Origin of the sequence: Nesterenkonia alkaliphila (assembly GCF_009758175.1) — a bacterium.
Taxonomy (GTDB): Bacteria; Actinomycetota; Actinomycetes; order Actinomycetales; family Micrococcaceae; genus Nesterenkonia; species Nesterenkonia alkaliphila.
This window is the reverse complement of record NZ_WRPM01000024.1, coordinates 1-49,983: the sequence shown is the minus strand read 5'-3', so window position 1 is coordinate 49,983 and position 49,983 is coordinate 1. Positions and strand designations below refer to the sequence as shown.

The 49,983-nt window shown below is 67.0% G+C and carries 46 protein-coding genes; 9 read left to right on the top strand and 37 right to left on the bottom strand.

The features are described 5' to 3' along the window. Positions 1-72: 72 nt before the first annotated feature. From GNZ21_RS03645 to GNZ21_RS03635, 4 genes are read left to right on the top strand one after another with little or no spacing between them, the layout of a single operon-like run. Positions 73-408 (top strand): signal peptidase I, encoded by a 336-nt coding sequence (locus GNZ21_RS03645; RefSeq protein WP_229659418.1) that lies wholly within the window; start codon positions 73-75, stop codon positions 406-408. Between the two features lie 21 nt (positions 409-429). Next, a complete protein-coding gene (locus GNZ21_RS15835; protein ID WP_229659419.1) occupies positions 430-576 on the top strand; it encodes a hypothetical protein in 147 nt (48 codons plus the stop codon). Next, complete coding sequence (locus GNZ21_RS03640) at positions 573-1,184, top strand: hypothetical protein (RefSeq protein ID WP_157321412.1); 612 nt, start codon at positions 573-575, stop codon at positions 1,182-1,184. The genes GNZ21_RS15835 and GNZ21_RS03640 overlap by 4 nt, the downstream gene beginning before the upstream one ends. Beyond that, positions 1,132-1,656: a hypothetical protein gene (locus tag GNZ21_RS03635; RefSeq protein ID WP_157321411.1), complete on the top strand. Its 525-nt coding sequence runs from the start codon at positions 1,132-1,134 to the stop codon at positions 1,654-1,656. The genes GNZ21_RS03640 and GNZ21_RS03635 overlap by 53 nt, the downstream gene beginning before the upstream one ends. A 90-nt stretch (positions 1,657-1,746) precedes the next feature. Here the strand turns inward: GNZ21_RS03635 and nrdR are convergent, their stop codons facing one another. From nrdR to dinB, 24 genes are all read right to left on the bottom strand, one after another. Further along, positions 1,747-2,247: a transcriptional regulator NrdR gene (nrdR, locus tag GNZ21_RS03630; RefSeq protein ID WP_157321410.1), complete on the bottom strand. Its 501-nt coding sequence runs from the start codon at positions 2,245-2,247 to the stop codon at positions 1,747-1,749. 9 nt (positions 2,248-2,256) lie between these two features. Continuing rightward, positions 2,257-5,784, bottom strand: a complete 3,528-nt coding sequence (gene dnaE, locus GNZ21_RS03625) for a DNA polymerase III subunit alpha (protein WP_157321409.1) — start codon at positions 5,782-5,784, stop codon at positions 2,257-2,259. A 9-nt stretch (positions 5,785-5,793) separates the two neighbouring features. Continuing rightward, entirely contained in the window at positions 5,794-6,753 is a 960-nt protein-coding gene (locus GNZ21_RS03620; RefSeq protein ID WP_157321408.1) for an RluA family pseudouridine synthase, read from the bottom strand. After that, positions 6,750-7,352 carry a signal peptidase II gene (locus tag GNZ21_RS03615; protein ID WP_157321407.1) on the bottom strand — a complete coding sequence of 201 codons (603 nt, stop codon included), beginning with the start codon at positions 7,350-7,352 and terminating at the stop codon, positions 6,750-6,752. Before GNZ21_RS03615 ends, GNZ21_RS03620 begins: the two co-directional genes overlap by 4 nt. Positions 7,353-7,387: 35 nt before the next feature. Continuing rightward, a complete protein-coding gene (locus GNZ21_RS03610; protein ID WP_157321405.1) occupies positions 7,388-8,374 on the bottom strand; it encodes a DivIVA domain-containing protein in 987 nt (328 codons plus the stop codon). A gap of 147 nt (positions 8,375-8,521) precedes the next feature. After that, positions 8,522-8,812, bottom strand: coding sequence for a YggT family protein (locus GNZ21_RS03605; RefSeq protein WP_188503523.1), 291 nt, complete (start codon positions 8,810-8,812; stop codon positions 8,522-8,524). A 29-nt stretch (positions 8,813-8,841) separates the two neighbouring features. Next, entirely contained in the window at positions 8,842-9,474 is a 633-nt protein-coding gene (locus tag GNZ21_RS03600) for a cell division protein SepF (protein ID WP_157321404.1), read from the bottom strand. A 49-nt stretch (positions 9,475-9,523) separates the two neighbouring features. Then, complete coding sequence (locus tag GNZ21_RS03595) at positions 9,524-10,285, bottom strand: YggS family pyridoxal phosphate-dependent enzyme (protein WP_157321402.1); 762 nt, start codon at positions 10,283-10,285, stop codon at positions 9,524-9,526. Between the two features lie 5 nt (positions 10,286-10,290). Further along, on the bottom strand, positions 10,291-11,004 hold the full coding sequence (locus tag GNZ21_RS03590) for a purine nucleoside phosphorylase YfiH/LACC1 family protein (protein ID WP_188503524.1): 714 nt from the start codon (positions 11,002-11,004) through the stop codon (positions 10,291-10,293). A 184-nt stretch (positions 11,005-11,188) separates the two neighbouring features. Further along, entirely contained in the window at positions 11,189-12,382 is a 1,194-nt protein-coding gene (gene ftsZ, locus GNZ21_RS03585; RefSeq protein WP_188503525.1) for a cell division protein FtsZ, read from the bottom strand. A gap of 383 nt (positions 12,383-12,765) precedes the next feature. Next, complete coding sequence (locus GNZ21_RS03580; RefSeq protein WP_157321400.1) at positions 12,766-13,530, bottom strand: cell division protein FtsQ/DivIB; 765 nt, start codon at positions 13,528-13,530, stop codon at positions 12,766-12,768. After that, a complete protein-coding gene (murC, locus tag GNZ21_RS03575) occupies positions 13,527-14,948 on the bottom strand; it encodes a UDP-N-acetylmuramate--L-alanine ligase (protein WP_157321398.1) in 1,422 nt (473 codons plus the stop codon). The genes GNZ21_RS03580 and murC overlap by 4 nt, the downstream gene beginning before the upstream one ends. Beyond that, complete coding sequence (gene murG, locus GNZ21_RS03570; protein WP_157321396.1) at positions 14,945-16,039, bottom strand: undecaprenyldiphospho-muramoylpentapeptide beta-N-acetylglucosaminyltransferase; 1,095 nt, start codon at positions 16,037-16,039, stop codon at positions 14,945-14,947. Before murG ends, murC begins: the two co-directional genes overlap by 4 nt. Before the next feature lie 14 nt (positions 16,040-16,053). Further along, positions 16,054-17,541 carry an FtsW/RodA/SpoVE family cell cycle protein gene (locus GNZ21_RS03565; RefSeq protein WP_157321394.1) on the bottom strand — a complete coding sequence of 496 codons (1,488 nt, stop codon included), beginning with the start codon at positions 17,539-17,541 and terminating at the stop codon, positions 16,054-16,056. A gap of 11 nt (positions 17,542-17,552) precedes the next feature. Continuing rightward, positions 17,553-19,103, bottom strand: coding sequence for a UDP-N-acetylmuramoyl-L-alanine--D-glutamate ligase (gene murD, locus GNZ21_RS03560; protein WP_188503526.1), 1,551 nt, complete (start codon positions 19,101-19,103; stop codon positions 17,553-17,555). Continuing rightward, on the bottom strand, positions 19,100-20,206 hold the full coding sequence (gene mraY, locus GNZ21_RS03555) for a phospho-N-acetylmuramoyl-pentapeptide-transferase (protein ID WP_188503527.1): 1,107 nt from the start codon (positions 20,204-20,206) through the stop codon (positions 19,100-19,102). The genes murD and mraY overlap by 4 nt, the downstream gene beginning before the upstream one ends. Next, on the bottom strand, positions 20,203-21,687 hold the full coding sequence (locus GNZ21_RS03550; RefSeq protein ID WP_157321393.1) for a UDP-N-acetylmuramoyl-tripeptide--D-alanyl-D-alanine ligase: 1,485 nt from the start codon (positions 21,685-21,687) through the stop codon (positions 20,203-20,205). Before GNZ21_RS03550 ends, mraY begins: the two co-directional genes overlap by 4 nt. After that, the gene (locus GNZ21_RS03545; RefSeq protein WP_229659420.1) at positions 21,684-23,342 is read right to left on the bottom strand and encodes a Mur ligase family protein; all 1,659 of its coding nucleotides are present in this window, start codon (positions 23,340-23,342) and stop codon (positions 21,684-21,686) included. The genes GNZ21_RS03550 and GNZ21_RS03545 overlap by 4 nt, the downstream gene beginning before the upstream one ends. Then, positions 23,339-25,114: a peptidoglycan D,D-transpeptidase FtsI family protein gene (locus GNZ21_RS03540; protein ID WP_157321391.1), complete on the bottom strand. Its 1,776-nt coding sequence runs from the start codon at positions 25,112-25,114 to the stop codon at positions 23,339-23,341. Before GNZ21_RS03540 ends, GNZ21_RS03545 begins: the two co-directional genes overlap by 4 nt. 20 nt (positions 25,115-25,134) lie before the next feature. Further along, positions 25,135-25,785 carry a cell division protein FtsL gene (gene ftsL, locus GNZ21_RS03535; protein WP_157321389.1) on the bottom strand — a complete coding sequence of 217 codons (651 nt, stop codon included), beginning with the start codon at positions 25,783-25,785 and terminating at the stop codon, positions 25,135-25,137. Continuing rightward, positions 25,782-26,786, bottom strand: a complete 1,005-nt coding sequence (gene rsmH / locus GNZ21_RS03530; RefSeq protein WP_157321387.1) for a 16S rRNA (cytosine(1402)-N(4))-methyltransferase RsmH — start codon at positions 26,784-26,786, stop codon at positions 25,782-25,784. Before rsmH ends, ftsL begins: the two co-directional genes overlap by 4 nt. A gap of 156 nt (positions 26,787-26,942) precedes the next feature. Beyond that, complete coding sequence (mraZ, locus tag GNZ21_RS03525) at positions 26,943-27,374, bottom strand: division/cell wall cluster transcriptional repressor MraZ (protein ID WP_157321385.1); 432 nt, start codon at positions 27,372-27,374, stop codon at positions 26,943-26,945. Between the two features lie 283 nt (positions 27,375-27,657). After that, complete coding sequence (locus GNZ21_RS03520; protein ID WP_157321383.1) at positions 27,658-28,071, bottom strand: DUF3040 domain-containing protein; 414 nt, start codon at positions 28,069-28,071, stop codon at positions 27,658-27,660. Between the two features lie 124 nt (positions 28,072-28,195). Continuing rightward, positions 28,196-29,404: a DNA polymerase IV gene (dinB, locus tag GNZ21_RS03515; RefSeq protein WP_157321381.1), complete on the bottom strand. Its 1,209-nt coding sequence runs from the start codon at positions 29,402-29,404 to the stop codon at positions 28,196-28,198. 12 nt (positions 29,405-29,416) lie between these two features. Between dinB and GNZ21_RS03510 the strand changes: the two genes are divergently transcribed. Further along, positions 29,417-30,586, top strand: a complete 1,170-nt coding sequence (locus tag GNZ21_RS03510; RefSeq protein ID WP_157321379.1) for a polyprenyl synthetase family protein — start codon at positions 29,417-29,419, stop codon at positions 30,584-30,586. Then, positions 30,583-32,043 carry a protein kinase domain-containing protein gene (locus GNZ21_RS03505; RefSeq protein WP_157321377.1) on the top strand — a complete coding sequence of 487 codons (1,461 nt, stop codon included), beginning with the start codon at positions 30,583-30,585 and terminating at the stop codon, positions 32,041-32,043. Before GNZ21_RS03510 ends, GNZ21_RS03505 begins: the two co-directional genes overlap by 4 nt. 4 nt (positions 32,044-32,047) lie before the next feature. On the opposite strand, the gene GNZ21_RS03500 is transcribed toward GNZ21_RS03505, so the two are convergent. From GNZ21_RS03500 to GNZ21_RS03490, 3 genes are all read right to left on the bottom strand, one after another. Next, the gene (locus GNZ21_RS03500) at positions 32,048-33,460 is read right to left on the bottom strand and encodes a class II 3-deoxy-7-phosphoheptulonate synthase (RefSeq protein ID WP_157321375.1); all 1,413 of its coding nucleotides are present in this window, start codon (positions 33,458-33,460) and stop codon (positions 32,048-32,050) included. Between the two features lie 94 nt (positions 33,461-33,554). Next, positions 33,555-35,384 (bottom strand): AMP-dependent synthetase/ligase, encoded by a 1,830-nt coding sequence (locus GNZ21_RS03495; RefSeq protein ID WP_188503529.1) that lies wholly within the window; start codon positions 35,382-35,384, stop codon positions 33,555-33,557. A gap of 128 nt (positions 35,385-35,512) precedes the next feature. Then, positions 35,513-35,893, bottom strand: a complete 381-nt coding sequence (locus GNZ21_RS03490) for a CvpA family protein (RefSeq protein ID WP_157321372.1) — start codon at positions 35,891-35,893, stop codon at positions 35,513-35,515. Positions 35,894-35,980: 87 nt separating this feature from the next. On the opposite strand from GNZ21_RS03490, the gene GNZ21_RS03485 reads away from it, so the two are divergent. Further along, a complete protein-coding gene (locus GNZ21_RS03485; RefSeq protein ID WP_308805454.1) occupies positions 35,981-36,697 on the top strand; it encodes a lysophospholipid acyltransferase family protein in 717 nt (238 codons plus the stop codon). Between the two features lie 328 nt (positions 36,698-37,025). Here the strand turns inward: GNZ21_RS03485 and GNZ21_RS03480 are convergent, their stop codons facing one another. From GNZ21_RS03480 to GNZ21_RS15655, 10 genes are all read right to left on the bottom strand, one after another. After that, positions 37,026-37,580, bottom strand: coding sequence for a signal peptidase II (locus GNZ21_RS03480; RefSeq protein WP_126038345.1), 555 nt, complete (start codon positions 37,578-37,580; stop codon positions 37,026-37,028). Next, positions 37,577-38,185: a cadmium resistance transporter gene (locus tag GNZ21_RS03475; RefSeq protein WP_157321371.1), complete on the bottom strand. Its 609-nt coding sequence runs from the start codon at positions 38,183-38,185 to the stop codon at positions 37,577-37,579. The genes GNZ21_RS03480 and GNZ21_RS03475 overlap by 4 nt, the downstream gene beginning before the upstream one ends. After that, positions 38,185-40,122 (bottom strand): heavy metal translocating P-type ATPase, encoded by a 1,938-nt coding sequence (locus GNZ21_RS03470; protein ID WP_157321369.1) that lies wholly within the window; start codon positions 40,120-40,122, stop codon positions 38,185-38,187. Before GNZ21_RS03470 ends, GNZ21_RS03475 begins: the two co-directional genes overlap by 1 nt. Further along, on the bottom strand, positions 40,119-40,478 hold the full coding sequence (gene cmtR, locus GNZ21_RS03465) for a Cd(II)/Pb(II)-sensing metalloregulatory transcriptional regulator CmtR (protein WP_157321368.1): 360 nt from the start codon (positions 40,476-40,478) through the stop codon (positions 40,119-40,121). The genes GNZ21_RS03470 and cmtR overlap by 4 nt, the downstream gene beginning before the upstream one ends. 152 nt (positions 40,479-40,630) lie before the next feature. Next, positions 40,631-41,641: a c-type cytochrome biogenesis protein CcsB gene (gene ccsB / locus GNZ21_RS03460; protein WP_188503530.1), complete on the bottom strand. Its 1,011-nt coding sequence runs from the start codon at positions 41,639-41,641 to the stop codon at positions 40,631-40,633. Between the two features lie 2 nt (positions 41,642-41,643). Beyond that, positions 41,644-42,357 (bottom strand): DsbA family protein, encoded by a 714-nt coding sequence (locus GNZ21_RS03455; RefSeq protein WP_444980155.1) that lies wholly within the window; start codon positions 42,355-42,357, stop codon positions 41,644-41,646. Next, positions 42,354-44,072 (bottom strand): cytochrome c biogenesis protein ResB, encoded by a 1,719-nt coding sequence (gene resB / locus GNZ21_RS03450; RefSeq protein ID WP_157321366.1) that lies wholly within the window; start codon positions 44,070-44,072, stop codon positions 42,354-42,356. Before resB ends, GNZ21_RS03455 begins: the two co-directional genes overlap by 4 nt. Next, complete coding sequence (locus tag GNZ21_RS03445; RefSeq protein ID WP_157321364.1) at positions 44,053-44,817, bottom strand: cytochrome c biogenesis CcdA family protein; 765 nt, start codon at positions 44,815-44,817, stop codon at positions 44,053-44,055. The genes resB and GNZ21_RS03445 overlap by 20 nt, the downstream gene beginning before the upstream one ends. Beyond that, the gene (locus GNZ21_RS03440; RefSeq protein ID WP_229659421.1) at positions 44,814-45,425 is read right to left on the bottom strand and encodes a TlpA disulfide reductase family protein; all 612 of its coding nucleotides are present in this window, start codon (positions 45,423-45,425) and stop codon (positions 44,814-44,816) included. Before GNZ21_RS03440 ends, GNZ21_RS03445 begins: the two co-directional genes overlap by 4 nt. 92 nt (positions 45,426-45,517) lie before the next feature. Further along, positions 45,518-45,721 (bottom strand): hypothetical protein, encoded by a 204-nt coding sequence (locus GNZ21_RS15655; protein WP_198345960.1) that lies wholly within the window; start codon positions 45,719-45,721, stop codon positions 45,518-45,520. Between the two features lie 447 nt (positions 45,722-46,168). Between GNZ21_RS15655 and GNZ21_RS03430 the strand changes: the two genes are divergently transcribed. Both GNZ21_RS03430 and mobF read left to right on the top strand, forming a co-directional pair. Continuing rightward, complete coding sequence (locus tag GNZ21_RS03430; RefSeq protein ID WP_157321361.1) at positions 46,169-47,197, top strand: IS30 family transposase; 1,029 nt, start codon at positions 46,169-46,171, stop codon at positions 47,195-47,197. A 254-nt stretch (positions 47,198-47,451) separates the two neighbouring features. Then, positions 47,452-49,983 (top strand): MobF family relaxase (gene mobF, locus GNZ21_RS03425; RefSeq protein ID WP_157321359.1); only part of this gene is annotated, 2,532 nt, incomplete at its 3' end.

Genomic DNA, 49,983 nt, shown 5'->3' with positions numbered 1-49,983 from the left:
AACCCGCCGAGCACGAGCGAAACTCACCGAAATGGCAAGCTAAATCAGAGACGGACCACTAGGAACCTCCGAATGATCCGCAGATTCATCACCGAAACCCTGCTGTGGCTGGCCGCCGCGGCAGGCTCGGTGTGCATGGTGCTGGTGATCCTGGCCTATACGCTCAATATCTCGCTGATCATGTTCCGGACCGGCTCCATGGAGCCCACGATCCCCACCGGCTCGGTGGCCGTGGTCCAGGAGATCCAAGCCACCGAGGTTCAGGTGGGAGACATCCTCACCGTGGACCGGGAAGGCGAACTCCCGGTGACCCACCGGGTCACCGCCGTCACCGAGGGCAGCCACGCCCAGGAGCGGATCATCCGCATGCAGGGAGATGCCAACACCACAGAGGACCCCCACCCCTAAAGCATCACCGAGGCCCGGCGGGTGCTGTTCTCAGTGCCGGGACTGGCCCAGCCCCTGAACACGATGAACAACCCCTATGTGCTGGGCAGCATCACCATCGCCGCCACGGCCCTGGTCACCTGGGCCTTCTGGCCCAGAAAAGCCGAACAGCGGCGTCCACCGGCATGAGCAGGCACCGGAACCTGGCGGGCACCGCAGTGGTGGCCGGCACCCTCGCCTCTGCCGGTCTTGCAGTGCTGTTGTCTTCGGCTCCTGTCCTCACTGACGCCCAGTGGGTAGACAGCCAATCGGCCACCGTGCACCTGGAGTACCAGGCTCCCTCCCCCGGGCCCACTGACCCCGGAAGCCTCTTGGAGGAGTGGACCCCCGAATACATTGAGCAGCGCCTCGATCAGCTGCTGGAGCATCTGGACGAGGAGACGCTCATCGAGACGGTCAACCAGTACGAGGATGCCCAGCGCATCGCCGAGCTGGAGGAGCTGGCCGGGCTGGTCCCGGAAACCGCTCCGGGCACTGATGTGGAGCCGGTGCTTCCCCCGCACTCACAGAACCACACCCCGGGGATGGTCTTCTGCTACCGGTTCGAGGTGCGCAATGAGAACAGCAGCCAGGAGTTGTGGTGGGAGGCCACCTTCGATACCACCCAGCCGCCGTTCTGGGGATGGGAGCCCTACGGCACCGATGGCCAGCCCAACTATCACTACGGCTACAACTCCGACCACTATGGGCTTGTGGGAGACCGACTGGGACAACGGCGGATTCGAACCCGATGCTGACCGGCCCGGAGGGGACTGGGATATCCGCGGCACCAGCGGCCCCCAGGCCAACGCTGCCCCGATCCCGCCCGGCGGGAGTGTGGAAGCAGAAATGTGCCTGGTCAATGTGCCGGTGCCGCCGGTGAGGTTCGGGACCTTCAGCTATGAGGTCTCAGTCGGGCCCAACGCGGGTGACTACTACCTCCCGCTGACCGTGGAGGCCTGGACTACAGCACAGACCTATATGCCCTGGGGGTTCTATGTCTCGCTCAACCAGTGGGTGTGCCGGCCCGAGAACGTGGAGGTCAGTTGGGACTCAGGCTGGGAGGTACGCCAGCTGACTGACACGTTGTTCTACGTCTCGCGCCACCCGGGGGATGTTGATTCTGTGGTCCGTGAGGGGGCACATGCTCCCGTCCGGGCATATAGCCGTTTCCTCACGCTGCGCCCGCCGGGCAGCGGGGGGCTCCAACTGCCCGGCCGCGACTGTTAGCGCCTGACCCGTTAGACCCGGTCTGAAGAAGAAACCGGCGGTGGTCTCAACCTTCCCCTGAAGAGACACACCGCCGGTACGGGTTTTATCCTACCTGAATCCGAAGCGGGGTTGCACCACCTTTGCGGCGGCCCCCTCCGGTTCCAGCTCCTCGCGGCGCAGCTCCTGGATTGCGGCTTCGAAATCGTCCAGATTGTCGAAGCCCCGGTACACGGAGGCAAAGCGCAGATAGGCCACCACATCTAGGCGGCGCAGCGGGCCTAAAATGGCCAGGCCCACATCATTGGCGTCCACCTCGGCATTGCCGGAGGCACGCACCGTCTCCTCCACCTCCTGGGCCAGCACCGCGAGATCATCTGGGGTCACGGGCCGGCCCTGGCAAGCTTTGCGCACCCCGTTGATCACCTTGGCCCGGTCGAAGGGCTCAGCAGCACCGGAGCGTTTGATCACGCTCAGACTGGTGGTCTCCACAGTGGTGAAGCGTTTGGAGCACTGGGGGCACTGGCGGCGGCGCCGAATGCCCGAACCGTCCTCCAGGGTGCGGGAATCCACTACCCGAGAGGAGTCGTGGCGGCAAAAGGGGCAGAACATATTCCAAGTTTATGACTCCAGACACGCCGGGCCCAGCAGAACTTTCAGGTCACCGTAGAGCGCTGGAGAGGGGGTCACCTGGTACTGGCTGCCCAGCCGCATCAGTTCGACCTTCTCCCCGGTGAGCAGCCTGATATGCACCTCGGACTTGCCCCGGTGGCCCTGCAGGGTGGCGCCGAGTTCGGTGATGGTCTTCTCGGTGGCCTTCTGCACCGGCATCGAGAGCACCACCGGTCCGCTCACCCCGTCCTCGGTGATTTCGGGGACGGTGACATCCATGGCCTTGAGCACCACTGCCCCGTCCTCCCGGCGGTCCACCTGGCCCTTCACGGCAATGATGAGGTCCTCGGCCAGCACCATGGAGACTGCCTGGTAGGTCTTGCCGAAGAACATCACCTCGATGGAGCCGGCGAGGTCCTCGATCTCGGCCCGCGCATAGGGGTTGCCTGATTTGGCGACCTTGCGCTGCAGGGAGGTGATCATGCCGCAGACGGTCACCGTGGCGCCATCGGCCGGGCCGTCCTCGCTGAGGATGCTGGGCACCGAGCGCTCCGCATGAGCGGCCAGGGTCCGTTCCATCCCGGAGAGCGGATGGTCTGAGACGTAGAGCCCCAGCATGTCACGTTCGAAGTTCAGCTTGTCCTTCTTCTGGTACTCGGGCAGCTCCGGGACCTTGATGGCCTCGAACCCGGCATCCTCGCCGTCGCCGTCTGCGAAGGCACCGAAGATATCGGTCTCATACTGTTCCGAGTCCTTCTTCTGCTTCACCGCCTGGTCCACGGCCAGTTCGTGGATGGTGACCAGGGCCCGGCGGGTGTGGCCGAGTTCATCGAAGCCGCCGGCTTTGATCAGCGAATCGATGGTGCGCTTATTGCACACCTGGGCGGGGACCTTCTGGAAGAAGTCCACGAAGGAGACGTAGCGGCCCTTCTCCTGCCGGGCGTTGACGATGCCGGCCACCACATTGGCCCCCACATTGCGCACCGCACCCATGCCGAAGCGGATCGTGTCATCGCCGACCGGGGTGAAGGTCAGTGCGGAATCGTTGATGCTGGGGGCGGTGACCGTAATGCCCATCCGCCGGCATTCCGAGAGGTACATGGCCAGCTTGTCACGGTTCTCACCCACAGAGGTCAGCAGCGCAGCCATGTATTCGGCCGGGTAATTGGCCTTCAGGTAGGCGGTCCAATAAGCGATGAGCCCATAGGCGGCCGAGTGCGCCTTGTTGAAGGCGTAGTCGGAGAAGGGCAGCAGGATGTCCCACAGCTTCTGCGCCGCCTCCCGGGAGAAACCATTGGCGGCCATGCCCTCGAAGAAGCCGACCTGCTGCTTGTCCAGCTCGGACTTCTTCTTCTTGCCCATGGCCCGGCGCAGAATATCGGCCTGGCCCAGGCTGTACCCGGCGACCTTCTGGGCAATAGCCATCACCTGCTCCTGGTAGATGATCAGCCCATAGGTGGTGTCCAGGATATCCGCCAGGGGCTCCTCCAGCTCCGGGTGGATGGGGGTGACCGGCTGCAGCCCGTTCTTGCGCTTGGCGTAGTTGGTATGGCTGTCAGCGCCCATCGGACCGGGCCGGTAGAGGGCGATCGTTGCAGAGATGTCCTCGAAGTTATCCGGCTTCATCGCTTTGAGCAGGGACTGCAGTCCTGAGCCGTCCAGCTGGAACACGCCCAGGGTCTTCCCGCTGGCCAGCAGCTCATAGGAGGGCCGGTCATCGAGGTCCAGGGTCTCCAGATCGATCTGAACCCCCTTGTTCTGCTGCACATTCTCCAGGGCGTCGGAGATGATGGTGAGGTTGCGCAGCCCCAGGAAGTCCATCTTGATCAGGCCCAGGGTTTCACAGGTGGGGTAGTCGAACTGGGTGATGATGGCGCCGTCCTGCTCGCGGCGCATCAGCGGGATGACGTCGATCAGCGGGTCGGAGGACATGATCACCCCGGCGGCGTGGACTCCCCACTGCCGCTTCAGGCCCTCCAGGCCCTCGGCCAGGCCGAAGATCTCCTTCAGCCGGGGGTCAGCATCCACCGTCTCACGGAACTCCCCGGCCTCGGCGTAGCGCTTGGAGTTCTTGTCATAGATGTCCGACAGCGGCATCGGCTTGCCCTGCTGGTCCGGGGGCATGGCCTTGGTGAGGGTCTCCCCGGTCTGGAAAGGTTCGCCCATCACCCGGGCGGAGTCCTTCAGGGCCTGCTTGGACTTGATGGTCCCGTAGGTGGCGATCATCGCCACGCGTTCGTCCCCGTACTTCTTGACCACGTAGTCGATGACCTCGGAGCGGCGACGGTCGTCAAAATCCACGTCGAAGTCCGGCATGGAGACCCGGTCCGGGTTGAGGAAGCGCTCAAAGATCAGCCCGTGCTGCAGCGGGTCCAGGTCGGTGATGCGCATGGCGTAGGCCACCATGGAGCCGGCCCCGGAGCCGCGGCCCGGGCCCACCCGGATGCCGTTCTCCTTGGCCCAGTTGATGAAGTCGGCCACCACCAGGAAGTAGCCGGGGAAGCCCATCTGGGTGATGACCCCGATCTCATACTGGGCCTGTTCCTGGACCTCATCGGGGATGCCGTCCGGGTAGCGGTAGTGCAGGCCCTTCTGCACCTCCTTGATGAACCAGGACTCCTCAGTCTCACCCTCCGGGACCGGGAAGCGCGGCATATAGGAGGCATCGAGGTTGAACTCCACCTCGCAGCGCTCGGCGATGGCCAGGGTGTTGTCGCAGGCCTCCGGGAACTCGCGGAAGAGCTCGCGCATCGCCGCCGGGGACTTCAGGTAGTAGCCCTCGCCCTCGAACTTGAACCGTTTGGGGTCATCTAGGGTGGCAGCGGTCTGCAGGCACAGCAGGGCGCTGTGGGTGTGCGCATCATGCTCATGGGTGTAGTGGAGGTCATTGGTGGCCACCAGAGGCAGGTTCATCTCTTTGGCCAGGCGCAGCAGATCCGCCTTGGTGCGGCGTTCGATCTCATTGCCGTGGTCCATAATCTCGCAGAAGAAGTTTTCCGCGCCGAAGATGTCGCGGAAGTCGCTGACGGCCTGCTTGGCCTCCTGATACTGGCCCTGGCGCAGCCGGGTCTGGACCTCCCCGGAGGGGCATCCGGTGGTGGCGATGAGGCCTTTGCCGTATTGGCTGAGCAGTTCGCGGTCGGCCCGGGGCTTATAGAAGTGGCCCTCCATGGAGGCCCTGGAGCCCAGCCGGAAGAGGTTGTGCATGCCCTCGGTGGTGGAGGCCCACATGGTCATATGGGTGTAGGCGCCGGTGCCGGAGACGTCGTCGATCCCGTCGCCGAAACGCACCCGGGTCTTATCCGTGCGGTGGGTGCCGGGGGTCAGGTAGGCCTCCAGGCCGATGATCGGCCGGATGTCATAGTCCTGGGCCTTCTTCCAGAACTCATAGGCGCCGAAGAGGAACCCGTGATCGGTCATCGCGATCGAGTCCATGCCCAGGCGCTTGGTCTCGGCGAAGAGCTCATCGATCTTGGCCGCGCCATCGAGCATGGAGTATTCGGTGTGGTTGTGCAGGTGGACGAAATTCTCGGCCATAGGTTCCTCCTAGCTCTCCAGGATGCTCAGCGCCTCGGATAAGTCTGCGGGGTAGTCACTGCGGATGCTCAGCCGTTCCCCGGTGATCGGGTGGTCGATGCCAAGTTCAACGGCGTGCAGCCACTGCCGGGTCAGGCCCAGCTCTGCTGCCAGGGTGGGATCCGCCCCGTAGGTCAGGTCCCCGGCACAGGGATGGCCCAGGGCTGAGAAATGCACCCGGATCTGGTGCGTGCGTCCGGTCTCCAGGCTGATGTCCATCAGGCTGGCCCGCCCGTAGGCCTCCAGTAGCCGGTAGTGGGTACGGGCCTCGCGGCCGCCGTCGATCACCGCGAAGCGCCAATCATGGCCGGGATGCCGGCCGATAGGGGCGTCGATAGTGCCTTCATGCGGGTCTGGCAGCCCCTGGACCAGCGCATGGTAGGTCTTGGCCGGGGTGCGGTCCCGGAAGGCATCCTTGAGCACCGAGTAGGCCCCCTCGGTCTTGGCCACCACCATCACCCCGGAGGTGCCCACATCCAGCCGGTGCACAATGCCGCGGCGCTCCTGCGCTCCGGAGGTCGCGATCTCCACCCCCGCTGCCAGCAGTCCGCCGATCACGGTGGGCCCCTGCCATCCGGGTGAGGGGTGGGCGGCCACGCCCACCGGCTTGTCCACAGCCACCAGATCCTCGTCCTGGTACAGCAGCCTCATATCCTGCACAGCTTCCACCTTGATCTCGGCCGGATCCACCGGCTCGGGTTCGTCCACGGTGATCAGGGCACCGGCGGGCAGCTTCTCCGACTTCTTCACCGCAGCCCCGGCGGCCCGGCCGCCCTGCACATGGTGCTGGCTGCGATCCTCGGCCCAGGTGATCCGGCCCTCGGCGATCCAGCCGGCGGCCTCAGTGCGGGAGGCGGCGCAGAGACCGGCCACCACGGCGTCGGCCCGCTGCCCGCCCAGCTGGGGCGGCACCTGGTAGGTCTCGGTCATGGGGACTCCGTGGGTGCCTCGGCGGGGTCGGGGCTGCCGTCCCCGGCGCCGTCGTCCTTGGCCTTCTTCTCCCGGGTGCCGTCGATATTGAGCCCGAACAGCATCATGGCGCAGATCCCGATGATCGAGCAGACGATGAAGCTGTCAGCCACATTGAAGATCGCGAAGTTCGGCACCGCGATCATGTCCACCACATGGCCCTGGCCGAAGTCCTGGAAGCTGCCCTCCACCAGGGAGGGGTAGCGGAAGTAGCGGTCGGTGAGGTTGCCGGCCACACCGCCGATCAGCCCGCCCAGGCCCAGGGTCCACAGCCAGGAGCCGCCGAGCCGGCGCAGGAAGTACAGCCCCAGGCAGAGCACCACGGTCTGGATGATGGTGAAGATCCAGGTGTGATCGGTGCCCATGGAGAAGGCGGCACCGGGGTTGAGGTGGTAGCGCCAATAGAGCACCGGCGGCAGCGCATCGATCTGCTGGCCGATCTCCATGGTCCGTTCCACCCAGAGCTTGGTGCCCTGGTCCAGCATCCACGCAAAAACCGCGACCACTCCAGCCAGGAGGATCGCGGTTCTGCGGCTAGGTTTTTGAGAGGCTTCTGACATCCCCTCTAGTCTACGGCCAAATTTATGCTCCGGGTTTACTCTCCGGCGGCTTCGCGCTCGATGGAGCCCTTGGAGTTCAGCTCGTTGAGCTGGGACTCGATGTAGTCCTTCAGCCGGGCCCGGTAGTCGCGTTCGAATCCGGTGAGCTCGCTGACCCGGGACTCCAGGTCGCCCTTCTTGCGCTCCAGGGCGTTGAGGGTCCGGGTGGAGGTCAGCTCGGCCTCCTCGATCATCGACTCCGCGCGGGTCTCGGCGTCGGTGATCAGCTCAGTGCGCTTGGCCTCGCCCTCGGCGATGTACTCGGCGCGGGTCTGCTCGCCCTCGGCGATCAGCTCAGCACGCTTCTCGGTGCCCTCGCTGATCAGCTGGTCCTTAGTGGTCTCACCCTCGGAGATGAGCTCAGCGCGCTTGGACTCGCCCTCGGCGATGTAGGCCGCGCGGGTCTGCTCACCCTCGGTGATGTAGGCCGCGCGGGTCTGCTCACCCTCGGCAACGTACTGATCGTGCAGCTTCTGGGCCATGGCCAGCACACCTGCGGCCTCGGCGGCGGGGGACTCGCTGGAAGCTGCGGCGGCCGGCTCGGCTGCCGGGCGCTCCTGGGCGGGCCGGGTGCCCAGCGCGTACTCGGGGTAGGCGGTGACATTGGGATCGCCCTGGTGCTGCTGCTCCGCGGCGGGCTGCTCGGCAGGTGCCTCAGCCTCTGGCTCAGCTGCGGGCTGCTCACCCTGGGCGGCGTCGTCGTCCTGGATCGCCTGGAAGGTGTCGGTGACCTCGGAGGCGGTGCCTGCATAGCCGGAGAGCCCGGCGTCATTGAGCTCGTCCGGCTCTACGTAGTCGGTGCCCTCCAGCTGATCCTGCAGGGTGGCGACCTCGGAGCGCAGCTGCTCGTTCTCCTGGATCAGGCGGCGCCATTCGACCACGACCTCGTCGAGGAAGTCATCGACCTCGTCCTTATCGTATCCGGGGCGGAACTTGGTCTCCGGGAACTCCTTGTTCAGGAGATCGTCAGGCGTCAGAGCCATGGGAAGCGTCACCTCATCGTCAATGCCGGTTTAGGGCTGAACAGTGTCTCGGCGGACAGAATACCCAGCAAGTTTGGCCCGGCTCGACCTGAACCTTCAAGTCAGGCTTCATTACGGCACAGTGGTTCCAAGACCACGACGCCGCCCTCAGACCGCTGTGCCGGTCAACAGCCCCTTGGCAATCGCCACGGCGAAGAACACGATGATGAACCCCAGGTCCAGGGCGATGCCACCCAGGTTCAGCGGCGGGATCTTCCGGTTCAGCCAGCGCAGCGGCGGATCGGTGATGCTGTAGGTGGCGATGGCCACCACCAGCACAATGCCCCGGGGCCGCCAATCGCGCGCGTAGGACTCGGTAATGTTGAAGATGATCCTGGTCACCAGGGCGTACTGGTAGACGGTCAGGACAATATAGAGCGGTGCGGTGATGAGGTCCACGGACAGTTAGCCTACCTGTTGTAGGCCTCTCAGCTCTGGTTGAAGAACTTGGCGCTGGCCTCGGGCTCAGCGGCAGGCTTCTCCTCGGCGAGCACCTCAACGTTCTTGGGGGTGAGCAGGAAGACCTTATTGGTGACCCGCTCGATGGAGCCGCCCAGGCCGAACACCAGCCCGGCAGCGAAGTCCACCAGCCGCTTGGCCTCGGCCTCGCCCATCTCAGTGACGTTCATGATGACCGGGATGTCCTCACGGAAGGACTCGCCGATGATCTTGGCGTCGTTGTAGGAACGGGGGTGGACTGTGGTGATCTTTCGCATTTCTGAGCTTTCATCCCGGGAGGAGGGGGCACGCTTGATGGGGGTCACCGGTGCCCGGTAGTCCGGGTCCACCGCAAGGTTTGTGCTGTTGTAGGAGCCGGCCGGATCCTCGTTGCGCTCCGGGGCAGCGGTGGCGGCGGCGTGGTCGGCCAGGCTCACCACGGCCCCGGTGGGCTGGGCGGGGGCTGCAGCCGGGCGGGTCTGGGTGGCAGTGGCTGTTGCGGCACCGCCGGTGGATGCGTGGCGGGATGAGCGGTTCTCATCACTGCCGAAGCTGTCCTCGTGGTAGTCGTCACCGTCGGCCAAGCCGAGGTAGATCATCGTTTTCTTGAATGCACCGGCCATGGTTCAAGCTCCTGGGGAAGGTTACGGTTGTGTCGCAATTGAGACATTACTAGTGCTGGGGCCGCTCACCGAGGACATCGCGCCCGATCCGTAGGCGTGTCGCACCATATTGCACAGCCGGTTCCAGGTCCTGACTCATACCCGCAGAGATCGCGGTGGCCTGCGGATGTGCTGCTGATAGTTCTGCCGACAGCTCTTGGAGCCTGGCGAAGGCCGGGGCAGGCTCCTCCCCCAAGGGGGCCACGGCCATCAGCCCGGCCAGCTGCAGATGCTCGGTGCCGGCGATGGCCTCGGCGAGCTGGGGGATCTGCGCCGGATCTGCCCCGCCCCGGCCGTCATCGGGCAGCGGGTCACGCAGGTCCACCTGGATCAGCACCTCCAGCGGCGAATCCCGGTGCCCCTCTTCCACAGCGCGGTCAGTGGCGGCACCCAGGGCCCGGATCAGCTTGGCCCTATCGGCTGAGTGCACCGAGTGGGCGTAGCGGGCCACGGATTTGGCCTTATTGGTCTGCAGCTGGCCGATGAAGTGCCAGCGCAGCTGGGTCAGGCTGCCGGTGGCGGCGGCTTTGGCGGCGGCCTCCTGGTCTTTGTTCTCGCCGATCTCACGGACGCCGAGCTGGTGCAGCCGCTGCACGTCCTCTGCGGGGAAGTACTTGGTGACCACGATCAGCTCGGGCCGGTCCTGCCTGCCGGATGCTTCGACCGCGGCGTCGATGCGCTGGTGCACCGCAGCCAGGTTCAGCGCCAGCTGGCGGGTGCGGGGGTCCTCGGTGTTCTCCGCAGCGGAGCGGAAGGCAGTCACATAATCCATCAGCTCTACCCTACTGGGGTGATGATCCCGGCGAGCCGGCCTTCGGGCTCTCCGGTGCGCTGGCTGCGCCGGTGCGAGAACAGCTGCGGGGCCTCGATGGTGCAGCCGGGAACATCAACCACGGCTACGCCGGCGGCCTGCAGCACCACTGCCGCCTGGGCACGCAGGTCCAGGGCTGGGGTGCCCCAGCGGGTGGTGGACGACAGTGCCGGCCGGTCCCCGGTGAGCTCATCATGCATCTTCTGGGGCACCTCGTAGCAGTCCCCGCAGGCCCCGGGCCCGATCCAGGCGGTGATCTCTACCGCGGAGTACCTGCGCAGCTGGGCGACCGTATTCTCCAGGATTCCGGCGATCAGCCCGGGCCGGCCGGCATGTGCGGCCGCTGTCAGCGGAGTGCCGTCTGCACGCTGGGCGGTCAAGAGCACCGGCAGGCAGTCGGCCACCATGATCGCCAGCGGGTGCGAGCCATCCGGTGAGATCCAGGCATCACCGGTGTGCACGGTGACGGGGTCGGCCTCGGAGGCGTCCACCACCTCGGCGGAGTGCACCTGGTTCAGGAACCGCAGCTGGCCGGTTGCCAGGCCGAGGCGGGCCGCCAGGCGCGCCCGGTTGGCCGCGGCGTCGTTACCTTCACCCACGTGAAGCGCCAGATTGCCCTGGGCCCGGGAGGTGAACCCCAGGCGGAACCCAGCATGCTCAGTCTCCCACCACCAAGCCACGGACCTTCCCTTCTTCGCCGAACACCCAGCCCTTGTTGCATTCTCGGCGCTGTCCGGGCTGATTCTGCAACAAACCCTGGGACTTTAGAGTCACACGCGCTAGTGGACCGCCAGTATCTCCGACCCTCCTGCAAGGATGGGCCCCACCCAAGAGGGCGGAGCTGGGGCAGGGGTAGCAGTGGGCTTACTTCAGGAAGTCGGGGACATCGAGGTCGTCGTCGTTCTTGCCGGTGTAGTCGGACTCCACGATTTCCGGCAGCTCCTCCTCAGTGGACTCCGGTGCAGAGGCCGGTGACATCCGCTGCTGGGGTGCCGTGTCCTGGGAGCCGGCCGAGGCTGCGGCAGCACCGGCGGCAGTTGCTCCGGCCACCGGTGCCACCGGGCGCTGGGGCTGGGCGGGTGCAGCCGGGGCCGCGGGCTTGGAGGTGACATCGGCCTGGTCGAAGCCTGCGGCGATCACGGTGACCCGGGCCTCATCGCCCAGGGCGTCGTCGATCACGGCGCCGAAGATGATGTTGGCCTCCGGGTGGGCGACCTCCTGGACCAGGCGGGCCGCCTCGTTGATCTCGAACAGGCCCAGATCAGAACCGCCCTGGATGGAGAGCAGCACCCCGTGGGCGCCGTCGATGCTGGCCTCCAGCAGCGGGGAGGCGATGGCGAGTTCGGCGGCCTTGACCGCCCGGTCCTCGCCGTTGGCCGAGCCGATGCCCATCAGCGCCGAGCCGGCACCCTGCATCACCGACTTCACATCGGCGAAGTCCAGGTTGATCAGGCCCGGGGTGGTGATCAGATCGGTGATGCCCTGCACACCGGAGAGCAGCACCTGGTCAGCCGAGCGGAAGGCGTCCAGCACCGAGACGTTCTTGTCTGAGATGGAGAGCAGCCGGTCGTTGGGGATCACGATGAGGGTGTCCACCTCATCGCGCAGCGCCTCGATGCCGGTTTCAGCGGAGGTGGCGCGGCGGCGGCCCTCAAAGGTGAAGGGACGGGTGACCACACCGATGGTCAGCGCGCCCAGGGAGCGGGCGATCCGGGCCACCACGGGCGCTCCGCCGGTGCCGGTGCCGCCGCCCTCGCCGGCGGTGACGAACACCATGTCAGCTCCGCGCAGGACCTCCTCGATCTCCTCGGTGTGGTCCTCGGCGGCCTGCCGCCCCACCTCGGGGTTGGCGCCGGCGCCGAGGCCCCGGGTCAGCTCACGGCCCACATCGAGCTTGACATCTGCATCGGACATCAGCAGGGCCTGGGCATCGGTGTTGATGGCGATGAACTCCACGCCGCGCAGGCCCACCTCGATCATCCGGTTGACGGCGTTGACGCCGCCGCCGCCGATGCCGACGACCTTGATCACGGCCAGGTAGTTGTTCGGTGTTGCCACGTGAGTTAGTCCCTTAGCTCTCGAAAAGTCATAAGTGCACGAAGACCCCCGCCGGCGGGCGAAGCCGAGAACGACTCCTCACTGTCTTCACCCGTCTCACCGTGGGTCCGATGCCGACCGAGACAGTTCGCGGGTGCCTCGGGCAGCTCATCCACGGTGGACCCCGTCGCGGCATATGCCCGCCGGCTGGGAGTCTTCGTGACAATCAGTCATTCTTCAGCTCCGCCGCCACCACCAGCAAGGTTCAAGTTGAGCTTGAACCTGAGCAGCGGGGAGGTCGGCGCCTATTCTGCTGTGTTTTCAGTTGTTGCGACCACCATACCTGCAGCCGTGGCGCCGGCTCATCAGACGCGCCCCTGCTCATCAGACACGTCTGGCTCAGCTCAGCGGATCACCGGGGCGGTGGGGGTGGAGATATCGATGACCTCCGCTTCCAGGAACTCCTCCTCCTGTGAGCTGAGGATGGATTGCAGCACTGCAGCCTTCTCATGGCCGCGCTCATCCGAACCCCAGACCACGGCGCGCCCATCGGCCAGCTGCAGCTGCACTGAGTCGATGGAGTCCGCGGTGGCTGCGTCCATCTGGGCGCGGGCCTCCGGTGGCAGCTGGCCCAGCACTGAGACGATGGTGCCGAAGACCGCCTCATCCTCCAGGGCCGCCTCGGAGGAGATCTGCGGGGTGGCGTAGTCCTCCGCCTCCAGCTGCTCGGGCCCGCTGAAGGTGCGGATGACCTCCCCGTGCTCGGAGTACAGCAGCACATCCCCATCGCGGTGGACCTCGGCCACCGGCGGATGCTCCACCAGCTCCACATGCAGGGTGGCGGGCAGTTCGATCCGGGTCTGCACCTCGGCCACTGCGTTCTCCGCGGCGAGGCGCTCCCGCACTGCCCCGGTGCCCACCTGGGCCACCGGCTGGCCGTAGAGATCGGAGAGCAGCTGATCAGCGCGCTGGTCGGTGACCAGCTCATTGCCCTCAATCTCGATGCTGCGCAGCACCAATAGCGGGGAGAAGTAGACCACCGCCACCAGTCCCAACAGCAGGGCGAAGACCCCGGCCAGGCCCAACAGGGAATAACGACGCCGCCGGCGCGCGGCGACTGCCTCCGGCTCCGGAAATTCCAGGGCGGCTGATCTGCCCGGTTCGCTCACTGCCGCTCCTGCAGGGCCGCCAAGATCTGCGGCCCCAGGTGGGTGATGTCCCCGGCCCCTATGGTCAGCACCATATCCCCGGGCTCGGCGGCAGCGGCCACCGCCGCCGCGGCCTCCTGGGGCTGAAGCACCGGATGCCCCAGCAGCTCGGCGCTGACCCCGGCGATGGGCTGCTCCCGGGCGGGGTAGATCTCCAGGACGGTCACGGTATCGGCAGCACTCAGCTGGCGGCCGAACTCTGCGGCGAAGTCCCGGGTGCGGCTGAACAGATGGGGCTGGAAGACGGCATGGACCTTCCCTGGTGCCGCACTGCGGGCGGCGGCCAGCACTGCGGCCACCTCAGTGGGGTGGTGGGCGTAGTCGTCATAGACCAGCACCCCGGCGGCCTCGCCGCGCAGCTCGAACCGGCGGGAGGAGCCGGTGAACTGACCAACCGCGGCAGTGCAATCACCCAAGCGGAGTCCGGCAGCGATGCCGGCGGCCACCGCTGCGGCGGCGTTGAGCGCATTGTGCAGCCCAGGCACAGGCAGCGCCAGCGTAGCCTGCTCGCCGGGCAGGCTCAGGATGGCCGACTGCCCGGCCCCGGAGGTGCTGATGTCGCGCAGCCGCAGGCTGGCCTCAGGGTGCGTGCCGTAGGTGAGGATCCGTATCCGGCGGTGAGTCAGCTGGTCGCGGACCCGGTCCAGCAGGGCGGCGGCACCGGCATCATCCAGGCAGAGCACCAGTGCCCCGCCGGAGGTGATCCGCTCTGTGAACTCCTCGAAGACCCGCTCCACGGCCTCAGCTGTGCCGTAGTGGTCCAGGTGGTCGGGCTCCACATTGGTCACCACCGCTACCTCTGGGGTGTAGTTCAGCAGGGAACCATCGGACTCATCGGCCTCGGCCACGAACCACTCCCCGGTGCCGAGCTTGGCGTTGGAGCCCAGGCCGGCCACCGTGGCGCCGATGGCGAAGCTGGGGTCCAGGCCCAGTTCGCTGAACATCACTGCGGTCATCGAACTGGTGGTGGTCTTACCGTGGGTGCCTGCCACAGCGATCGCCCGGCGGGAGGCCATACAGGCGGCCAGGCCTTCCGAGCGGTGCAGCAGGCGGGCACCTGCTGCTGCGGCGGCGTCGTACTCCGGGTTCCCGGCGGTGGCCACAGAGGAGGCGATCACAGTACTGATGCGCTGGCCGGTCTCAGCCTCCACCGAGGCGATGTTCTCGGCACTGTAGCCCACCCGCACCGGGACGCCGGCGGCGCGGAACTCATCGAGGACCGGCAGCTCCTTGGCGTCGGTGCCGGAGATCGGCACCCCGGCGGCCAGCATCAGCCGGGCCACTGCGGAGACGCCGACTCCGGCCAGCCCCAGGAAGTGCACCCGGCCCAGCTGGGCCAGCCCTGCCGGCGTAGGTCCTAGCGTCGAACCGGTACTCATCGGGCGGCGGCCTCCAGGGCGGCGCGGGCCATCCGCTCATCGGCATCGGAGATGCCGCGCTCGGCGGAGTGCTTCTCCATAGTGGCCAGCAGCCGCGGGTCCTTCAGCAGCGGCAGCACATTGCGGCTGATCCACTCCCGGGTGAAGTGCTCGTCCTTGACCAGCAGCGCACCGCCGGCATCCACCAGTCCGCGCGCGTTGAGCTCCTGCTCCCCATTGCCGATGGGCAGCGGCACAAACACCGCCGGCAGGCCCACTGCGGCGACCTCACACACTGTGGCGGCACCGGCCCGGGCGATCAGCAGATCGGCTGCCGCATAGGCCAGGTGCATACCGTCGAGGTACTCCCGCTGGTGGTACCCGGGGGCAGCCAGCAGCTTCCCGGTGGCGTCGTAGACCTCTTTGTCCCGGCCGGTCAGGTGCAGCACCTGGGCCCCGGTGCTCAGCAGGTCCTTCAGGGCTGAGGCCACGGCCTGATTCAGGTTCAGCGCCCCGGATGAGCCGCCGGTGATCACCAGGGTGGGGGTTTCTGGGTCCAGTCCCAGCTGCTCGCGGGCTGCGGCGCGCTGCCCGGCCCGGTCCAGCTGGGAGATCTGCTGCGACATCGGCATCCCCACCCATTCGGCGCCCTTCAGCGGGGTCCCTTCAAAAGCGGTGCCGACGAATGCCGCCGAGCGGGCGCCCAGCCGGTTGGCCAGCCCGGGGCGAGCATTGGCCTCGTGAAGCACCACCGGGATGCCCAGCTTCTTGGCCGCCCGGTACACCGGGGGGCACACATAGCCGCCCACCCCGACGACGACGTCTGCTCCCCTGCGCTGCAGGATCGCCTGGGCCTCCCGGGTGGCCTGGTTGAACCGGGAGGGGAAGCTCAGCACATCGGGGGTGGGCCGGCGCGGGAAGGGAACTTTGTCGATGAGGTCCAGCGGGTAGCCGGCCTCGGGGACCAGGCGGGTCTCCAGACCGGAAGCGGTGCCGATCACCGACTGCGCTGCCTGAGGGTCCAGACGGTGCACGGCGGAGGCGATGGCCAGCAGCGGAGAGATGTGTCCGGCTGTCCCTCCGCCGGCGAGGACGACGGTGGCAGCGCTCATAGAGTTCCTTCTTCTCAGGCGGGTGTGGTCTTCTTGTTCAGCGGTGCCAGTGTAGACCGCCTGCGCCGCCTCTTGGGACGGGACCTGGGCCGGCGTGCTTCCAGCCGTTGCCGGCGGGCGAAGTTGAGCACCACTCCGATGGCCAGCAGCGCCACCGTCAGGGCCGAACCGCCGTAGGAGATGAAGGGCAGCGGCACCCCGACCACCGGGATCAGCCCGGTGACCATTGCGACGTTGATGAAGGCCTGGCCCACCAGCCAGGCGATGATGCCCATGCAGACCAGTTTCACGAACCGGCCGTGGTAGTCGTCGGTCTGCACCCCGTGGGCTACCCGGAAGATACCCACCACCAGCACAGCGAACAGGCCCAGCACGGTAGCGGTGCCCAGCAGGCCCAGTTCCTCGCCGATGATGGTGAAGATGAAGTCGTTGTGCACCTCGGGGATATAGTCCCACTTCTGCCGGGACTGCCCCAGCCCCACGCCCCAGAACCCGCCGGAGGCCAGGGCGTAGAGGCCCTGCTCGGTCTGGTAGCAGGGTTCGGTGGGGTGATCGCAGTTCATGCCCAGCCAGGCGTAGACGCGCATCATCCGGTAGGGGGTGATCCACATCAGCAGGGCCACCGCCCCGGCGGCCATCACACCGGCTGCGAAGAACCAGCGCATGCCCACCCCGGCGGCGAACAGCAGGGCGGCCACGATCAGAATGATCACGATGGCGGTGCCGAGGTCACCGCCGGCCAGCACCAGCACCAGCACCGAGAGCGCCCCCGGTGCCACGAAGGGCATCATCCAGTGGGTGGCGTGCTGGATCAGCCGGCCCTTTCTGGCCAGCACGGCGCCCCCCCAGAGCACCAGGGCCAGTTTCGCGACCTCGGAGGGCTGGCCCTGCACCGGGCCGATGCGCAGCCAGTTGGTGGACCCACCACCGGTGTGGCCCCAGGGTGAGAAGGCCACCAGGGCCAGCAGCACCCCGGCGGTGATCATGGCCGCCCAGCCGATCCAGCCCATCCATTTGGTGGGGATCAGGGTCAGGACGAGCATTCCTGCTACTCCGATGCCGGCCCATACCGCCTGGCGGGTGGCGGTGGTGAAGGCTTGGCCGGTGCTGTCCACCGAGGTGGAGGAGAGCACCATGGTCAGGCCGAAGGCGGCCAGGGCGATGGTGGCCCCGAGCACCAGCCAGTAGTTGGTATAGGGGTTGCCCCCCTCGAAGATATTCCAGAACTTGGCGACCCGTTCGGTGCGCTGCTGGGCGCGGCGGTCCCGCCAGGCCCGGCCGGCCGACCCGTCAGAGCTGGCAGTGTTGGTTCCGCCTGAAGTCGGCCCATCGGCTTCGCCTCGGGCCTCATCGGGGTCAGGATCCTCGACGGTGCGGAGGTGGCCTCTGGTGATCTCACCGGTGGGCTGCTGATCCGGCTCTTCGGGGGAGGAAGCTGAGGGCGGGGTGAGGACTGCTGAGTCCTTCCGGCCGGCGGGCACCCGTGGTGGCCGCTTGTCCATGAGCACCTCCCCTAGCTGTTGAATCCTTTGCGCCGCATCAGCTCTGCCACGGCCTCGATGAATGCCTCACCGCGGGCGATGTATGAGGCGAACTGGTCCATCGACGCCGCGGCCGGGGCCAGCACCACCGCCTGCCCGGGCTGGGCCTGGGTATCTGCTGCCGCCACTGCGCTGCGCATTACTGCCACTCCATCATCGCCGCCGGGCACCTCGGTGACCGGCACCTGGGGGGCGTGTCGCTCAAGGCTGGAACGCAGCTGGGAGGCGTCTGTGCCGATGAGCACCACATGCCTCAGCCGCGGGGCCACCTGCTGGACGAGCTCGGAGTAGTCCACCCCCTTGGAGAGCCCGCCGGCGATCCAGACCACCTCGGAGAAGCTGCTCAGGCTGGCCGCAGCGGCATGCGGGTTGGTGGCTTTGGTGTCATTGACCCAGAGCACATCCTCGGCCTGGGCCACCGGCTGGATGCGGTGCTCGGCCGGCTGGTAGCTTCCCAGCGCCTGCTGCACCGCCTCGGGGGGCACCCCTGCGGCGCGGGCCAGCGCTGCGGCGGCCAGGGCGTTGGCCACCAGGTGCTTGGGCACCAGCTGCCCCAGATCGGAGCGGGTGCCCAGCTCCAGGGCCTGGTGGCGGCGGTTGTCCAGGAAGGCCCGGTCCACCAGCACGTCTTCGCCGTCCTCAGTGCGCACCACCCCCAGCATGGAGACATCCGGAGAGCCGGTGGTGAAGGCCACTGCTCGGGCACCTTCGAGCACCTCTGCACCGGCCACCATCTGCTCGGTGACCGGATCCTCGGCGTTGTAGATGCAGGCGCTGCGGACCCCCTCATAGATGCGGGCCTTATCCGCCAGGTAGCCCTTCAGGCTGCCGTGCCAGTCCACATGGTCCTCGGCGATGTTCAGCACTGCCGCGGCCAGCGGGTTGGCCTCGTACTGGCCCGGAGGTTCGGTGTAGTGCAGCTGGAAGCTGGAGAGCTCCACGGCCAATGCATCGAACCCCTCGGGGTCACGGATCGCATCCAGCACCGGCATCCCGATGTTCCCGCAGGCCACGGCACGGCGGCCGGCTGCAGTGAGCATGGCTTCCAGCAGAGTCACTGTGGTGGTCTTACCGTTGGTGCCGGTGATCAGCAGCCAGTCGGGCTGCCTGGCTCCGGGCCGAGCGCCGAGCCGGCGGGCCAGCTGCACCTCGGACCAGACCGGAACACCGGCACTGGCGGCGGCCAGCATGATCGGTGAGTCCGGCCGCCATCCCGGGGAGGTGACGATCAGCTCCGGGTTCTGCCCGTCGAAGTGGTTGATAGTCGCCGTGGGGTCTTCGGCGGGATCAGTACTGCCGAACCGGAAGCTGAGCCGGTCCCCCCACACCGTGGTGAGGGTGGCGGCGTCGTCCTGCTTTTTGGCGGTGGCGGCGGCGTCGACCACCACCACCTGGCAGCCGAGTTCGGCCAGGGTGTCCGCGGCGGAGAAGCCGGTCACCCCGAAGCCGGTGACCAGCACCCGCAGGCCCTCCCAGGGCCCGTCCCAGCCGTGCAGGTGGGCAAGGGTGGGCTGACCACTCACTGAGTCAGCACCCACTCGCCGTAGAAGATGGCCAGGCCCATGCCCACAGCCAGGGCGCCGATGATCCAGAACCGGACCACCACGGTGACCTGGGACCAGCCTTTGAGCTCGAAGTGGTGGTGCAGCGGGGTCATCAGGAAGACCCGCTTGCCCTTGGTGAGTTTGAAGTAGCCCACCTGGATGATCACCGAGCAGGTGACGATCACGAACAGCCCGGCCAGGATCACCAGCAGCAGCTGGGTGTGGGAGAGGATCGCGAATCCGGCCAGCGCGCCGCCCAGGGCCAGTGACCCGGTATCGCCCATGAAGATCTTGGCCGGGGTGGTGTTCCACCACAGGAACCCGATCAGGGCGCCGGTGATGATTGCGGCCAGGGTGGCCATATCCATCGGGTCCCGCACGGTGTAGCAGACCGCCTCCACCGCGCGCACTCCTCCGCAGGATTGGTTGTACTGCCAGATGGAGATGATCACATAGGCCCCGGTGACCATGGCGGTGGCCCCGGCGGCCAGTCCGTCCAGTCCGTCCACCAGGTTGACCGCATTGGTGGTGGCGGTGTTGATCAAATTCGCCCAGATCACAAAGAGGATGCCGGCGGCGATCGTGCCGAACACTGCGAAGTCCAGGGCGGTCTCACGCACAAAGCTGATTGCGGTGGAGGCCGGGGTGAGCCCTTCGGAGTTGGGGAACTGTAGGGCGAGTGCGGCGAAGAGGATGCCGACTGCGCCCTGGCCGATGATCTTGGCCCAGGGGCTCAGCCCCAGGGACTGTTTCTTGGTGATCTTGGCGGCGTCGTCAAAGAACCCGACCAGGCCCATACCGGCCATCAGCAGCAGCACCAGCATGCCTGAGGCGGTGGGCCCGGTGGCGGCCTGGGAGGTCAGCAGCATCACCGCATGGGTGATGCCGTAGGCGAGCACCGAGGCCAGGATGATCACCGCCCCGCCCATAGTGGGGGTGCCGCGCTTGACGTGGTGGGTGGTGGGCCCGTCCTCACGGATGAACTGACCGTATCCCCGCTTGACCAGGAAGTTCATGAACAGCGGGGTACCCAGGAGGGTGATGAGCAGCCCGAGGGCGGCACCGATTACGACGGCGATCACTCAGTTCCTTCCTGTAACGGTCTCTGGCGGGGTGTCTCTGCGGCGCCAGCGGCAATTTTGTCACCGAGAAGTCTAAGCCCCGCGGAGTTCGAGGCCTTGAACAACACGATATCCCCTGGCTGCAGGGCCGCCTGCAGCCAGTCCTCGGCCTGCTCCAGGGTCTCGGCCCAGTGCACCTCATCGGCCCAGGAGCCCTCCGCAATAGCACCGCGGTAGAGCCCGTAGGCCTCCTGGCCCACCACCAGGGTCTGACTGATGTTCAGCCGGACCACGGTCTCACCGAGCTGATGGTGCAGCCAGACCGACTCCTCGCCCAGTTCCAGCATGGGCCCCAGCACTGCCACGCTGCGCCGCCGGGAGTCCCGGGCCAGGGTGGCCAGGGTGCGCAGGGCCTCGCGCATGGATTCGGGGTTGGCGTTATAGGCATCGTTGATGATGGTGACCCCGTCGGCACGCTCAGTGCGCTCCATCCGCCAGCGCGAGCTGGCGCCCAGTCCGGTCAGCCGCTGGGCCACGGCCGACGACGCCGCCCCGGCCGCTCGGGCAGCGGCAGCAGCAGCCAGAACATTGGTCACGTGGTGGGCTCCGATCAGTCCGGAGGTCACAGGGTGAGATTCCCCACCTATGCTCAGCGTGAAATTCGGGTGGCCCGCGGCGTCCAGGGTGAGGTTCTCGGCGCGGACATCGGCGGAGGCGGATTCGCCGAACCAGGTGATCGCAGCGGTGGCGCGGGTGGCCATGCCCGCCACCTGGGCGTCGTCAGCATTGAGGATCACATGCTGGGTGGCCAGTTCGGCCAACTCGCCCTTGGTCTGGGCGATCTTCTGCGCCCCGCCGAACTTCCCGGCGTGGGCGGTGCCCACCATGAGCACCACACCGATGTCCGGCTGGACCATTCGGCAGAGGTATTCGATGTTTCCGGGCCCGTCGGCGCCCATCTCGATGATCAGGTACCGGGTCTCCAGTTCAGCGGAGAACACGGTCAGCGGCACCCCGACCTCCCCGTTGTAGGAGCCCTGGGGTGCCACAGTGGGGCCCTCGGGCTCCAGGACGGCCCGCAGCAGGTCCTTAGTGGTGGTCTTGCCGGCGGATCCGGTGATCCCGATGACTGTGGTGGGCGAGGCGCGGCGGATCCGGGCCACGATCTCAGCGGCCAGGGCACCCATGGCGGCCACGGCGTCGTCCACAATCACCGCTGGGTGCGGCTCCCCCGCCGGAGTCTGGGTCTCCCGTTCGGCCAGGATCAGCTGGGCGCCTGCGGCCAGAGCGGAGTCGATGAACCGGTGCCCATCGGTGCTCTCCCCCGGTTTGGCGATGAACAGTGATCCGGTGCGCATGTTCCGCGAATCGGTATCGGCATGGGTGAGGATCAGCTGCCGGGGATCCGGGGCCTCGGTGGTCTGGGGGATATCGGGGGGATCGAACCCGCGCAGCCTGCCGCCGACGGCCGCTGCGATCTCTGCTGCGCTCAGGGGAATCATGCGGTGCTCCCGGCGGCGCTGGGCTGGGCCAGGGTGGTGAAGCCCCGGGCCTGCAGGGCCCTGGCCAGTTCGGCCCGGTCATCGATCTCCACCCGGGTGCCGGCCACATCCTGGTGGCCCTCGTGACCCCGGCCGGCCAGCAGCACAGTGTCCTCCGGCCCGGCGGCATCCACCGCGGCGGCGATCGCCTCAGTGCGCGGGGAGATCTCCTCCAGCCGGGTGGTCAGCCCCCCGGTGGCGATGGCATCCTGCGCCCCGGCCATCAGAGCGGCCCGGATCTCGGCGGGGTCCTCACCATGGGGGTCATCATCGCTGATGATCACGTGGTCGGCCATCCGTACCGCAATCGCTCCCATTGTGGGGCGTTTGGTCACGTCCCGCTCCCCTGCGGCGCCGATCACCAGGATGAGCTTGCCTCCGCCGGGTCTGCGCACCGCACCCAGGGCGCGGATCATCGCATCCGGGTTGTGGGCGAAGTCCACAATGGCCGCTGGCCGCTCTGCGATCACCTGCATCCGGCCGGGAACCTGGATGTGGAAGGGCTCCGCAGTCTCCAGGGCTTTGACCACATCAGCGCGGGTGAAGCCCTGGGTGCGCTCAGTGCTGGCTGCGGCCTCCAGCACCATCACCGCGGCCAGTGCGGCATTGGAGACGTTGAAGCTGCCGGGCAGGGCGGTGGAGGTGCGGATCTGTTCCCCAGTGTGCCGGTTGACCAGGGTGAAGGCGCTGCCCAGCCCCTGCGCTGTCACCTCAGTGACCTCCCAGTGGGCCTGGGCGGGCTGGCCGGTGGTGGCCAGGGTGACCACGTGGCCGGTGGCCTCGGCGGCCATCTGGTGGCCATAGGCATCATCGACAGTGATCACCGAGGTGCGGGTACGCGCCCGGCGGAACAGCTCAGCCTTGGCGGCGAAGTAGTCCTCCATAGTGCCGTGCAGATCCAGGTGGTCCTGGGTGAGATTGGTGAACCCGGCGACGTCGTAATAGAGCCCCGAGATGCGCTGGTAGCTGATGGCATGGCTGGAGACCTCCATGGCGGCGGCCGCCACGCCCTTCTCCCGGAAAGAGTGCATGAGCTTGTGCAGGGCCACTGCCTCCGGGGTGGTCATATCGGAGGCGATGCGTTCGTATCCGGTATCGATGGAACCGACTGAAATCTCGATCGTGCCGATCAGTCCGGTCTTTCGGCCGGCCCCGGTGAGCAGAGTGTCCAGCAGGCTGCGCAGGAAGTAGGTGGTGGTGGTCTTGCCGTTGGTGCCGGTGACCCCGAACAGGGCCGGGTCGGAGGTGGCCGTGGTGCCGTAGATCGCTGCGGCGGCCGGGCCGGCGGCCTCGCGGACTCCGGGGACCTCGATCACCGGCAGCCGGTAGCCGGCTGCCTCGCGGACCTTGGCCACCCCGGCGGGGTCGGTGAGCACAGCGGCAGCCCCGCGCTGGAGCACCTGATCGATGAAGTCTGCACCATGGGCGCGGGCACCGGTGACGGCTACGAACAGATCCCCGGGCTCCACCTGGGCGGGGCTCATAGCAGCGCCGGTGAGCCGGACCCGGTCTGCGGTCTCAGCCACCGGGGTGATGATGGGGCCGTACCCGGAGGCTACCAGCTGCTCGGCGAGGGTGCCGACATCAGTGCCCCAGCTCTGCTGGCCAAAGCTCACCACGGATAGTCCTGACGCTCACCCACGAAACCATCATAGGCCTCCGACTCGGCATCGGAGGGCGGCACGTCGTAGCTGGTCAGCGTGTGGGTCATGATGTCCTGGAAGGTGTCGGTGAGGTCCCAGTCGCCGAACTCACCGGCTGGCCGGTGCACGGTGACCGAGACCAGGAACTGGGGGTCGTCCAGTGGGGCCACCCCCACGAAGTTGACAGTGTAGCCGTCGAACCCGCCGCTGCGACTTGCGGCCTCGGCGGTGCCGGTCTTGCCGCCGACCCGGTAGCCCTCGATGGCTGCCCCCTGGGCGGAGCCGTACTCGACCACACCCTCCATGAGCTTGAGCATCTCCTCAGAGGTGTCCGGGGAGAAGACCTGCTCGGGCTCGGCGACTACGGGGTGCTCGGTGCCGTCGGGCTCAACAGTGGCGTCCACAATGCGCAGCGGGTGCCTGACTCCGCCATTGGCCAGCATCTGGTAGAGCTGCACATTGTGCATCACCGTGCCCTCGTAGCCCTGGCCGAACTGGGTGGTCATCGGCTGGCGGCGGTCCCACTCCTCCGGCGGGCGGACATAGGACTGCCCGTCAATGCCCAGGCCGATGTCGATGGGCTGGTCATAGCCGACTCTGCGCAGATAGTCATAGCGGGTCTGCTCATCCATCTTGTTGCCGATCATGATGGTGCCGGTGTTGTAGGACCGGGCGAAGATCCCTGCGGCGGTCATCTGGTACTGGTCATGGGAGCGTGCGTTGCGGAAGGTCTCGCCGTTGACTGTGAGCCGGTAGGGCACGCTGAACGGGTCGTCCCCAGAGATCAGGCCCTCCTCCAGGGCTGCGGCGAAGGTCACAGCTTTGCCGGTGGAGCCGGGTTCGAAGGACTGGGTCAGCGCCAGCGGGCGGCGGAACAGCTCATCGGTGGCCCCCGGGTCGGCCGGGTCCACAGTCTCTGAATCTGCCATGGCCAGGATCTTGCCCTCATTGCCCTCGCGGAGGTCCACCACAGTGGCGTTGCCCCACTGTGCGTTGTACTCATTGGCCTTTGCCGCAATGGCCTCCTGGGCGAACCACTGCAGGTCCTGATCAATGGTCAGGCGCACATCCTGGCCGTCCTGGGCGGGAATCTCCTCATAGGTGGCGGTGGGGATCCTGACCCCGTCGGCGCCGACCTCGTAGATCCGTTCCCCGGGCTCGCCGGTCAGTGCCTCGTTCTGCACCAGCTCGATGCCCTCCAGGGGCCCGTCTGAGCCCATGAAGCCCACTACAGAGCCGGCCACGGAGCCGGCCGGGTAGGTCCGCTCGGAGACCGGCTCAGCGTAGATCCCCGGGGCGCGCAGAGCCGCCACCTGCTGATAGGCCTCGGGGGTGACACTGCGGGCCACCACCGAGTAGTGGGTGTCCTCGGCGGTCAGTGCCTGAAGCACTTCATGATAGTCCCGCTCCAGAATGACGGCCAGCTCCTGGGCCGTCTCCTCCACGGTCACCGGGCGGCGCATACCCAGGGCTTCATCGGAGACGGTGTAGTCCCCGGTCATCCGGGGGTCAGCCACAATGTCATAGCGGTCGGCGCTGGAGGCCATCAGCCGGTTCTGCGAGTCGAGGATATTGCCACGGGCGGCGGGCAGCTCCACCGTGTGCAGCCGGTTGGAGATGGCTTCCTGGGCATGGCCCGCCGGGTCCAGTCCCTGGACGTGGAAGAGCCTGCCGCCGAGCACCACCAGCATGGCCAGCACGATTGCCAGGCCGATGCGCATCCGCAGTGAGAGTGTTCGCGCCATAGGTGCTCCTCTCCTAGCGGTCAGTCGGTCACATCGGGGGCTGGGATGGTTCCGCCGTGGAGTGCGGAGCCTGGCCTGGAGGCGGACTCCTCGCCGCCGCCTGATCCATTCTCCCCTGCAGGAGCTTGCCTCAGCGTGTGCAACGCGCCGGCCCCCAGAAGTCCGGAGGGCGCCCCGGAGGCCTGCTGGGACACATCGGCGGCGGCAGTCTCCGGCTGGCTGTAGCCGGGGGCGCCGACAAAGTTGGAGGGCACCTCTGAACTGGAGGCGGCCTCGGCGGAGCTGACGATCTCAGCGCTGCTGAGGTCGAAGGTGCCGGCGGTGGCCGGCATCACCATGCCCACAGCCACTGCGGAGTTCGAGAGGCTCTGCGGGGACTCCAGGAACTGGACCTGCTGGGCCAGGGCCTGGTTCTGGTGCACCAGATCCCGGTGCTGATTGGTCAGCTGCACCACCTGATACTGCGAGTTGGCCACGTGGATGTTCACCGCGAGCACCGCGCCCAGGGCGGTGAGCAGAAGCAGCAGCACTGAAGCGAGCATGCCGCGCTGACGGCGGCGCACCTTCGGCAGCGCCTCCAGGGACGGCCGGTCCTGGGCCTGGCGACCCTGAGCACGCTGACCATCAGCGCGGCCAGCGGCGCGCAGCTCCTCCATCGGGAGAACGCTCATGAGGTGCTCCTTGCCATTGTGCTGATCTTCTCAGCCGCCCGCAGTTTCGCGGAGGCGGCTCGCGGGTTCTGGGCGATCTCCGCCGGTTGGGGCGGTTCGGCCCCGCGCACCAGGAGCCTGAAGGTGGGTCTATGCTCCGCCAGCTCCACCGGCAGCCCAGCGGGGGCAGATGAGGTGGTGCGTTCGGCGAAAGCTCGTTTCACGATCCGGTCCTCCAGCGAGTGGTAGGACAGGGCCAGCACCGCACCCCCGGGGGCCACCGCGTCCATCGCTGCCGGCACGGCCCGCTTCAGCACCTCCAGCTCCCGGTTGACTGCGATCCGGATGGCCTGGAAGCTGCGTTTGGCCGGATGCCCGCCGGTGCGCTTGGCGGCCGCCGGTACCGCGGAGTCGATCACTGCAGCCAGCTGCGCGGTGGTGCGCAGCGGCGCGGAGTCCCGGGCACGGACAATGGCGGAGGCGATCCGCCCGGAAAAGCGCTCCTCACCATACTCGGAGAGGATCTGCTTGAGCTCCTCCTGGCTGATGCTGGCCAGCAGCTCGGCGGCGGTGGGATCCTCAGAGTCCGCACTGGAGTCCATGCGCATATCAAGCGGGGCGTCATAGGAGTAGGCGAAGCCGCGCTCGGCCTCATCCAGCTGCAGGGAGGAGACCCCCAGATCGAAGAGCACCCCGGCCAGCACCTGGCGGTCATCCAGCTCCGCGGCGATCTCTGCCACCTCGTCATAGACGGCCCGGACCCCGCGGAACCTGCTGCCGAAGCGCTCCAGACGCTCTGCGGCCAGCTGAAGCGCCTGGGTGTCACGATCGATGCCGATCACATCCGCCTGCGGAACAGCCTCCAACACCGCCTCGGTGTGCCCACCCATGCCGAGGGTGGCGTCAATGATCACTGGTGTGGCGGCGTCGTTATCTGTGAAGCTGCGGCAGGCGGCGGCCAGCAGCTCGGTGCAGCGCTCGCGCATGACGGGCACATGCTTCTGAGCTGCCTGTGCGCTCATGGTCACCTCCGCTGCGTGTTGGCCGAGCACCTTGGACCAATCCGGCCCTTGAATCTGCTCCCCCACCGGGGCCGGCGCTGCCTGACATCGGGGAAGTGAAGTCAGGATGCGCCGGTCCGGTAAGGAGGCTCACTCAAGGGCCGGCATGTTCGGTTATCAGAACAGGCCCGGGATGGCCTCTTCATCAGTGGAGGAGAACTCCGACTCCTTCTCCTCCAGGTATGTGTTCCAGGCTGTGCTGTCCCAGATCTCGGCCCGGTCTCCGGCTCCGATCACTGTGACCTCACGGTCCAGTCCCGCGTACTCCCGCAGGCCCGGGGGGATGGTGACCCGGCCCTGCTTATCCGGAGTCTCGTCTGAGGCCCCGGAGAGGAACACGCGGATGTAGTCACGTGCCTGACGGGAGGTCAGGGGCGCCTGCCGCATCTGTGCATGCACTGCCGCGAACTGATCAGTGCTGAACACGTAGATACAGCGCTCCTGCCCGCGGGTGAGGACCAGCCCGTCTGCGAGCTCATCCCGGTATTTCGCCGGCAGGATGAGGCGGCCTTTATCGTCCAGGCGAGGGGTATAGGTGCCGAGGAACATGGCGCCTGACTCCTCACATATCCGATGACCAGCCCATCGCGCTCCACTTTACTCCACTTTCCCCCACTTTCCAACCATTATGGCGCAGACTCCTCCCCAGCGGCCCGGCATGGATGACGACGCCGCCCCACCACCCCTTTCTGACCAGGGCTTTTATCGTGTGGGGCGTGGTGGAGGGAGGTGGGGTGCCTGGTGGAGGGGAATGGCCGGCGCAGCGCCGTGGAGGCAGAAAAATGCCCCCGCGCCGGTCAGCGCAGGGGCTTGGTGGTGGAAAGTGGAGCGCCTACTGTTGGCGGCGCTTCTCCCATTTCTCCTCCATGGAGGACATGAAGGAGCCGCCGGAGGGACTGGGGGTTGAGCCCTTGGGCCCTGAGCCGCCGGAGCCGCCGCCATTGCTGCTGCCTCCGCTGCCGCCGCCGGGTTTGGGCGAGGCCGGGCCGCCGGCTGTGGCGAAGTAGACCCCGGCACCCATCACCAGGAAGCCGAGGATGCCCACCGGAATAAGCTGTTGGTAGATGCCCACGATGAGCACCCCGAGGCCCACTACTGCAAGCAATAGGCCGAGCACCAGATTGCGGACGTTGAATTTGCCGCCCACAGGAGATTCCTGAAGCGAGCTGGCAAAGCTGGGGTCCTCCGTCTGAAGCTGCTGCTCCAGCTCTTTCAGCAGCCGCTGCTCGCGCTCCGACAGTGGCATGAGATGCTCCTTGGTGGTCCTGTGGTCTCCGGATTCTCAGTCTATCTTCTCGAACCCGGCACTACCTAGCCGGAGCGAAAATCTGTGATCGAGTTGTCACGTGACACTCAGCAGGCGTCCAGACTCAGCGGTCTTCTTCGGTTTCTCTGGGATCCAGCAGGGCAGCCGGGCGCACCGCGGAGTCCGGGAACCTGCCCGCCACCGCATCCAGGGCCCGCTGGGCGGCAAGCCAGTCCTCGTCATGGGCGTCGAAGCTGAGCTGGAGGCTGCCGTCGGCCGGGCCCAGCCGCTCGGCGCGGATGCCGATCAGCCGTACCGGCTGCCGGCGGGGGCCCAGCCCCTCCAGAAGCCGCACGGCATGGCGGTGCAGCTCGGGTGCGGACTGGGTGCCGTGGGGCAGGCTGGCCGAGCGGGTCAGCGTGGAAAAGTCCCGCCAGCGCAGCTTCAGGCTCAGCCCGTAGCTGGTGAGCTCGGCGGCCCGCAGCCGGGCAGCGACCTTATGCGCCAGGCGCAGCAGCTCTCTGCGCAGCTGGGCATCTGCCGTCACATCGGAGGCGAAGGTCTCCTCTGCCCCGATGCTCTTCTCCACCCGGTGCGGCTCCACCGGCCGGGGGTCGATTCCCCAGGAGAGAGCATGCAGCTGCTCCCCCACGGCCCCGAGCCGGTGGGCCAGGGCCTCTTTGGGGGTCTCGGCGATCTGGGCCACCGTGCGCAGCCCCATATCGGCCAGCGTCTGGGCGGTCTTTGCGCCCACGCCCCACAGTTCGGTGGCCTCCAGACTGTGCAGAAACTCGGTGCGCCGGTGCGGGGGCACTACCAGCAGTCCGTCCGGCTTGGCCTTGGTGGAGGCGATCTTGGCGATGAACTTGCGGTCAGCGATGCCCACTGTGGCCGGCAGGCCCACCCGCTCACGCAGTCCGGCACGGATCAGCCGGCCCATCTGCTCGGGCTCCCCCATGCTGCGCCGGGCGCCGGTGAGATCCAGAAACGCCTCATCCACGCTCAGCTGCTCCTTGCGGTGGGTCAGGGTGTCGAAGTAGTCCATGATCGCCGCCGAGAGCTCCCGGTACCGGTGCATCTGCGGCGGAATGACCACAGCCTGCGGGCTGAGCCGCCGGGCCCGGGTCAGCGGCATGGCTGAGCGCACCCCGTCGGCGCGTGCCTGATAGGAGGCTGAGAGCACCACGTAGCGGCCCTCACCTGCCACGATGATCTTGCGCCCGCGCAGCTCCGGTTTGTCCAGCAGCTCGGCCTCCACGTAGAAGGCATCCATATCCACATGCGCAATGATCGGCGAGCCGCGCTGCTGTGCTCGGGACTGCTGCGAACCCATAGGATCAAGAGTATGCCCACGCCAGCAGATGCCGCCCGCCCGCCGTTCCCCCCTCCCGGCGGGGCTGAGCTGGTGGAGCATGTCAATGCCGGCTGCCGCGGGCTGCTGGAGCGCAAGCGGGCCGAGGTCGCGGCAATCGATGCTGAGGCCGCCCCATTGGTCGATGCCCTGCTGGAGCTGACCTCCGGCGGCAAGAAGATGCGCCCGCTGCTGGGCTGGCTGGGCTGGCGGGCCGCCGCGGCGGACCCGGAACCGGCAGCCGCGGCAGCCCATCCGGCCGTGGTCAGCCTCGGGGTCGCTCTGGAGCTCTTCCAGGCCGCGGCCTTAGTCCATGACGACATCATTGACCGATCCGCCACCCGGCGGGGCGCACCGAGCACGCATAAGCGCTTTGAGCAGCTGCACTCCGCCCAGCGGTTCGCCGGAGACCCGGAGCACTTCGGCACTGCAGGTGGGATTCTCAGCGGGGACCTGGCCCTAGCCTGGGCCTCCGAGGCATTCGAGCAGGCGATCGCCGCAGCCCCAGGGGCGGCAGCCGAGACCACGGTGATCTTCCGGCGCATGCACACTGAGGTGATTGCGGGCCAGTACTTGGATGTGCTGGCAGAGGTGGACCTGCGCACCGCAGATGAGCAGGCGCTGGCCCGGGCGCGGCGGATCGCGGTCTATAAGTCCGCCAAGTACAGCGTGGAGTATCCGGTGCTCCTGGGGGCTGCTCTGCATGGTGGGCAGGCCGGGCTGCTCACCGCCCTCTCTGAGACCACCCTGCCGTTGGGCGAGGCGTTTCAGCTGCACGATGATCTGCTGGGGGTGTTCGGGGATCCTGCCGCCACGGGCAAACCGGTGGGGGATGATCTGCGGGAGGGAAAGCGCACCGCCCTGGTGCTGACCGGGCTGCAGGCGGCTTCCGCCCAGGATGCGGCCTGCCTGCGCGCCGTGCTTGGGGACCCCCGGCTGACCGAGGAGGACATTGTGGAGGCCCAGCGGATACTCTCCAGCGGCACACCGTCAGCTGTGGCGCAGGTCGAGCAGATGATCCGCGAACTGGGCCTGGGCTTCAACCAGTCCCTGGGCCGCCTCCCAGGAGCCGGGGTCAGTGCCCCTGTGGCCGATGACCTGAAGAGCCTTGCGCACAGCCTGGTGCCTCAGTTCCGGGCTGATTTCGATACCCTGAAGCAATGAGCTCTGAGGACAGTTGGATCGGCGCAACGATCGGGGAGCGCTACACGATCCAGAAGCGTGTGGCGCGCGGCGGCATGTCCACTGTCTATCTGGCCACGGACTCCCGGCTGCACCGCCAGGTGGCCATCAAAGTGCTCTTCCCGCATATGGCCGAGGACCGCAAAGTGGTCCAGCGTTTTGAGCAGGAGGCACGCAACTCCGCCCTGCTCAGCCACCCCAATGTGGTGCAGGTGCTGGATCAGGGGCAGACCCGCGAGACCGCCTATATGGTCATGGAGTACGTGCCCGGGGCCACACTGCGCACCCTGCTCAAGCGCGGACCGATGACCCCCCGGCTGGCACTGGCCTATGCCCAGGCGATCCTGGGCGGGCTGGGGGCTGCGCACCGGGCCGGGCTGGTGCACCGCGATATCAAGCCGGAGAACGTTCTGGTCTCCCCCGAGGGGCGGATCAAACTGGCCGACTTCGGGCTCGCCCGAGCGGCCACCCATCATTCCGGGACCTCCACCCTGATGGGCACAGTGGCCTATATTGCCCCCGAGCTGCTCTCCGGGGAGGGCGCCGATGAGCGGGCCGACATCTATGCGGTGGGGATTCTGCTCTACGAGATGCTCACCGGGGTCCAACCCTTCACCGGAGACACCCCGGTGCGGGTGGCCTTCCAGCACGTGAACTCCACAGTCCCGCCGCCCTCCTCCTATGTGCCGGGGCTGGCCCCGGCCCTGGATGAGCTGGTCCGGGAGGCGACCCGCAGCGATCCGGCAGACCGGCCCAAGAACGCTGATGAGCTGCTTCAGCTGCTCGAGACCGCCCGGGAACAGCTCACCGAGGAGGACCTGGACTTCAAAGGAGCGCTGAACAAGCACCACCAGTTCAACCCGCCCGCCGCTGCTGCCGGCACAGACTACGACGACGCCGCCGCAGCGACCTCCGCCGCCACCCAGCTGATGCCCAACGCCCTGAGCGGCGAGCAGAGCGACGGTGAGGTGCCCGCCGCCAGCGGAACCAACACTGAGGACTTCCCCACTGCTGACGACGGCACCTTCGATGAAGATGTCACTGCGGCGCTCAGCCACACTGCTGCTGCGCCCGGCCCGCCGGCTCCGCGGCCGCAGGCCCCTGCCGAGAAGCCCGCTGACCCCTGGGCTACTCTGGCCGAGGAGGACCGCCAGACCGTGGCTGAGGTTCCGCTGCAGCTGGGCAGGCTCAGCGTGGATGACGATACCGGGACTCATCCCGCCCAGACGCCCGCAGCTGCTCCCCGCCCCGGGCGGGGCAGCTACGACCCGAGGGCTGATAAAAGGCAGCGGCAGCGCCCCATGGTGCAGCTGGAGGGGCCCACCCCGGCACGGCAGGCGGTGACGGGCGTCGTCGTCGTCATGCTGGCAGCACTGCTGATGCTGCTGGGCTACCAGCTGGGCATCGCCAACAGCATCATCCCGCCGCTGGGCGGCTGAGCGCCTATTTGACCTGAGTGAGCGCCTCAGCCACCAGGAAGGCCATCTCCAGGGACTGCTTGTGGTTCAGCCGGGGGTCCACCAGGGACTCGTAGCGGGCATCGAAGGCGGACTCATCGATCACATCGGAGCCGCCCAGGCATTCGGCCACATCATCGCCGGTCATCTCCACGTGGAGCCCGCCGGGGTAGGTCCCGGCCGCCTGGTGGACCTCGAAGAAGCCGCGCACCTCATCCATCACGTCGTCGAACCGGCGGGTCTTGTACCCGTTCTTGGCGGTGATGGTGTTGCCGTGCATCGGGTCGGTCACCCAGACCACCTTGGCGCCTGAGTCGCGTACTGCCTCCACCAGGGCCGGCAGCTTCTCACGGATCTGGGCGGCACCCATCCGGGTGATGAAGGTCAGCCGGCCGGGCTCGCGCTGGGGGTCCAGCTTCTCGATGTAGTCCAGGGCGTCCTGGGCAGTGGTGCTGGGCCCCAGCTTCACCCCGAGTGGGTTGCGCACCCGGGAGAGGTAGTCCACATGGGCCCCGTCCAGATCCCGGGTCCGCTCGCCGATCCACACGAAGTGCCCGGAGGTGACATAGGGCATGCCGGTGCGGGAATCGATGCGGGTCAGGGCACGCTCATAGTCCAGCAGCAGCGCCTCATGGGCGGAGTAGAACTCAGTGCGCCTGAGTCCCTCGAACTCCACGCCGCAGGCGCTCATGAACCGCACGGCACGGTCGATCTCTCCGGCGATGCGCTCGTATTTGGCGTGGGCAGGGTTCTCCATGAAGCCCTTGTTCCACTGCTGGACGGCGCGCAGATCGGCGAAGCCGCCCTCGGTGAAGGCGCGGATCAGGTTCAGCGTGGAGGCTGATTTGTGGTAGGCCTCCACCATGCGCTTGGGGTCTGGCAGCCGGGATTCCTCGGTGAACTCGAAGCCGTTGACGATCTCCCCGCGGAAGCTGGGCAGGGTGACCCCGTCGCGGGTCTCGGCATCGGAGCTGCGCGGTTTGGCGTACTGGCCGGCCATCCGGCCCATCTTGACCACCGGTAGGGCGGCGCCGTAGGTGAGCACCACGGCCATCTGCAGCAGAGTCTTGACCTTGGCGCTGATCTTCTCTGCGGTGATATCGCTGAAGGTCTCCGCACAGTCACCGCCCTGGAGCAGAAATGCCTCGCCCTGGGCCACCTTGGCCAGGCGGCGCTTGAGCTTATCCACTTCACCGGCGAACACCAGCGGGGGGTTGGCCGAGAGTTCGGCGTAGGCGGAGTCGAAGTCCGGGTGGTCCTGCCAATGCGGCTGCTGCTTCAGCGGTAGATCCCGCCAGCTGTCGAGGCCCGGATACTCCGCGGCACCGGTGTGCACGATCTCACCGGGGGCGGTCAGCGGGGTCTCGGCGCGGGGTTCTTCTGCAGCAGTCACCCCCATAGGGTAATGGGGCAGGATGCAGCGCACCTAATACGCGCCGACGGCGGTCCACATGATGGAAGCCGACCTCCGGCAGCACCGGTCAGTGTGCTGCTCAGGCCTGGGCGGCGCGCGCCTGGGCGGCCTCTGCGTAGAGGGTCTCCACAGCTTCTGCGTAGTCCTTCATGATGTCGGCGCGCCGGATCTTCATCGAGGGGGTCAGGTGCCCCGACTCGATGGTGAAATCGCCCTCCAGAAGCTTGAAGGTGCGGATGGACTCTGCCTTCGAGACGGACTGGTTGGCCTTATCCACCACGGACTGCACATGGTCGATGATGGTTTGGTTCTCGATCAGCTCGCTGACCGGGGTATCAGGGTTCATGCCCCTGCCCTCGAGCCAGCCGGGCAGGGTCTCGGCGTCGAGGGTGATCAGTGCTGCCACAAAGGGCCGCCCGTCACCGACCACCACGGCCTGGGAGACGATGGCGTCGGCCCGGATTTGATCCTCCAGCTGGGCCGGTGCCACGTTCTTGCCCGCAGCGGTGACAAGAATCTCCTTCTGCCGCCCGGTGATGGTCAGGAAGCCCTCGGAGTCCAGGGCGCCCACATCACCGGTGCGGTACCAGCCGTCCTCAGTGAAGGACTCCTGGTTGGCATCAGGCCGGTTGAGGTAGCCGCGGAAGACTCCCACACCACGGCCCAGGATCTCGCCGGAGTCATCAATCCGGACCTCATGGCCGGGAAGCGGCTGGCCTACGGAGCCAATCTTGGTGGCAGTGGGGGTGTTCACCGTCAGCGGGGCGGTGGTCTCGGTGAGTCCGTAGCCCTCCATCACATGCAGGCCGATTCCCTTGAAGAAGAAGCCCAGGCGTGCACCCAGCGGGGATCCGCCGGAGACGGCGAACTTCACATTCCCGCCCATCCGGGCGCGCAGCTTGGAGTAGACCAGTTTGTCGAAGAGGCCGTGCTTGAGCTTGAGCACAAACCCGGGCTTACCCTCCTGGGAGGCCTTCGCGTAGTCGATGGCTGTCTGGGCTGCTTTCTGGAAGATGCTTCCCTTGCCGTCGGCCTCCGCCTTCATCATGGCGGCGTTGTAGATCTTCTCAAAGACCCTGGGCACCGCCAGCAGGAAGCTGGGCTGGAAGGTGCCCAGATCGTCCACCAGCTGCTTGATGTCTGAGGTGTGCCCCACCCTGGCGCCGGCGGCCACACTGATCACCGAGATGAAGCGGGCAAAGACATGGGCCAGCGGGATGAACAGCACTGTGGAGGAGTTCTTGTTGATGGCTGTCTCCAGCGAGGCCAGGGCATTGAGGCTCAGCTCGGCGAAGTTGCCGTGGGTGAGCTCGCAGCCCTTGGGCTTCCCGGTGGTTCCGGAGGTGTAGATGATGGTGGCCAGGTCCTCGAGGTTTGCCGCCGAGCGGCGGGCCTGGAGCTCCTCGTCGGCGATCTCCTTGCCGGCGCTGCGCAGCTGGTCGAGGTCATCACTGTCAATGGTGAGCACATCCTGGACTGATTCCAGCTTCTCCTGGGCCACAGCCCGGTCCACTGCCTTGACGTGGGAGTCAGTCTCGGCGAAGACCAGCTTGACCTCGGAGTCCTGCACGATCCAGGCGATCTGGGAGGGCGATGAGGTTTCGTAAATCGGCACGGTGACTGCACCGGCGTACCAGATGGCGAAGTCCAGCAGCGTCCATTCGTACCGGGTGGCGGCCATAATGGCCACCCGTTCCCCGGGCTGGATGCCTTTAGCGATCAGGCCCTTGGCGAGGGAGACCACATCGTCACGGAATTCCGCAGCCGTCACATCGGTCCACTGCCCCGGGGTGAGCTGGCGGCCGAACAGTACGTTGCCGGGGTCCTCAGCAACCTGGCGCTCCAGCAGGTCTGTGATGTTGAGGTCCGGCTCAACCTTCACAGCGGCGGGTACGGCAAATTCTCTCACGCGCTTCTCCTCCCAGGCGGGGTGTACTCACAGTTCAGTGCTACTGACCAGTATATGCGCAGAAATGTGCTGCAGTTCACATTACCGGTGAGGCGGACGCGCGAGCGTAGCGATGAGCCGCCGGGATATTACAGCCGGGCGCCGTCGTCGCCTCCTGATCGCTTGGCGGGCATCTGCATGAACAGCACCACCAGCCCGAAGATCGCTATCGCGACCAGTGCCGCCACAGTCCAGCCAGATTGGAAGGTGCTCGGCAGGAAACCGCCCAGGAAGGGGTAGAGGATGAGGGCGATGATCCCCAGAATCATCAGCACAGCCCCGATGACTACTCCCGGCTTTGCTCCGGCCACCGGATTCTTAGGGTTCGGCGGGCGGAAGTCGTCCTCGGGCTCCGCGGGGGTGTAGTCGCGCGGGCCACGGGCGCCGAGGTTCTTGGGGACCGGGCGCCCGGGCTGGGGTCGGGAGGTCCGGCGCCGGTAATTGGAGTCGCCGTCGGGTCGCTTGTGCATAGCACCAGACTAGCGGCTCCAGCCCTTAGAGTAGTAGCGGTCCCACCCCGGAGACCCCCATCCCCGGCCGAGAGGAAGAGACGTCAGGTGACCTCGCTGCTGTTCTATAACAATGCCAAGCGCTTCCTGGTGGGGCCGGCGGTCAACACAATCTTCCGGCCCTGGGTCAAGGGCCTGGACAATCTCCCGGCCGAGGGGGCGGCGATCCTGGCCTGCAACCATCTGTCCTTCTCGGATTCGGTGTTCATCCCGGTGGTCATCCCGCGCCCGGTGCGCTTCCTGGCCAAGAACGACTATTGGAAGGGCCGTGGCATCTCCGGGCGGTGGAACCGGTGGTTCTTCAACGCCACCGGCCAGATCCCGATGGACCGCTCCGGCGGGGCGGCCAGCCAGAATTCTCTGGACAACGGGGTCCAGTCGCTGCTCGACGGTGATCTGTTGGGCATCTACCCGGAGGGCACCCGCTCCCCGGATGGCCGGCTCTACCGCGGCAAGCTGGGGGTGGCCCAGCTGGCCCTGCGCGCCCAGGTCCCGGTGATCCCGATGGCCCTGATCGGCACCGATAAGGTCCAGCCCCTGGACCGCAACATCCCGCGTATCCACCGGGTGGGGCTGATCATCGGCGAGCCTATGCGCTTTGACAGCTTCTACGGCAATGTGGGTGACCGCTTCGCCCAGCGCGCGGTCACCGATCAGATCATGAGCCAGATCATGCGGCTCTCGGGCCAGGAGTATGTAGACGTCTACGCCTCGGTGGTTAAGCAGAAGCTCCAGGCGCAGAAGGAAGCCCAGAAGAGCAAGTAGCGACGGCACGACGCCGCGGGCCCTCCCGGGTGCCGAAACACACAAAGACCCCCACCTAACTAAAACTACTAGTCAGACGGGGGTCATCGGTGCGCGAGGGGGGACTTGAACTGACCTCGACCCCCTCGCTCCGTGAATCCGTGAGGAGCGTTCTGCCGCATGAAATCAACGATCTATGACGTCTCGCCTGTGGATAACTCCACCGCGGTACCCCGACCGACAGGTTGCTTAGCACTTTCGTTAGCACTTTTCGCGGTGTGTGCGACGCTAGGCTCCTGGCCTCTTTGCTTGCGGTCGGGGATCCGAATCGGGGACCCTCTGACGGGGTTCACTCCTCGTGAGTGGCACCGTCGTGGTCGCGGCGTGGGGATTCGCGGAGCATGAGGAGTGCTCCGGCGATCGCGGCCGTGACGATGACGATGTCGGCGATGTTCCCGATGAACCAGTTGCCGTAGGCGAGGAAGTCCACGACGTGACCGCGGGCAAACCCGGGCGTACGGAAGAGCCGGTCGAAGGCATGGGACGCGGCGGCACCCCCGAGCGCACCGATCACGATCGCCCACGCGGGTCGCTGGACACGGAACGCGAACACGATCGCCGCGACCGTTGCGGCGACGGCCACAACCGCGAACACCCAGGTGAAGCCCTCGCCGAAAGAGAAGGCCGCGCCGGGGTTGTATGCCAGTTGCAACCCGAGCAGGTCGCCGACCAGCGGGATGCGCTCGCCTCGGGTGAGGGCGGCTTCGGCCCACACCTTGGTGCCCTGGTCGATGGCGATGACGAGCCCGCCGAGCAGGAAGGTCCCGGCGCCGAGTCGCCACCGCCGCGGGCGAGGAGATGACTGAGCCGTGGACTCCTGGCCGGTGGTCGGGTCCGGGGTCATGCGAGGACCTCGAAGAGGCGGACGATGACGCCGGACTCGATCAGGATGAACAGACCCAGGCCGATGAACACCGCCGGGACGAGCCAGTGCTCGACGCGTTCCAGGGTTTCGGTGACGGCCTTGTTGGTGCCGATCAGTCGTCCGGCAGCGCACCAAACCGCGACGAGGACGAGGAACACGATGATCATGACCGCGACGTCGCCAGGCGAGCTGGTGCGGAAGATCGGCGTGTAGAGGGAGATGTTGTCGGCCCCGTTGGCGATCGTGATCCCGGCCACGCCCCACAGCCCGACCGCGGTGATCTTGGCGTCATCGTCGTCATCGTCGCCGTTGCGTCGCAGGCCGCGCACGAGCGTCCAGATGCCGATGCCGAGCGGGACCAAGCCGAGGAAGCCCACCCATTCGTCCGGCACGATCGTCAGGCCGAGTGCGGCGATCACGCTGATCACGACGAGGGTGATGAACCCGAGGTACTGCCCGGCGACGATCTGCCACGGTCGCGGCTTCCCGCGCCGGGAGGCGAGGAACAGCACGGTGAGCACGACGATGTCGTCGATGTTGGTCGCCGCGAACAGGCCGATCGCTGCGCCGATGGTCGCGAGCATCAGGTGGCCGGTGACGGCGTCGCCGCGGCAACGGCGGGCCTCTTGGCTCGGGCGGCGCGTAGCCCGTTGAGGATCACGATGACCTCCGCGATCTCGTGGACCAGGACCACGACGGCGAGCCCGAGGACTCCGAACAGGGAGAGCGGGAGCAGCGCGATGATGATCAGCAGTGACAGGATGATGTTCTGGTTCATGATGCGCCGTCCGCGGCGCGCGTGGTCGAACGCGCGCGGGATGAGGCGGAGATCGTGTCCGGTGAACGCGACGTCGGCGGACTCGATCGCCGCGTCGGAGCCGGTCGCTCCCATCGCGATGCCGATGTCCGCGGCTGCGAGGGCTGGGGCGTCGTTGATGCCGTCACCGATCATCGCGACCGATCCCGCCTTCGACAGCTCGCCGATCGCGGTCGCCTTGTCTTCGGGGCGCAGCTCCGCACGCACGTCGTCGATCCCGGCTTGCGCGGCGAGAGCGCGCGCGGTGCGGGCGTTGTCGCCGGTGAGCATGGTCACGCCGATGCCCTGGTCAGCGAGGATGCGCACGACCTCGGGGACTTCGGGACGCAACTCGTCACGGACACCGATCGCGGCAACAGGTGCCCCGTCGCGGTGCACGATCACGACGGTCATACCCTGCTCCTCCAGGCCCTCGACCCGGCCTGCAAGTCCGCCGGCATCGAGCCAACGAGGACTGCCGACCGTGATCCGCACCCCGCCTGCGGTGCCCTCGATGCCGTGCCCGGCCAGTTCGGTCACATCTGTAGCCGCGGGAGCCTTCGGTGCGGCGGCGGTAATCGCTGCGGCAAGGGGGTGCGTGCTGTGCTGCTCCAGCGCTGCCGCCCAAGCCAGCGCCTGTGCGTCGCCCACGCCGTCAGCGGTGAGGACCGCGGTGACGGCGGGCTCATTGCGGGTGAGGGTGCCGGTCTTGTCGACGGCAATGTGCCGGATCGTGCCGAAGCGCTCGAAGACCGCGCCGGACTTGATGATCACGCCGAACTTGCTGCCCGCGCCGATCGCGGAGACGACCGTCAACGGCACCGAGATCGCCAGCGCACACGGCGAGGCGGCGACCAGGACGACGAGCGCGCGGGTGATCCACATCTCCGGGTCGCCTAACAGCGAGCCGATGATCGCGACCAGCGCGGCGAGGATCAGCACGCCCGGAACAAGGGGACGGGCGATCCGGTCGGCGATGCGGGCACGGTCGCCCTTCTCGGCCTGGGCCTGCTCGACCAGCCCCACGATCGTGGTCAGCGAGTTGTCGGTGCCCGCCGCGGTCGTCTCGACCTCCAAGGCGCCAGCGACGTTGATCGCGCCGGCGGAGACCTCATCGCCGGGTGCGACCTCGACCGGGATCGACTCGCCGGTGATCGCCGAGGTGTCCAGGCTCGACTGGCCCGCCCGGACGACGCCGTCGGTCGCGATCCTCTCCCCGGGACGCACCAGCATGACCTGCCCGACCGTGAGGTCCTTCGCGGCGACCTCGACCGAGACCCTGTCACGCAGCACCGTCGCGGTCTCCGGCACAAGCTTCAGCAGCGCCCGCAGGCCCCCGCGGGCCCGGTCCATCGCCTTGTCCTCCAGCGCCTCGGCGATGGAGTACAGGAACGCCAGCGCCGCCGCTTCCTCGACGTAGCCGAGGATGACCGCCCCGAGCGCGCTGATCGTCATCAGCAGCCCGATCCCGAGCTTGCCCTTCGTGAATAGATTCCGGATCGCGCCGGGCGTGAACGTCGACGCCCCCAGCAGCAGGCCGATCCAGAACAGCACCAGGGCCGGGGTGTCCGCTCCCGCCCACTCGGTAATCAGGCCGGCGAGAAACGCGACACCGGAGAACACCGGCATCAAGATCCCGCGGTCCCTCCACCACGGACGCGCTACCTCCTCAGCCTCGCCGACGGATGTTGTGGTCGGCTCGTCGCAGCCGCACGCCGCGCTCATGCGTCCGCCTCCGCTGCGCAGCAGCCCGGTACCGTGCACGCCGCGTCCACGCACGGCGCCTGCTCGTCCACGGCCAGCGTCACATCCACCAGCGCCACGAGCGCCGCCGCCAGATGCGGGTCGGCGATCTCGTAACGAGTCTGCCGCCCCTCGGGCTCGGCAACCACAATGCCGCAATCGCGCAGACACGTCAGGTGGTTCGAGACATTCGAACGGGTTAGCTCCAATTCACGGGACAGCACCGCGGGGTAGCTCGGAGCATCGAGCAGGGACATCAGGATCCGGGAACGCGTCGGGTCGGCCATGGCCCGGCCCAGCCGGTTCATGACATCGAGGCGTGAAGCAATAGTCAGCATGCACTGAACTATACAGTGGATGCTGACCTGGCGCCAAATCACAGATTCGAGCGCCGGCCTGAGGGCTACGGCATCATTTCGGTGCGGAACCTGGTCACGGCCGATCCCGCACAGGTCCGGTTGCAGTTCCACGTGGATGTCTCGCCCGGTGTTCAGCTGATGCCCGAGTAGGCGTGCAGGCCTTTGAAGAAGAGGTTGACGATGGTGAAGTTGAAGAGCACCGCAGCGAACCCGGTCAGCGACAGCCAGGCGGACTTCGTGCCGCGCCAGCCGCGCGTGGCACGGGCGTGGATGTAGCCGGCGTACAGCACCCAGATCACGAACGTCCAGACCTCTTTGACGTCGAAGCCCCAGTAGCGGCCCCATGACTCGTTCGCCCAGATCGCCCCGGCGATGAGGGTGAATGTCCAGAAGATGAATCCGAGGATCGCGAAGCGGTAGGCGAGCGTCTCGAGCGCGTCGGAGTTCGGGAGCGTGCGGAGATAGCCGCGCCCTTGCTCGACCGACCCTTCCCCCTGCGCTTGCAGGCGTTCGCGCCGTGCCCGCAGCAGTTGCATGGTGGAGAGCCCTGCTGCGATGGCGAACAGCGCGGTCGCGAGCGATGCGACGAAGACATGGATGATGAGCCAGATGCTCTTGAGTGGATCCATCAGCGGCGTCACCTCGACGTAGAAGGACATCGCCGACCCACCGAGGAAGAACACGACCATGCCCGCGATGAACACCCCGAGGAACCGCAGATCGAACCAACGCACGGCCGCCAGGTAAACGGCGATGATGAGCAGGGTGCCGATTAGCGCGAACTCGTACATGTTCGCCCACGGCACCCGCTCGGCCGCCACGCCGCGCGTGATCGTCGCGGCGAGGTGGAGGACGAAGCCGAGCCCGGTGAACGCGATGGCGAGGCGCGCCCAGTATCGGCGAGACCGCTCCGAGGCCGGCACTCGCAGACTCGGCTCGGCCGGTTCGGGGGCGGGCGGCGCGGGGGCGGCGCCCGTCGCAGCTCCCACGAGCACCGTCCCGCGCTGCTTTGCGGGGGCGAGGGATGCGCGCTGCGAGAGGTCGTAGGCGAAGGCGACGAACGCGAGCACATAGAGTGTGATCGCCGACCAGACGGCGATCACGGAGAACTCGTCGAGTGCAGTTTGCAGTTCGAGATCCACGGCTATCCCTCGCTTTCCGCGATCGCCGCGTCGAGTGCGTCGGTGATGTCGGTGACCGACTGGGGTTGGAGCAATTCGCCGTTGAGGAAGAAAGTGGGGGTGCCCTGCACGCCGAGCGAGAGGCCGGTGTTGTGATCTTCCTCGACCCGCTGCTGAGTCGCGGGGTCGGCGACGGCCTGGTCGTAGGCCTGCATATCGAGCCCGAGCTCTTCGGCGTAGCCGCGAATCTTGTCGGCCTGGGAGTCCTGCTGCTCCGCCCACTCGGGCTGGGACTCGAAGAGTTTGCGGTACATCTCCTCGAACTTCCCCTGCTGGCCCGCAGCCTCGGCCGCCAGCGCCGCGTTCATCGAGTTCGCGTGGTTGGTGTTGAAGTAGCGAGCGACGTAGGTGATCCTGCCGTCGTACTGCTTGCGGATCTCCTCGATCACCGGGTAGACGGCCCCGCACGCTTCGCATTCGAAGTCGAGGAACTCGACGAGCACCGGCTCCCCCTCGCCGGCATCGTCGAGGACGTGCGAGTTCTCCTGCACCAACGGCACCGTGGCCTTCCCCTCGCTGCCTGGCGATCCTTCGGGCACCGCGCGCTCGGGCCGGTTCAGCAGCGTGACGAGGATGATGATCAGGAAGACCAGCAGGAGCGTGGGGATCGTGATCAGCGCGGCCTTCATCGAGGTGCTGATTTTCTTCTTGGGTTTCTGGACGATGTGCTGGGTCAAGGGGTTCCCTTCTTGAAAAGCGGTGATGGCAACTGCTCGGCGACAGCCGAGAGGTGGGCCTCACTGAACTGTGTGACGGCGCGTTCGAGGCCGGGATCCTCGCCGCGGGCAAGGCCCGCGTATTCGATCCTGACCTTGCGGTCGCCGATGACGGGGTTGATGAGGGTGGCTTTCACCCAGAGCCGGCGGCGCGGGATAAGGAGTCCGGTGATGAGCCCCGCTGTTGCGAGGATCGAGAAGATGAGCACCCAGGTAGCACCGGTATCGCGCTGGATCTGCAGCGAGACGAACCGTTTCACCGGCTCGTCGGCCCCCTCGGTCGCGGTGAGATCCTCGAAGGTGACGGTCCCCATCCCATCCGGGAGATCGGCGGTATCGCCGGGGGTGAGCTCGATCGAGTCGACACCGGTATCCCCGCCGGTGATCTGAGTCATGGATTCGGTGTCGAGCTGATAGACGGAGCGCGGGGTGCCGTCGTCGATGCCGAGATCGCCAGTGAAGACGTTGAAGGTGAGCCGCGGGTTGATGAGGTCCGGGAACACTGAATAGGACGCCCCGGTTTCCAGCGTGCTCTGAGTCGGGTAGAGGAATCCGATGAGCCCGACCTGCTCGGGCAGACCGTCGGGGACTTTCACCACGCCGAGCGACGTCATGGCGGAGTCCTGTGGGAGGAACGGCTGGGGCTCCTGGTAGACAATATCCCCTTGCGCGTTGCGAATCGTGATCATCGGTGCGTAGCCGTTGCCGAGCAGGTAGATCCGGTCGCCGTCCACGGTGATGGGAGCGTTGACGCGCACCGTCTCAGCCCGCGTCTCCTCGCTGCCGGGCTCTCGGATGGTGAGATGCGCGGCGAAATTCCCCGCCTGCCCCGCCCCCGGCCTGCCAGGTTCGACGTACTCGACATCGAACCCGTCCAGGGTCATCGCGTAGGGAGTGAGCGAGTCCCTGTCGAAGAAGCGGCCCGGAGCGAAGGAGGAGTAGGCGCTCTCAGCGTTCACGAACGTGGTGCCGGCGACGATGACACGGTCGCCGGTGTAGTTGAGTCCGCTGCTGAACAGCACAGTTACGAGCACGCCGACCAGTGCCGAGTGGAAGACGAGATTGCCCGTCTCGCGCAAGTGTCCGCGTTCAGCGGACACCGACCAGGTCGTCGCGTCGTCATACCGAGCGGTGCGGTATCCGCGACGACGCAGCTCGGCGGCCGCGATCGTGATCGCCTGCTCGATGTCGGCGTCCGGAGTGCGTCCTTCGACGAGCTGCAGCTCGTGGGAGGAATGTGCGGCCATCCGCTGCAGGCGTGCCGGGGTCTTCGGTGCCGGGGAGCGCAACGCTTTCGCGTGGTGTTTGATCCTCGGGATGATGCATCCGATGAGGGAGACGAACAGCAGCAGGTAGATGGCGGAGAACCAGGCTGAACCATAGACGTCGAACAGCTGGAAGTTGTCGAGCACGGGAGCGAGCTCGGGATTGTCATCGTAGTACTGGACAACACCATTCGGGTCTGCCTGTCGTTGCGGGAAAAGCGATCCGGGGATTGCGGCGACGGCCATGAGCAGCAGCAGGAGTGCGGTGCGCATGTTGGTGAGCTGCCGCCAGGCCCAGCGCAGCCAGCCGCGCCAGCCGAGGCCGCTCTCAGGGACGCTCCCCTCGACGGAGTCGACGTGGTCGCTCGGACGCGCCGGCAGGGTGTCTCGTTCAGAGCGGGAGCTGGACATTCGCCATCACCCCCTGCAGGGAAGACATGAGCCGCGTCCAGAGTCCGGTCACCATGAGCAGTCCGAGCAGTACCAGCATGATGCCGCCTGCGATGTTGATGCCCCGGATGTGACGGCGCAGAAACGTCATTGACCGGGTCGCCCAGCCCAGACCGAATGCGAGGAGGACGAACGGGATGCCGAGGCCGAGCGAATACGAAACGCCGAGGAGGGCGGCTCGGATGGGATCGCCGAGATTCCAGGAGATAGAGAGGATGGCGGCGAGGGTCGGCCCGATGCAGGGCGTCCAGCCGATGCCAAGTGCGAAGCCGAGCAGGGGCGCTCCCGCCAGCCCGAGGCGGGCATGGAAGCGCGGGCGGATGGTGCGCTGCACCCGGCGGAATACGCCGACGAATGCGAGTCCCATGAAGATGACAACGGCACCGAGGATGCGGGTGGCGAGGTCGGCGTAGGAGACGAAGACATGCCCGAAGGCCCCGCCGAGCACGGTGGCGGAGACGAACACGACAGAGAACCCGGCGATGAACAGCAGCACGCCCAGCAGCAGGCGGCGGCGCTGCGCGGCCGTGTCCTCGGCCGCCGCCCCAGTGCTCCCGTCCGGGGCGACAGCGGCGCTGAGATAGCCGAAGTAGCCCGGGACTAGTGGAAGGACACAGGGGGAGGCGAAGGACACGAACCCGGCGAGTAGGGCGAGGAGGACGCCTACCCAGAGCGCTCCATCGAAGATGAGATCGCTGGGGTTCATGTCGTCTCCTCGAGGGCGTCGGAGACGAGCACGTCGAGGATGGATGCGGATTCGAGCTGGCCGATGATGCGGGCAGTCACCCGCCCCTCCCGGTCGAGCACGAGGGTGGTCGGCGTCGCCTGGATCGGGGTGACCCCGGCGAAGGCCTGTTTGACGCGGCCATCGGTCACATCGATCACGCTAGGGTAGGTGATGCCGTTGTCCTCGGCAAATGCGACCGCGGTCGCCGGCTGGTCGTAGATGTTCACGCCCAGGAAGGCGACACCGTCATCCTGATACTTCTGCCAGATCTCCTCGAGCATCGGGGCTTCGACGATGCAGGGCCCGCAGGCGGCATACCAGAAGTTCACGACGTACACCTGACCGGCGTAGTCGTCGCTGGCGACCGGGTCGCCGTACTCGGTGGTGCCGGTAAAGCTCACCGGCGCCCCGCGCTCGTCCACGGGGATCTCGACGATCCGCCCGTCGGCGCTTTCAGTTCGTTCGTTGTCCTGCTGATACCGTTCGGAGAGCGGCGTGGCGGCGGTGCATCCGATCAGCCCGAGACTGATCGCGGTGGTCGCCACGAGTGCGGTTTTCAGCAGGATCGTCCGTTTCGACGTCCTCAAGTTTTGGGTACTCCTCGTTCCTCAACGCGTGGTCGCGGGCAGCGGCGGACATGCCGACCCGTGCCTGCCCGACAGGGCAGCGTGAGGTGCGATTAGATTCGCAGGAGGTTCAGTTCGAGCAGCCCGACGCGACGCCGTCCGTGGCGATCGAACGCCGAGGAGAAATTGATAGGGCCGGGCAGCGGTCGCTGGCGCTGGAAACGCACCAGGCGGAAACGCAAGGCGAAGGACAGCAGCGTCGCCAAAGCGAGCCCGCACAGGAGACCGAGGATGCAGGTGACGACCCCGATCACCATAGAATCGTTCCCGACCGCTTCCGCCGAGGTATCGACCACATGTTCGCCGCTTACGACTACTGGGCTTGCAATCGCGCTCGTCGCGGGCTCGGAGAGCCCGAGGTCATCCGCGTGGCTCGCGCACCAGAAGCCCTCATCGTCAAACGTCGCCGTGTCATGCGAGCAGATCGGAGGGCTTGGAACACAAACCTATTGTAGCGAGAGCGCTCTGGACGAGTATGTGAGCGGGCTGAGCGATGCATCTGCCAGCGCATCACAGCCGAGACTGCACCGAAGCAGAGGTTGAGGGAGCGTCGTGTGCTGGTCACCCCAGGCGAACTTGCCCTACGGCACCGAGCATCAACGCCAGGACCATAGTCGCCGACGTCGCAAAGGGCATGTCGGCGAAAGGCACCGGGCAGTGTCATAGCGTCGTAGCAACAGTGCTGGTCGGGCGAGGGGTTGCATATGGTGCGCAGGATGCTGACGGTGACGGACCGGGCGGAGATCTCTACAGGGCTCAAGGCGGGGTGGACGGTGCGCAGGATCGCCGGGCACCTCGACCGCTGCCCGTCGGTGATCTCGCGCGAGATCCGGCGTAACTCGACCAAGACGCGCGGGTACAAGATGGTCACCGCGGACTGCCGGGCTCAGCGGCGCCGGTCGCGTCCCCAGACCCCGAAGATCGAGGCCGACCCGGTGCTGCGCTTCCGGGTGCTGGCCGATCTGAAGCACTCGCGTACCCCGCGTCAGGTCGCCGGCCGCTTGCACCTGGAGGCCCGGGACGAGACCGTGGCACTGATGAAGGGATCCGTGCCGGCACAGGGCAAGACGGTCAGCCACGAGGCGATCTACCGGTTCATCTACGCCCTGCCCAAGGGCGAGCTCGCCGCGCACGGGGTCAGGCTGCGCTCCAAGCGCACCAGGCGGCGCGCACCCAAGGCGCTGGGCCAGCGCGGGGCGCCGATCGTGGGGATGGTCAGCATCGATGAGCGCGCGGACCTCGGCGAGCGGCGCGTGCCTGGGCACTGGGAAGGGGATCTGGTGATCGGAGCCCACGGCCGCTCCGCTGCCGCGACCCTGGTTGAGCGCACCACGAGGTTCACCACGATCCTGGCGCTGCCGGCGGGCAAGGACAGCGAGCACCTCGCCGATGCCCTGATCGATAACGCCGACGAACTGCCCGTCATGATGCGCAAGTCACTGACCTGGGACCAGGGCTCTGAGATGGCCAAGCACGCCGCCTTGACGCTGGCGACGAAGATGCCGGTGTACTTCGCCCACCCGCACTCCCCGTGGGAGCGCGGAACCAACGAGAACACCAACGGCCTGATCCGTGAGTACCTGCCCAAGGGCACCGCGATCCCAGCCCACCAGCCCTACCTGACCACGATCGCTGAAGAGCTCAACGAACGCCCCCGCGCAGTCCTGGGCTACCTCACCCCACGCGAAGCCTTCGAACGACTCCTGACCGACACTGTTGCTACGACGGCTTGACACCGCCCCGCACCATCGTCGATAAGGCCAGCGCGACTCTCTGGAGAACTCATCGCCAAGTATCGACCCCCGACCCCGGAATTAAGCACATCAACTTCGTCCGCTACAACCCCGCCGCGAACACCGACGTATCCACGACGTCCTGATGCGGAGCTACCAATATGTCTGAGATCTCACACTGTTCTTCTGAATGAACGTATGCTACCGTGGTAGATACCCTAGATGCCGTAGTAGAAACATTGGGTGGTGTCCTCATGCATGGCGGCGTGATCTTGTTCCGGGGCACCGGAGCCGACGCGCTGCGCTATGTCGAGGCCGACCGCAGCCGCGCCGATGACTACTACCTCAGCGACGCAGCGGGCATCGCGTACGCCGTGCTCGACGCAAGCGGAGCGGCGGTGACGGTTCGGCCGCTGTCGAACGAGGAGTACGCCGGATGGGTGGACTGGATTCACCCGGATACGGGTGAGCGGATGGGCAAACCGCGTGTTGCCGGGCAGGACCGGCTGGGGTCGCCCAGGTTCGCGGAGATGACGATCAATGGACCGAAGTCGCTGTCGATCGCCGCGGCGTTGCACCCCGAGGTGTCGGCGGCGTTGGATCGTGCGCAGCAGGATGCGCTGGCGGAGATTCGGCGGTGGTTGGCGCTGCATTCGGTGACGCGGGTCGGCCCGCGCGGCAAGCAGGAGGTGGTTCCGGTCGAGCATATGCAGGTTGTCGGCATCACGCACCGCACCTCTCGGGCCGGTGACCCGCACCGGCACATCCACATGCAGATCGGCACGAGGGTGTGGGCTGCTGGGAAGTGGCGGGCGCTCGATACCGCCGCGGTCTTCCGACAGCAAGGCGCGATCCGCTCCCTCGGCACCGCGGTGATCGCTGCGCATCCTGAGCTGGCGGAGGTGCTGGATCGGCATGGTCTCACCCTCGATCCCGTCACCGGTGAAGTGGTCGAACTGGAGCCGTATAACCATCTGATGAGTAAGCGGGGCGAGCAGGTGCGCCGGAACCTGGAACGGCTCGAAGCCGAATGGGAGGCCGCGCATCCCGGCGAGACGATGGGGCCGGTCGTGTTCTCTCGTCTCATGGCGCAGGCGTGGGCGCATGAGCGGCCTGCGAAGAAGCCCACGACCCTGCGTGAAGAAGAGGCCTGGCTCACCGAACTCCGAGAGGCCGGATACGACCCCGCGACCCTGCGACGGGCCACGCCCCGCGAGCCGGTTGCGCTGGATGAGTTGTCGGTGCAGCAGATCGCATCGCGCGCACTTGACCGTTGCGCTGCTGGCGCATCGGCGTGGACGCGGCACACCGTGCAGGAGCATGCCACGCAGATCATCACCGAGGCCGGGGTGCGCGCCACCGGTAAAGAGTTGCGCGACCTCATCACCGCCGCGACGCGGCTGGCGCTGGAAGACTGCTTCTCCGTGCTCGCCCCTGGCGCTGCAACCCCCGAGCATGTGGCGCACCTCACCTCCGTGCGCGTCGTGCAGGCCGAAGCCGAGCTGCGCGACCTGATCGCCGCACGAGTGCCGAAGCACGAGCCGCAGCACCCCGACGTGCGCGAGGCGGCACGGGCGTGCGGCCTCGATGCGGGGCAGCAGCAAGCCGCTGCCGCCGTCGCATCTCCCGATCCACTCGTGATCGTGGAGGGCGCAGCAGGCGCAGGCAAGACCACGATGCTGGGTGTCGCAATCGAAGTCGCGGCGCATCACGGCAGGCCGTCGCGGGTGGTGGCGCCGACGTTGCGCGCCGCGCAGGTCGCGCATGAAGAACTCGGCGTACCGACCGCGAGCGTGGCGGCGCTCGTGCACGCGCACGGATGGCGCTGGAATGATGACGGCGTATGGACGCGCCTCGCCCCCGGCGATACCGACCCCGAGACCGGCCGCGCCTATCGCGGACCCTTCCAGGATGCTCGGCTCGCACGCGGTGAGCGGGTGATCGTGGACGAGGCCGGAATGCTCGACCAAGACACCGCAATCGCCCTGCTCACGGTGTGCGCCGAAGCCGGGGCGACGGTCGCGCTGGTCGGGGATCGGGCGCAGCTCGCCGCCGTCGGGCGCGGCGGGGTGCTCGATATGGCCGCGCAGCTCCGGAGCCGCACGTTCGACATGGCCGAGGTGCACCGCTTCACCGACCCCGCCTACGCCGATCTCACGTTGCAGATGCGCGACGGGAAGAACCCCGGCGAGGTGTTCGACCAGCTCGCAGCACTGGGGTTTGTGCGCCTCCATGCGAGCAGTGACGAGGCCAGGGAGCAGATCGCCCGGTACCGGCACGGCGGCGAAGCGGTCACCGTCAGCACGAACGACGAGGCACGTACCGTGAATTCGAGTATCCGTGACGAACGAGTCGCGTGTGGTGAGGTCGACGACACGGCGACCGTGGAGGGCAGCGACGGCCTCCCTATCGGCGCGGGTGACCTCATCCAAACCCGCAAGAACAACACCAGCATTGGCGTCGCGAACCGGCAGCAGTGGATCGTGCAGCACGTCGCAGACGACGGATCGCTGAGCGTGCGCGAGGTGGGGAACGGGCGGAAGCGGCAGCGCACCGTCCGCCTCCCTGCCGACTATGTGGCGGAGCACGCCCAGCTGTCCTATGCGGCAACCTCTTACGGCGTGCAGGGCACGACCGTCACCGGGTCGCACACGCTCCTCACCGACCAGGCCAGCGCTGCGAGCGTGTACGTCGGCATGACGCGCGGCCGCGAAACGAATCTGCTTCACGTCGCCGCGGGAAGCGAAGCGGACGCGCGGGCGCAATTCGTGGCGGCGATGGAGCGC

What these genes read in the sequence shown, in the direction of transcription:
- GNZ21_RS03645 (WP_229659418.1), top strand. Translation starts at nt 73, where the DNA reads ATGATCCGCAGATTCATCACCGAAACCCTGCTGTGGCTGGCCGCCGCG.
- GNZ21_RS03640 (WP_157321412.1), top strand. Translation starts at nt 573, where the DNA reads ATGAGCAGGCACCGGAACCTGGCGGGCACCGCAGTGGTGGCCGGCACC.
- GNZ21_RS03635 (WP_157321411.1), top strand. Translation starts at nt 1,132, where the DNA reads ATGGGCTTGTGGGAGACCGACTGGGACAACGGCGGATTCGAACCCGAT.
- nrdR (WP_157321410.1), bottom strand. Translation starts at nt 2,247, where the DNA reads ATGTTCTGCCCCTTTTGCCGCCACGACTCCTCTCGGGTAGTGGATTCC.
- dnaE (WP_157321409.1), bottom strand. Translation starts at nt 5,784, where the DNA reads ATGGCCGAGAATTTCGTCCACCTGCACAACCACACCGAATACTCCATG.
- GNZ21_RS03620 (WP_157321408.1), bottom strand. Translation starts at nt 6,753, where the DNA reads ATGACCGAGACCTACCAGGTGCCGCCCCAGCTGGGCGGGCAGCGGGCC.
- GNZ21_RS03615 (WP_157321407.1), bottom strand. Translation starts at nt 7,352, where the DNA reads ATGTCAGAAGCCTCTCAAAAACCTAGCCGCAGAACCGCGATCCTCCTG.
- GNZ21_RS03610 (WP_157321405.1), bottom strand. Translation starts at nt 8,374, where the DNA reads ATGGCTCTGACGCCTGACGATCTCCTGAACAAGGAGTTCCCGGAGACC.
- GNZ21_RS03600 (WP_157321404.1), bottom strand. Translation starts at nt 9,474, where the DNA reads ATGGCCGGTGCATTCAAGAAAACGATGATCTACCTCGGCTTGGCCGAC.
- GNZ21_RS03595 (WP_157321402.1), bottom strand. Translation starts at nt 10,285, where the DNA reads ATGGATTATGTGACTGCCTTCCGCTCCGCTGCGGAGAACACCGAGGAC.
- murC (WP_157321398.1), bottom strand. Translation starts at nt 14,948, where the DNA reads ATGAGTACCGGTTCGACGCTAGGACCTACGCCGGCAGGGCTGGCCCAG.
- murG (WP_157321396.1), bottom strand. Translation starts at nt 16,039, where the DNA reads ATGAGCGCTGCCACCGTCGTCCTCGCCGGCGGAGGGACAGCCGGACAC.
- GNZ21_RS03565 (WP_157321394.1), bottom strand. Translation starts at nt 17,541, where the DNA reads ATGGACAAGCGGCCACCACGGGTGCCCGCCGGCCGGAAGGACTCAGCA.
- GNZ21_RS03550 (WP_157321393.1), bottom strand. Translation starts at nt 21,687, where the DNA reads ATGATTCCCCTGAGCGCAGCAGAGATCGCAGCGGCCGTCGGCGGCAGG.
- GNZ21_RS03540 (WP_157321391.1), bottom strand. Translation starts at nt 25,114, where the DNA reads ATGGCGCGAACACTCTCACTGCGGATGCGCATCGGCCTGGCAATCGTG.
- ftsL (WP_157321389.1), bottom strand. Translation starts at nt 25,785, where the DNA reads ATGAGCGTTCTCCCGATGGAGGAGCTGCGCGCCGCTGGCCGCGCTGAT.
- rsmH (WP_157321387.1), bottom strand. Translation starts at nt 26,786, where the DNA reads ATGAGCGCACAGGCAGCTCAGAAGCATGTGCCCGTCATGCGCGAGCGC.
- mraZ (WP_157321385.1), bottom strand. Translation starts at nt 27,374, where the DNA reads ATGTTCCTCGGCACCTATACCCCTCGCCTGGACGATAAAGGCCGCCTC.
- GNZ21_RS03520 (WP_157321383.1), bottom strand. Translation starts at nt 28,071, where the DNA reads ATGCCACTGTCGGAGCGCGAGCAGCGGCTGCTGAAAGAGCTGGAGCAG.
- dinB (WP_157321381.1), bottom strand. Translation starts at nt 29,404, where the DNA reads ATGGGTTCGCAGCAGTCCCGAGCACAGCAGCGCGGCTCGCCGATCATT.
- GNZ21_RS03510 (WP_157321379.1), top strand. Translation starts at nt 29,417, where the DNA reads ATGCCCACGCCAGCAGATGCCGCCCGCCCGCCGTTCCCCCCTCCCGGC.
- GNZ21_RS03505 (WP_157321377.1), top strand. Translation starts at nt 30,583, where the DNA reads ATGAGCTCTGAGGACAGTTGGATCGGCGCAACGATCGGGGAGCGCTAC.
- GNZ21_RS03500 (WP_157321375.1), bottom strand. Translation starts at nt 33,460, where the DNA reads ATGGGGGTGACTGCTGCAGAAGAACCCCGCGCCGAGACCCCGCTGACC.
- GNZ21_RS03490 (WP_157321372.1), bottom strand. Translation starts at nt 35,893, where the DNA reads ATGCACAAGCGACCCGACGGCGACTCCAATTACCGGCGCCGGACCTCC.
- GNZ21_RS03480 (WP_126038345.1), bottom strand. Translation starts at nt 37,580, where the DNA reads ATGACCCCGGACCCGACCACCGGCCAGGAGTCCACGGCTCAGTCATCT.
- GNZ21_RS03475 (WP_157321371.1), bottom strand. Translation starts at nt 38,185, where the DNA reads ATGCTCGCGACCATCGGCGCAGCGATCGGCCTGTTCGCGGCGACCAAC.
- GNZ21_RS03470 (WP_157321369.1), bottom strand. Translation starts at nt 40,122, where the DNA reads ATGAGCGCGGCGTGCGGCTGCGACGAGCCGACCACAACATCCGTCGGC.
- cmtR (WP_157321368.1), bottom strand. Translation starts at nt 40,478, where the DNA reads ATGCTGACTATTGCTTCACGCCTCGATGTCATGAACCGGCTGGGCCGG.
- resB (WP_157321366.1), bottom strand. Translation starts at nt 44,072, where the DNA reads ATGTCCAGCTCCCGCTCTGAACGAGACACCCTGCCGGCGCGTCCGAGC.
- GNZ21_RS03445 (WP_157321364.1), bottom strand. Translation starts at nt 44,817, where the DNA reads ATGAACCCCAGCGATCTCATCTTCGATGGAGCGCTCTGGGTAGGCGTC.
- GNZ21_RS15655 (WP_198345960.1), bottom strand. Translation starts at nt 45,721, where the DNA reads ATGGTGATCGGGGTCGTCACCTGCATCCTCGGTCTCCTGTGCGGGCTC.
- GNZ21_RS03430 (WP_157321361.1), top strand. Translation starts at nt 46,169, where the DNA reads ATGGTGCGCAGGATGCTGACGGTGACGGACCGGGCGGAGATCTCTACA.